Source organism: Janthinobacterium agaricidamnosum (assembly GCF_003667705.1).
Taxonomy (GTDB): Bacteria; Pseudomonadota; Gammaproteobacteria; order Burkholderiales; family Burkholderiaceae_D; genus Janthinobacterium.
In genome coordinates, this window is record NZ_CP033019.1 from 6,064,833 (window position 1) to 6,121,343 (window position 56,511).

General features: G+C 63.2%; 53 protein-coding genes (2 of these 53 running past the window's edge). 27 read left to right on the top strand and 26 right to left on the bottom strand.

The genetic code is table 11. From position 1 onward, the window contains the following. The 6 genes in view from D9M09_RS27360 to D9M09_RS27385 are tightly spaced (at most 46 nt apart) and all read left to right on the top strand, a layout consistent with a single transcriptional unit that may run on beyond the window. Positions 1–1,740 carry the 3' portion of a DUF4132 domain-containing protein gene (locus tag D9M09_RS27360; RefSeq protein WP_070218974.1) on the top strand. The gene continues 321 nt to the left of window position 1, outside the view, so the window shows 1,740 of its 2,061 coding nt (coding positions 322–2,061); the start codon falls outside the window, past its left edge; it ends in the stop codon at positions 1,738–1,740. Positions 1,741–1,786: 46 nt separating this feature from the next. Continuing rightward, on the top strand, positions 1,787–3,610 hold the full coding sequence (locus tag D9M09_RS27365) for an aminopeptidase P family protein (protein WP_070218975.1): 1,824 nt from the start codon (positions 1,787–1,789) through the stop codon (positions 3,608–3,610). Continuing rightward, positions 3,610–3,864 (top strand): hypothetical protein, encoded by a 255-nt coding sequence (locus D9M09_RS27370; protein WP_046681889.1) that lies wholly within the window; start codon positions 3,610–3,612, stop codon positions 3,862–3,864. Before D9M09_RS27365 ends, D9M09_RS27370 begins: the two co-directional genes overlap by 1 nt. Then, entirely contained in the window at positions 3,865–4,605 is a 741-nt protein-coding gene (locus tag D9M09_RS27375) for an MgtC/SapB family protein (protein WP_070218976.1), read from the top strand. Between the two features lie 5 nt (positions 4,606–4,610). Continuing rightward, positions 4,611–5,198: a DUF924 family protein gene (locus D9M09_RS27380; RefSeq protein ID WP_070313098.1), complete on the top strand. Its 588-nt coding sequence runs from the start codon at positions 4,611–4,613 to the stop codon at positions 5,196–5,198. A gap of 9 nt (positions 5,199–5,207) precedes the next feature. Beyond that, the gene (locus D9M09_RS27385) at positions 5,208–6,035 is read left to right on the top strand and encodes a Rossmann-like and DUF2520 domain-containing protein (RefSeq protein WP_070289392.1); all 828 of its coding nucleotides are present in this window, start codon (positions 5,208–5,210) and stop codon (positions 6,033–6,035) included. On the opposite strand, the gene D9M09_RS27390 is transcribed toward D9M09_RS27385, so the two are convergent. Then, a complete protein-coding gene (locus D9M09_RS27390; protein WP_240453495.1) occupies positions 6,032–7,528 on the bottom strand; it encodes a sensor domain-containing diguanylate cyclase in 1,497 nt (498 codons plus the stop codon). The two genes, D9M09_RS27385 and D9M09_RS27390, sit on opposite strands and share 4 nt — an antisense overlap. 225 nt (positions 7,529–7,753) lie before the next feature. On the opposite strand from D9M09_RS27390, the gene D9M09_RS27395 reads away from it, so the two are divergent. Next, positions 7,754–8,116 carry a hypothetical protein gene (locus tag D9M09_RS27395; protein WP_070218980.1) on the top strand — a complete coding sequence of 121 codons (363 nt, stop codon included), beginning with the start codon at positions 7,754–7,756 and terminating at the stop codon, positions 8,114–8,116. Positions 8,117–8,131: 15 nt separating this feature from the next. On the opposite strand, the gene D9M09_RS27400 is transcribed toward D9M09_RS27395, so the two are convergent. After that, on the bottom strand, positions 8,132–8,713 hold the full coding sequence (locus D9M09_RS27400) for a molybdopterin-dependent oxidoreductase (protein ID WP_070218981.1): 582 nt from the start codon (positions 8,711–8,713) through the stop codon (positions 8,132–8,134). A 225-nt stretch (positions 8,714–8,938) separates the two neighbouring features. On the opposite strand from D9M09_RS27400, the gene D9M09_RS27405 reads away from it, so the two are divergent. After that, positions 8,939–9,520: a porin family protein gene (locus D9M09_RS27405; protein WP_070218982.1), complete on the top strand. Its 582-nt coding sequence runs from the start codon at positions 8,939–8,941 to the stop codon at positions 9,518–9,520. Positions 9,521–9,592: 72 nt separating this feature from the next. Here the strand turns inward: D9M09_RS27405 and ettA are convergent, their stop codons facing one another. Both ettA and rarD read right to left on the bottom strand, forming a co-directional pair. After that, positions 9,593–11,260 (bottom strand): energy-dependent translational throttle protein EttA, encoded by a 1,668-nt coding sequence (gene ettA / locus D9M09_RS27410; protein ID WP_034752850.1) that lies wholly within the window; start codon positions 11,258–11,260, stop codon positions 9,593–9,595. Positions 11,261–11,347: 87 nt separating this feature from the next. Next, entirely contained in the window at positions 11,348–12,232 is an 885-nt protein-coding gene (gene rarD, locus D9M09_RS27415) for an EamA family transporter RarD (RefSeq protein WP_070218983.1), read from the bottom strand. Between the two features lie 237 nt (positions 12,233–12,469). Between rarD and D9M09_RS27420 the strand changes: the two genes are divergently transcribed. Further along, positions 12,470–14,347, top strand: coding sequence for a potassium transporter Kup (locus tag D9M09_RS27420; RefSeq protein ID WP_070313096.1), 1,878 nt, complete (start codon positions 12,470–12,472; stop codon positions 14,345–14,347). Between the two features lie 168 nt (positions 14,348–14,515). Next, the gene (locus tag D9M09_RS27425) at positions 14,516–14,977 is read left to right on the top strand and encodes an FKBP-type peptidyl-prolyl cis-trans isomerase (protein ID WP_070289396.1); all 462 of its coding nucleotides are present in this window, start codon (positions 14,516–14,518) and stop codon (positions 14,975–14,977) included. A 64-nt stretch (positions 14,978–15,041) separates the two neighbouring features. Here the strand turns inward: D9M09_RS27425 and D9M09_RS27430 are convergent, their stop codons facing one another. Genes D9M09_RS27430 through D9M09_RS27440 form a run of 3 tightly spaced genes read right to left on the bottom strand, consistent with a single transcriptional unit; the run spans position 15,042 to position 17,126 of the window. Next, complete coding sequence (locus tag D9M09_RS27430; protein ID WP_070289397.1) at positions 15,042–15,713, bottom strand: diphthine--ammonia ligase; 672 nt, start codon at positions 15,711–15,713, stop codon at positions 15,042–15,044. Beyond that, positions 15,710–16,177: a GNAT family N-acetyltransferase gene (locus D9M09_RS27435; RefSeq protein WP_070289398.1), complete on the bottom strand. Its 468-nt coding sequence runs from the start codon at positions 16,175–16,177 to the stop codon at positions 15,710–15,712. Before D9M09_RS27435 ends, D9M09_RS27430 begins: the two co-directional genes overlap by 4 nt. 40 nt (positions 16,178–16,217) lie before the next feature. Continuing rightward, positions 16,218–17,126, bottom strand: a complete 909-nt coding sequence (locus D9M09_RS27440) for a LysR family transcriptional regulator (RefSeq protein WP_121670821.1) — start codon at positions 17,124–17,126, stop codon at positions 16,218–16,220. A 107-nt stretch (positions 17,127–17,233) separates the two neighbouring features. On the opposite strand from D9M09_RS27440, the gene D9M09_RS27445 reads away from it, so the two are divergent. After that, positions 17,234–18,067 carry a type 1 glutamine amidotransferase domain-containing protein gene (locus tag D9M09_RS27445; protein ID WP_121670822.1) on the top strand — a complete coding sequence of 278 codons (834 nt, stop codon included), beginning with the start codon at positions 17,234–17,236 and terminating at the stop codon, positions 18,065–18,067. 58 nt (positions 18,068–18,125) lie between these two features. On the opposite strand, the gene D9M09_RS27450 is transcribed toward D9M09_RS27445, so the two are convergent. Continuing rightward, positions 18,126–18,551: an organic hydroperoxide resistance protein gene (locus D9M09_RS27450; protein WP_070289401.1), complete on the bottom strand. Its 426-nt coding sequence runs from the start codon at positions 18,549–18,551 to the stop codon at positions 18,126–18,128. A gap of 399 nt (positions 18,552–18,950) precedes the next feature. On the opposite strand from D9M09_RS27450, the gene D9M09_RS27455 reads away from it, so the two are divergent. Both D9M09_RS27455 and D9M09_RS27460 read left to right on the top strand, forming a co-directional pair. Beyond that, positions 18,951–20,216 (top strand): histidine kinase, encoded by a 1,266-nt coding sequence (locus tag D9M09_RS27455; protein ID WP_070218991.1) that lies wholly within the window; start codon positions 18,951–18,953, stop codon positions 20,214–20,216. Then, positions 20,203–20,985, top strand: a complete 783-nt coding sequence (locus tag D9M09_RS27460) for a LytR/AlgR family response regulator transcription factor (RefSeq protein ID WP_121670823.1) — start codon at positions 20,203–20,205, stop codon at positions 20,983–20,985. The genes D9M09_RS27455 and D9M09_RS27460 overlap by 14 nt, the downstream gene beginning before the upstream one ends. A 43-nt stretch (positions 20,986–21,028) precedes the next feature. On the opposite strand, the gene D9M09_RS27465 is transcribed toward D9M09_RS27460, so the two are convergent. From D9M09_RS27465 to D9M09_RS27495, 7 genes are all read right to left on the bottom strand, one after another. Next, positions 21,029–22,072, bottom strand: coding sequence for a histone deacetylase family protein (locus tag D9M09_RS27465; RefSeq protein ID WP_121670824.1), 1,044 nt, complete (start codon positions 22,070–22,072; stop codon positions 21,029–21,031). A 28-nt stretch (positions 22,073–22,100) separates the two neighbouring features. Next, the gene (gene gshA, locus D9M09_RS27470) at positions 22,101–23,702 is read right to left on the bottom strand and encodes a glutamate--cysteine ligase (protein WP_121670825.1); all 1,602 of its coding nucleotides are present in this window, start codon (positions 23,700–23,702) and stop codon (positions 22,101–22,103) included. Between the two features lie 216 nt (positions 23,703–23,918). Continuing rightward, positions 23,919–24,749: a peptide chain release factor N(5)-glutamine methyltransferase gene (prmC, locus tag D9M09_RS27475; protein WP_121670826.1), complete on the bottom strand. Its 831-nt coding sequence runs from the start codon at positions 24,747–24,749 to the stop codon at positions 23,919–23,921. A 10-nt stretch (positions 24,750–24,759) separates the two neighbouring features. Beyond that, positions 24,760–25,278, bottom strand: coding sequence for a disulfide bond formation protein B (locus tag D9M09_RS27480; RefSeq protein ID WP_346428564.1), 519 nt, complete (start codon positions 25,276–25,278; stop codon positions 24,760–24,762). Between the two features lie 146 nt (positions 25,279–25,424). Further along, on the bottom strand, positions 25,425–26,501 hold the full coding sequence (prfA, locus tag D9M09_RS27485; protein ID WP_070289405.1) for a peptide chain release factor 1: 1,077 nt from the start codon (positions 26,499–26,501) through the stop codon (positions 25,425–25,427). An 87-nt stretch (positions 26,502–26,588) separates the two neighbouring features. After that, entirely contained in the window at positions 26,589–27,863 is a 1,275-nt protein-coding gene (gene hemA / locus D9M09_RS27490) for a glutamyl-tRNA reductase (RefSeq protein WP_099408115.1), read from the bottom strand. Between the two features lie 80 nt (positions 27,864–27,943). Further along, a complete protein-coding gene (locus tag D9M09_RS27495) occupies positions 27,944–28,633 on the bottom strand; it encodes a response regulator transcription factor (protein WP_046681910.1) in 690 nt (229 codons plus the stop codon). A gap of 168 nt (positions 28,634–28,801) precedes the next feature. Between D9M09_RS27495 and D9M09_RS27500 the strand changes: the two genes are divergently transcribed. Continuing rightward, positions 28,802–29,305, top strand: coding sequence for a hypothetical protein (locus D9M09_RS27500; RefSeq protein ID WP_070313088.1), 504 nt, complete (start codon positions 28,802–28,804; stop codon positions 29,303–29,305). 11 nt (positions 29,306–29,316) lie between these two features. Here D9M09_RS27500 and ptuB read toward each other — a convergent pair whose 3' ends face one another. The 6 genes from ptuB to metE all read right to left on the bottom strand — a co-directional run bounded on the left by ptuB (position 29,317) and on the right by metE (position 35,783). Then, on the bottom strand, positions 29,317–29,952 hold the full coding sequence (gene ptuB / locus D9M09_RS27505; RefSeq protein ID WP_240453496.1) for a retron Ec78 anti-phage system effector HNH endonuclease PtuB: 636 nt from the start codon (positions 29,950–29,952) through the stop codon (positions 29,317–29,319). Beyond that, positions 29,942–31,390 carry an AAA family ATPase gene (locus tag D9M09_RS27510; protein WP_121670827.1) on the bottom strand — a complete coding sequence of 483 codons (1,449 nt, stop codon included), beginning with the start codon at positions 31,388–31,390 and terminating at the stop codon, positions 29,942–29,944. The genes ptuB and D9M09_RS27510 overlap by 11 nt, the downstream gene beginning before the upstream one ends. 117 nt (positions 31,391–31,507) lie before the next feature. Next, complete coding sequence (minE, locus tag D9M09_RS27515) at positions 31,508–31,759, bottom strand: cell division topological specificity factor MinE (RefSeq protein ID WP_034752886.1); 252 nt, start codon at positions 31,757–31,759, stop codon at positions 31,508–31,510. 1 nt (position 31,760) lies between these two features. Next, positions 31,761–32,576 carry a septum site-determining protein MinD gene (gene minD / locus D9M09_RS27520; RefSeq protein ID WP_034752889.1) on the bottom strand — a complete coding sequence of 272 codons (816 nt, stop codon included), beginning with the start codon at positions 32,574–32,576 and terminating at the stop codon, positions 31,761–31,763. 37 nt (positions 32,577–32,613) lie between these two features. Then, entirely contained in the window at positions 32,614–33,363 is a 750-nt protein-coding gene (gene minC / locus D9M09_RS27525; protein ID WP_121671262.1) for a septum site-determining protein MinC, read from the bottom strand. Positions 33,364–33,590: 227 nt separating this feature from the next. Beyond that, positions 33,591–35,783 carry a 5-methyltetrahydropteroyltriglutamate--homocysteine S-methyltransferase gene (gene metE, locus D9M09_RS27530; RefSeq protein WP_121670828.1) on the bottom strand — a complete coding sequence of 731 codons (2,193 nt, stop codon included), beginning with the start codon at positions 35,781–35,783 and terminating at the stop codon, positions 33,591–33,593. A gap of 118 nt (positions 35,784–35,901) precedes the next feature. On the opposite strand from metE, the gene D9M09_RS27535 reads away from it, so the two are divergent. From D9M09_RS27535 to D9M09_RS27555, 5 genes are all read left to right on the top strand, one after another. Next, positions 35,902–36,810 (top strand): LysR family transcriptional regulator, encoded by a 909-nt coding sequence (locus D9M09_RS27535; RefSeq protein ID WP_099408112.1) that lies wholly within the window; start codon positions 35,902–35,904, stop codon positions 36,808–36,810. A gap of 129 nt (positions 36,811–36,939) precedes the next feature. Continuing rightward, positions 36,940–37,425 carry a phasin family protein gene (locus tag D9M09_RS27540; protein WP_070219000.1) on the top strand — a complete coding sequence of 162 codons (486 nt, stop codon included), beginning with the start codon at positions 36,940–36,942 and terminating at the stop codon, positions 37,423–37,425. 222 nt (positions 37,426–37,647) lie between these two features. Beyond that, positions 37,648–38,826, top strand: coding sequence for an acetyl-CoA C-acetyltransferase (locus D9M09_RS27545; RefSeq protein ID WP_034783723.1), 1,179 nt, complete (start codon positions 37,648–37,650; stop codon positions 38,824–38,826). A gap of 144 nt (positions 38,827–38,970) precedes the next feature. After that, a complete protein-coding gene (phbB, locus tag D9M09_RS27550; RefSeq protein WP_070219113.1) occupies positions 38,971–39,711 on the top strand; it encodes an acetoacetyl-CoA reductase in 741 nt (246 codons plus the stop codon). A 118-nt stretch (positions 39,712–39,829) separates the two neighbouring features. Then, positions 39,830–41,266 (top strand): hypothetical protein, encoded by a 1,437-nt coding sequence (locus D9M09_RS27555; RefSeq protein ID WP_162995803.1) that lies wholly within the window; start codon positions 39,830–39,832, stop codon positions 41,264–41,266. On the opposite strand, the gene D9M09_RS27560 is transcribed toward D9M09_RS27555, so the two are convergent. Then, a complete protein-coding gene (locus D9M09_RS27560) occupies positions 41,203–41,823 on the bottom strand; it encodes a LysE family translocator (protein ID WP_240453497.1) in 621 nt (206 codons plus the stop codon). The genes D9M09_RS27555 and D9M09_RS27560 overlap by 64 nt on opposite strands. A gap of 152 nt (positions 41,824–41,975) precedes the next feature. Between D9M09_RS27560 and D9M09_RS27565 the strand changes: the two genes are divergently transcribed. The 4 genes from D9M09_RS27565 to D9M09_RS27580 all read left to right on the top strand — a co-directional run bounded on the left by D9M09_RS27565 (position 41,976) and on the right by D9M09_RS27580 (position 44,548). Continuing rightward, positions 41,976–42,458, top strand: coding sequence for an Lrp/AsnC family transcriptional regulator (locus tag D9M09_RS27565; protein ID WP_034783718.1), 483 nt, complete (start codon positions 41,976–41,978; stop codon positions 42,456–42,458). Positions 42,459–42,540: 82 nt separating this feature from the next. Further along, positions 42,541–43,497 (top strand): prolyl aminopeptidase, encoded by a 957-nt coding sequence (gene pip / locus D9M09_RS27570; protein WP_070219002.1) that lies wholly within the window; start codon positions 42,541–42,543, stop codon positions 43,495–43,497. A gap of 112 nt (positions 43,498–43,609) precedes the next feature. Beyond that, on the top strand, positions 43,610–44,050 hold the full coding sequence (locus D9M09_RS27575) for a DUF2721 domain-containing protein (RefSeq protein WP_070219003.1): 441 nt from the start codon (positions 43,610–43,612) through the stop codon (positions 44,048–44,050). Positions 44,051–44,092: 42 nt separating this feature from the next. Continuing rightward, positions 44,093–44,548, top strand: coding sequence for a hypothetical protein (locus D9M09_RS27580; RefSeq protein WP_070219004.1), 456 nt, complete (start codon positions 44,093–44,095; stop codon positions 44,546–44,548). Between the two features lies 1 nt (position 44,549). On the opposite strand, the gene D9M09_RS27585 is transcribed toward D9M09_RS27580, so the two are convergent. After that, positions 44,550–45,131: an SRPBCC family protein gene (locus D9M09_RS27585; protein ID WP_227742081.1), complete on the bottom strand. Its 582-nt coding sequence runs from the start codon at positions 45,129–45,131 to the stop codon at positions 44,550–44,552. A gap of 159 nt (positions 45,132–45,290) precedes the next feature. Here D9M09_RS27585 and D9M09_RS27590 point away from each other — a divergent pair, with 159 nt between their 5' ends. After that, positions 45,291–47,336, top strand: a complete 2,046-nt coding sequence (locus D9M09_RS27590) for an NADPH-dependent 2,4-dienoyl-CoA reductase (RefSeq protein WP_121670830.1) — start codon at positions 45,291–45,293, stop codon at positions 47,334–47,336. 80 nt (positions 47,337–47,416) lie between these two features. On the opposite strand, the gene ybaL is transcribed toward D9M09_RS27590, so the two are convergent. The 3 genes from ybaL to D9M09_RS27605 form a co-directional block, all read right to left on the bottom strand. Beyond that, complete coding sequence (gene ybaL, locus D9M09_RS27595; RefSeq protein ID WP_070219007.1) at positions 47,417–49,126, bottom strand: YbaL family putative K(+) efflux transporter; 1,710 nt, start codon at positions 49,124–49,126, stop codon at positions 47,417–47,419. Between the two features lie 209 nt (positions 49,127–49,335). After that, positions 49,336–50,457, bottom strand: a complete 1,122-nt coding sequence (locus D9M09_RS27600; RefSeq protein ID WP_070219008.1) for a beta-ketoacyl-ACP synthase III — start codon at positions 50,455–50,457, stop codon at positions 49,336–49,338. Between the two features lie 197 nt (positions 50,458–50,654). Further along, the gene (locus D9M09_RS27605; protein ID WP_070219009.1) at positions 50,655–52,097 is read right to left on the bottom strand and encodes a S41 family peptidase; all 1,443 of its coding nucleotides are present in this window, start codon (positions 52,095–52,097) and stop codon (positions 50,655–50,657) included. A gap of 367 nt (positions 52,098–52,464) precedes the next feature. Here D9M09_RS27605 and D9M09_RS27610 point away from each other — a divergent pair, with 367 nt between their 5' ends. From D9M09_RS27610 to D9M09_RS27625, 3 genes are all read left to right on the top strand, one after another. Next, positions 52,465–52,686 (top strand): hypothetical protein, encoded by a 222-nt coding sequence (locus tag D9M09_RS27610; protein ID WP_070219010.1) that lies wholly within the window; start codon positions 52,465–52,467, stop codon positions 52,684–52,686. A gap of 176 nt (positions 52,687–52,862) precedes the next feature. Then, the gene (locus D9M09_RS27615; protein WP_121670831.1) at positions 52,863–54,938 is read left to right on the top strand and encodes a M13 family metallopeptidase; all 2,076 of its coding nucleotides are present in this window, start codon (positions 52,863–52,865) and stop codon (positions 54,936–54,938) included. A gap of 243 nt (positions 54,939–55,181) precedes the next feature. Then, positions 55,182–56,511: the 5' portion of a M13 family metallopeptidase gene (locus tag D9M09_RS27625; protein WP_121670832.1), read on the top strand. 746 nt of this gene lie beyond the right edge of the window; 1,330 of the gene's 2,076 nt are visible here — the first part of the coding sequence; its start codon is at positions 55,182–55,184; its stop codon lies off the right edge, out of view.

Below are 56,511 nucleotides of genomic sequence, written 5' to 3' on the forward strand. Positions count from 1 at the left end.
CTGCGCGGCGCGCCACCGGAAGGCAGCGCGCAGCTGGCGCTGCGCATCCTCGATGAACCGAAGCACTGGGGCGAACAGCATTTTGCCGCCTGGCTGCTGGCGCAGCTGGCAGGCGGCGACGCCCTAACCCGGTTCGGGCAGATGATGGATGAGCGTCATGCGCGCTACCCGATGCCCTTGACCTTGCAGGAACTCACCGTGCTGCCGCAGCTGGCGAAAACGTCGCTGCTGGCGCTGGCCGGCTCGCGCTACAGCGGCCACTGGAACCGCGACAGCATCGGCGAGGCCGATCCCGCCGACGTGCTGGCCGACGATGCGGTGTATGTCGATTTTGCGCGCACGATACTGGAGCAGGCGGCGCGCCATATCGCCGCCATCCATGACGGCAGCGTGCCGTATGCTGCCGATGCCGCCTTTGCCACGGCAGATTCTCCGGTGCTGGCGCGCGCCGCGCGGGTGGCGTCCTATCGCGACGATGCCTGGTTCAGGCCCGTGATCACCGTCCTGCTGCCGTTGGCATGCGTGGCGCCCGGCGCGGCCAAGAGCGCGCCGTCGCAGTCGTTGGCGATGGCGCTGGGCCATGCGGTGGAAACCATTCCCACGCCCGAAAGCCTGCAAGCCCTGCGCGCGGCGCTGGCCCAGGTGCGCCATGCGGGCATCCGCAAGAAACTGGAACGCAATCTGAAACCGGCCGAACGGGCGCTGGCCGAACGGCCCGATATCGCCTGGAGGATCGGCATGCCGGGTCCCATGGGCAAGCGGCGTCAGACCATGCTGGCGCGCCGCCTGGAAGCGGGCTACGCCAGCGAGGTGTGGTTTGGCCTGGACCAATGGCGTGGCCTGCGCGACGATGCCGATATCGACGCGGTGGCGCGCGCGCTGGTCTGGCGCACGGGCGATGGGCTGGCCTTCATGCTCGACGGGAAGGGCGCCATCGATGCGCAGGGGCAGCCGGTGGATGTGCCGGAGCAAGGCGAGATCGGCCTGTGGCACCCCTTGCATGGCAGCGGGGAAGAGCGCGCCGCCTGGCAAGCGCTGCTCGCGCGGCGGCGCCTGCGCCAGCCGCTGCGCCAGGTTTATCGCGAAATATATGCACCGCCCGGCGACGGCGGCGTCCCATTTTCCGGCTACCAGCTGTCGCTGCCCACCTTGCTGGGACTGGCGCGCCGCGAAGGCTGGCGCCTGGACCACGATGAAGGCCTGTCGCGCCAGTTCGGTGCCTGGCGCGTGTCGCTGCGCATCGAGGGACGCGTGTATCCGGGGGCGGGCGGTGCCTGCACGTCAAACGGGCTGGCGCCCGCGCAGATGATGCCGATGGCGCCGGTGGCGTATTCGGAAGCGTGCCGCGCGGTTGACCTGCTGGTCAGCGCCAGCGCCTTGGCGCTGGTGGAGGAAGAGCAAAGCGTGGAGCGCGAACAGCGCCTGTTTTACCTGGCCAACCTGGCACCGGGGCCGATGGCGGGCATGCGGCGCGCCGTGCTGGAACAGGTATTCGCGGACCAGATCGAGGAGGGCCGGATGACGCTCGAAGCGCGCCACCTGATGGTGGGCCGGCATGCGATCCACCTGACCACCGGCAGGGTCACGAAGGATGGCGCCGAGGCGGTGATCGAGGCGGTAGCGCAGGGGAACAAGCTGGGCGCCGTGCCGTGGCTGCCCTACGACGAGGCGCTGCTGGAAAAAATCGCCGCCGCCGCCGGGGCGCTGCTGGCGTTGCAGCGAGTGCAGCCCGGCTGCTAATCGCGGTATCATAGACGCTTCCCAGCACCGCTCCATTTTCGCTCCCATGCAGACACCAGACCAATCCACTCCCGCCTCCCGTTTGTCGCAGCTGCGCGGCGCCATGCGCGCGCAGCACATCGATGCCCTGATCGTGCCGTCGGCCGACCCGCATTTGTCCGAGTACCTGCCGGCCCGCTGGCAGGGCCGCGAGTGGCTGTCGGGTTTTACGGGTTCCGTCGGCACCTTGGTCGTGACGCAGGATTTCGCCGGCGTGTGGACCGATGGCCGCTACTGGGAGCAGGCGGAAGACGAACTGGCCGGCAGCGGCATCGTCCTGAAGAAAATCCCGTCCGGCGCCAGCGTGCTGTATATCGACTGGCTGGGCGAGACCATGCGGCCGGGGCAGACGGTGGCCGTCGACGGCGCCGTGCTGGGCCTGGCCAATGCGCGCCTGCTGCAGCAGGCGCTGGGCGCGCAAGTGACTCTGCGCACGGATACCGATGTGCTGCAAGCCGTGTGGCCGCAGCGCCCGGCCATGCCCGCCGCGCCGGTGTACGAGCATGCGGCCGCGTATCCAACGCTGTCGCGCATGGAAAAACTGGCAGCCCTGCGTGCCGGCATGGCGGCGCACGGCGCCAGCCACCACGTCATTTCCACCCTCGACGATATCGCGTATTTGTTCAACCTGCGCGGCGCCGACGTCAACTACAACCCCGTCTTCCTCGCCCATGCGCTGGTGGGCCCCGAGCGCGCCACCCTGTTCGTCGCCGACGGCAAGCTGCCCGCCGCCCTGCGCGCCACGCTGGAGAGCGAAGGCGTGGACGTGGCCGCGTATGACCGCGCGGCCGCCGCGCTGGCCGCCCTGCCGGCCGGCGCCACCCTGCTGCTCGATCCGCGCCGCATCACGTTCGGCACGCGCCAGGCCGTGGCCGACGGCGTGCGCGTGGTCGAGTCGATCAACCCGACCACCCTGGCCAAGTCGCGCAAGACGGACGCTGAAGCGGCGCACGTGCGCGCCGCCATGGAGCAGGACGGCGCCGCCCTGTGCGAATTTTTCAGCTGGTTGGACGCCACCCTGGCCGACCCGCAACGCGCGCCGTTGACGGAAATCGGTGTCGACGAACACCTGACGGCCGCCCGCGCCCGCCGCGCCGGTTTTGTCAGCCCCAGTTTCGGCACCATCGCCGGCTTCAATGCGCATGGCGCCATCATGCATTACCACGCCCATGCGGGCAGCGAGGCCACCATCGAAGGCGACGGCCTGCTGCTGATCGACTCGGGCGGCCAGTATTGGGGCGGTACCACGGACATCACGCGCGTGGTCCCCGTCGGCACGATCACGGCAGAACACCGGCGCGATTTCACCCTCGTCTTGCGCAGCATGATCGCCCTGTCGCGCGCGCAGTTTCCGCGCGGCGTGAAGTCGCCCATGCTCGACTCGATTGCCCGCGCGCCCCTGTGGGCCGAAGGCATCGACTTTGGCCACGGCACGGGCCATGGCGTGGGTTTCTTCCTGAACGTGCACGAAGGGCCGCAATCGATTTCCCAGTCCGCCATGCCGGAGCCGCAGACGGCGATGGAACCGGGCATGATCACCTCCATCGAGCCGGGGATCTACCGTCCCGGCCAGTGGGGCATCCGCATCGAGAACCTGGTGCTCAACATTCCCGCAGGGACGACGCCCTTCGGCGAATTCCTGCGCTTCGAGACATTGACCCTGTGCCCGATCGATACGCGCTGCGTGGAACGCTCGCTGTTGCGCGACGACGAGGCGGCCTGGCTCAACGACTATCACGCCACCGTGCGCGCGCGCCTGGCGCCGCACCTGGCGGCGCCGGCCGATGCGCCTGCGCTGGCGTGGCTGGAACAGCGCACGGGAGCCATCTGATGCGCTCGACCCGCGCCACGTCCGCCATCGAGCGGCTCAAGGAACGCACCGGCAACCGCCTCTACACGATGGCGCGCACGGGCGATGAACTGTTCTTCCTCACGGAAGGCCCCGGCTTGCCGCCCCTGTGCCCGCCGCTGGAACTCGACGCCTTTGTCGCCTTCGTCAATGGCCTGGGACCGCAAAAGGCGCGCCGCGTCAGCAAGCTCGACGTGGCGTTTGAAAAGCAGCTGACCAAAAAACCCCAGGATTAAATGCCGACCATCGACTTCCTGCGCGCCTACTGGTCGCCGGCCGAGCTGGCGACGAATGGCGTGATCCTGCTGAACCTGCTGGGCGCGCTGCTGCTGGGCTTGCTGGTGGGGTATGAGCGTTCGTATCACGGGCGCGCGGCCGGCATGCGCACCTACAGCCTCGTGTGCATGGCCTCGGCCGCGCTGACCGTGCTGGGCGGCTATCCCGAGTTCTGGTACGGCGGCCATGGCGCCGTCGTCGGCAGCGATCCCACGCGCGTCATCCAGGGCATCGTCACGGGCGTGGGTTTTCTGGGCGCCGGCGTCATCATGCGCGAGGGCTTCAATATCAGCGGCCTGACGACGGCCGCCTCGATCTGGGCTTCGTCCGTGATCGGCATCATGGTCGGCATCGGCTTTTATCTATCGGCCATGGGCCTGGCCTTTTTGTGCGCGATGGCGATGATTTTTCTGTCAAAATTGGAGAACTGGCTGCCGTCGCGCCATGCGGTGGCCATCACCATGCGCTTCAAGCAAGGCTTCATTCCGCGCGAGGATGCGCTGCGGCGCATGGCCGCCAAGCGCGGCTACGACATCGCCGGCGGCTCGCTGACCATCGGCAGCACGGACGGCATGCAGGAATGGCGCTTTGTCGCCATCGCGCATGGCAAGAACACGGGCGCCAGCCTGTCGGCCATGTCGGCCGAACTGGCCGCCTTCGACGGCATCGCCGGCTTCCAGCTGTCGCATGCACGCAACTGAAAAGGATGGACATGGACCCCCAGGCTCAAAAAGTACTCGATTTCTGGTTCCTGCCGCCGGATCACCCCGGCCACGGCCAGGCGCGCATGGAATGGTTCCGCAAGGATGACGGTTTCGATGTGCTGATACGCGCGCGTTTCGGCGCGCTGATCGATGCCGCCATAGCCGGCGGCTTGGGCGAATGGGATGCGACGCCGCATGGCGCGCTGGCGCGCCTCATCGTGCTCGATCAGTTCACGCGCAATGTGTACCGCGGCACGCCGCGCGCCTTTGCCGGCGACGCCTGGGCGCTGGCGCTGGCCGTCGCCATGACGCAGCAGGGGCTGGACCAGCAACTGCCGCCGATGCTGCGCGCCTTCGTGTATTTACCGTTCGAACACGCGGAAGACCTGGCCATGCAGGCGCGCGCCGTCGAGCTGTTCCAGCGCTTGTCGCAGGCGCAGCCCGGTTTTGACAGCATGCTCGACTACGCCGAGCGCCACCAGGAAGTGATCGCCCGCTTCGGCCGCTTCCCGCACCGCAACGCCATCCTCGGTCGCCCCTCGACCCCGGAAGAAGTGGAATTTTTGCGCCAGCCGGGATCGAGCTTTTAGACAATCATCATGAACGTGACATTGAATATCATCGGCGCCGGCCACGTGGGCAAGGTGCTGGGCCGTCTGTTCGCCGGCGTGGACGGGATTGCGGTGCAGGACGTGCTGACGCGCTCGATGGCGTCGGCGCAGACGGCCGTGGACTTCATCGGCGCCGGCACCCCCGTCGACAGTTATGCGGCCTTGCGCCACGCCGACGTCACCATGCTGGCCGTGTCGGACGACCAGATCGGCCCGGCCTGCGCGGCGCTGGTGGCCGAGGGACGCCAGGCGGGCGCCATCGTGTTTCACTGCAGCGGTGCGCTGGCCTCGAACGTGCTGCTGGCGGCCACGCAGGCCGGTGCCTTTGTCGCCAGCGCCCACCCGATCCGCAGCTTTGCCGACCCGCAGCAGGTGGCCGCCACCTTCGACGGCACGTTTTGCGGCGTCGAAGGCGACCCGCTGGCGCTGGTTTTCCTCACGCCGGCCTTGATCGCCATTGGCGCGCGCCCCGTGCCCATCGATCCGGCCGCCAAGACCCTGTATCACGCCGCTGCCGTCTTCGCCAGCAATTACCTGGTGACGGTGCTCGACGCGGCCTTGCGCGCCTACCAGGCGGCCGGCATTCCCGAACCGGTGGCGCGCGAACTGGCGCAGCCGCTGGTGACGGAAGCGGTGGCGAACGTGTTTCGCCTGGGCGCCGCGCCCGCGCTGTCCGGCCCCATCGCGCGCGGCGATTCGGCCACCGTGCAACGCCAGCAGCTGGCCGTGCAAAGCTGGGATGCGGCCACGGGCGAGTTGTACCGGGCGCTGGTGGCGCCCACGCAGGATCTGGCCCGGCGCAAGTCCGCGCTTTAAGCGGCGCGCAGGCGGTTGCGGCCCTGCTCCTTGGCCTGGTACAAGGCGCTGTCGGCGCGTGAAAAGAAGGCCGATTCGCTTTCCTCCGGCCGGTACTCGGTCACGCCCAGGCTGATCGTCACGGGGACGCGCGGTTCGGGCAGGCCGAAATCGTGGCGTTCGATGGCGGCGCGCAGGCTTTCCGCCACTTCCGCCGCTTTGGCCAGGCTGCAGTCATTCAGCAGCACCAGGTATTCCTCGCCGCCCCAGCGCGTGATGACATCGCTTTCGCGCACGGTGGCGCGCGCCACGTCCGCCACGCCACGGATGACCTTGTCGCCCCACAGGTGGCCGTGGGTATCGTTGACGCGCTTGAAGAAATCGATGTCGAAGAGGATGGCCGACATCGGCTGCTCATTGCGTTTGGACAATAACATCGCGCGCTGGAACAGCAATTCCAGCGATTGGCGGTTCAATAGCCCGGTCAGCGCATCCGTCGAGGCGATGCGCTCGATGCGGCGCTGGTAGCGGTTCACCGTCAGCAGGGTCAGCAGCAGTACCAGCAGGGTGACGCCAAAGCTGATGGCCAGGTTGAAGATGAACACGCGCTGCAGCGACTGGACTTCGTCGCTGACGTTTTGCTCGACCACCAGGTACCAGCCCAGTTCGGGAATGAAACGCGAGTTGACGAGGATTTGCGCGCGGCCCAGCTGGTACGACAGATGCGTCGGCTCGCTGCGGTGGTTGATGATCTGCTCGGCAATGGCGTTCACGCCGGGCAGGCTGCGGATGTTGCCGTGCCCGTTGCGCACGCTCTTGCCTGCCAGCACCAGGGAGCCGGCGGCATCGACAAAATAGATGTTGCGGTGGAAGCGCGCCTGGTAGCGGTCGATGATGTGGCTCATGGTGGCCAGGGTCAGGCCGATGCCGGTGGCGCCGATGAACTGGCCATCGTAGTCGACCACGCGGTGGTTGATGAAGATGGTCATGCTGTCGCGGTTGGCCATGTCCACGTCGACATTCGTTTCATAGTCGGTCTTGTCCATGGCGCGCACGCGGTAGTACCAGATGTCGCGCGTCGCCTGCGGACTGACGGATTTCAAGGTGCCTTCCGCGTAATAATATTTGCTGCTCTTGTCCGAGACGAGAAAGCTGGTGATGGCGCCGTACTTTTTCTTGACTTCGGCCAGGTAGCGCACGATCTGTTCCGGCTTGTTTTCGCCGGCCAGTATCCAGTCGCGCACGAAGGTGTCGTGCGCCATCAGCGAGGAGATGAAGACGGGGCGCAGCATGTCCTTCTGGATTTCCGAGTAAATATTGTCGCCCGTCAGCGGCAGGGTCTGGTCTGCGATGCCGTGCTCGATGGCCTGGCGCGAAGCCAGGTAGCTGGCCAGGCTGGTGGCCATGAAGCCCGCCCCCAGGATCAGGGTCAGGAGGATGAGCAGGCGGTATTTGATCGACAGAAGACGCATGGAGACGAGGTAGTGGCAGGCGGGAAGGCCATGGTGAGGCAAGCTAAAAGTATGCAGCAGGGCGGATATTGGCGCAATGATAACTGGTTTTATTGACAATTTATGCTGGCGAACGCGACAAGATAACCACGACTTACCAAATAAAAGTGCCGATTTGTCGACAAAGATGCAAATTAGCAATAAGATTTGATGAGGGGAATCATTGCGCATCGCCCCCTGTCTTGCCGCCCGTTTCAGGCGCGGGACATTCCGCGCAGGGAGTGTTGCATGTTATTTTTAAAGAGTACGTCCGTTAGCAAGGCCCCCGGCATCTACGAGGTCGACATCGCCGCCAAGCCGCCAGGCAAGACCTTCGGCATTTTTCTTGCCACCGATCCCGACCATCCGCCGCTGGCCTTGCTGGAGCAATTGAAGGCGCTCGGTTTCGAGAACACCTATAGTTCGCCCTACCTGCACAAGGATTCGGGCAAGGTGCTGGACCTGCATTTCCAGAAGGATGGCACGGATATCTTCAAGGGCTGGAAAACCGAGGAGTGCACGCACAACCTGGCGGCCATCACTGCCCTGTTCGAAGAGCACGGCATTACCATCGCGCCACGTGTCATGTCGATGGCCGAAGCCTACGCGTAATTTATCTCAACCGCTTCAACCCGCCTCCACGCCGATGTGATACAGCGCCCACGGGCAGCTGGCGAAGCGCTCGGCCAGGGGCAGGGCCGCCACGGCCGCGATGCGGTCCGCGTCGTGGATCGCCCATAGCGGCCCCAGGCCGCCCAGCGCCATCGGCTGCCCATCGAGGTGGGTGGCGACAATAAAACGCTGTGCGCGCGCCTGCGCCATGGTCAGCGCCGCCGCATAGCCATCCACGGCGCGCAGCAGCAGGCGGACCTCGCCTTCCTCGGGGGCGCCCGCCGCCTTCAAGACATCGACCAGCAGCGGACCGCGCAGCGCATGCGCCTTGCCGTCGTATTCCAGGGTGGGGCGAATCGTGTGTGCCGGCAAGTTCGTCAGCGCCGCAAAGTCGAATGCCCGCGCCCGCTCAAAACTGATTTTCTGCTTGTGCATCATCTGGTCGCGCACGGCGTCGAACGGGCCCCGATTCGGCTTGTCGACGCTGCCCGTGACGGTCAGCAGGGCAGGGCCCCGCAGGCCGGCGGGCGCCGCCCGGCCGATGGCCGGCAGGGTGGCCGCCGCCATGGCGGCGGCGAGAAACTGGCGTTTGTGCATGCACTGCTCCTTCGGACTGGAAATCGCTAATGTTCTTAAGTCTAGCTTAAGTTCGTTCAACGGTGCGCATTTTACGGTTATTGTCAGTTTGCAATCTCCGCTTACATCTTGTCACAGTTCTTACGCAATGGAGAAAGACGTAGCTTTTTTCGGCTGTTATTGTGTACTCATCGCACTTCGCTGAACTGCGAATCCAGGCACCATTCACTAATTAAGAGAGAGAACATGATGAAGAAGAAAATCCTGTTTGCAATGATCGCTTCCGTTACTGCACTGACCGGCATGAGCGCCGCGCACGCCGAAGGCGCCTATGTGGGCGCCGGTGTCACGGGCAACCGCTACAACTTCGATATTCCTGGCGCCACCAGCGCCGATAATCACAGCGGCTACAAGGCCGGCGCCAAGATCTTCGCCGGTTACGATTTCGATAAAACCTGGGCGGTCGAGGGCGGCTACGCCGATTTCGGCAGCAAGGATTACAGCTATGTCACCGGCGCCGGCAACGGTTCCGTGAAAAGCGATTCGCACGGCTACTACCTGGCCGGCAAGGCCACCATGCCCGTGAGCGATAAAGTCGGCGTGTTCGGCAAGCTCGGCGTGGCCAAGGTCAAGAACAGCTTGAGCGGCACGGGCCTGTCGACCGGCATCAGCGGCAACGACAAGACGGGCGTGTACGCTTCCGTCGGTGCCCAGTACGCGATCAACGAGAAAGTCTCGCTGACGGCGGAAGTGGAACACTTCGGCAAGAGCGCCGACCAGGGCCGCAAGGCCACCGGTTTGGCACTGGGCGCACGCTACAACTTCTAATTTACTGGAAGTTTGCTGAAAAAAAAGGCAGTTACCGCGAGGTAACTGCCTTTTTGCATTGCCGGACCTAAATTACGTGGTCAAAGGCTTGTAGCGGATACGCTTCGGTTTCGCGCCTTCTTCACCCAGGCGCTTCTTCTTGTCGGCTTCATATTCCTGATAGTTGCCGTCAAAGAAGGTGACCTGTGAATTGCCTTCGAACGCCAGGATGTGCGTGGCGATACGGTCGAGGAACCAGCGATCATGGGAAATGACCATGACGCTGCCGGCAAATTCCAGCAGGGCGTCTTCCAGCGCGCGCAAGGTTTCCACGTCCAGATCGTTCGACGGTTCATCGAGCAGCAGGACGTTGCCGCCCATCAGCAGGGTTTTCGCCAGGTGCAGACGGCCGCGTTCACCGCCGGACAGGTTGCCCACTTGCTTTTGCTGGTCCGAGCCCTTGAAGTTGAAGCGGCCCAGGTAGGCGCGCGACGGCATTTCGAAGCGGCCGACCGTCAGCATGTCGGCGCCGCCGGAGACGTCTTCGAACACGGATTTGTTGTCAGCGAGACTATCGCGGTTCTGGTCGACGATGGACACGCGCGCCGTCTGGCCGATGGCCACTTCGCCGCTGTCCGGCGTTTCCTTGCCGGTGATCATCTTGAACAGGGTCGACTTACCGGCGCCGTTGGGGCCGATGATGCCGACGATGGCGCCTGGCGGGACGGTAAAGCTCAGGTTATCGATCAGCAAGCGGTCGCCGAACGCTTTCGACACGTTCTTGAACTCGATGACTTCATTGCCCAGGCGCTCTGCCACGGGAATGAAGATCTCCTGCGTTTCGTTGCGCTTCTGGTATTCGTGCTCGGACAGCTCGTTGAAGCGGGCCAGGCGGGCTTTCGACTTGGCCTGACGCGCTTTCGGGTTCTGGCGCGACCATTCCAATTCCTTCTGCAGCGCTTTCTGGCGCGCCGATTCCGTCGCTTCTTCCTGCTTCAGGCGGGCTTGCTTCTGGTCCAGCCAGGTCGAGTAGTTGCCCTTCCATGGAATGCCGTGGCCGCGGTCCAGCTCCAGGATCCACTCGGCCGCGTTGTCGAGGAAGTAGCGGTCATGGGTGATGGCTACCACGGTGCCGGGGAAGCGCAGCAGGAATTGTTCCAGCCAGTCGACCGATTCCGCATCCAGATGGTTGGTCGGCTCGTCGAGCAGCAGCATGTCCGGTTTCGACAGCAGCAGCTTGCACAGCGCCACGCGGCGCTTTTCACCGCCGGACAGCACGCCGATGGTGGCGTCCCACGGCGGCAGGCGCAGCGCGTCGGCGGCCATTTCCAGCTGCAGATTCAGATTGCCGCCGTCGGAGGTCGAGATGATCGCTTCCAGGCGTGCCTGTTCCGTGGCCAGGGCGTCGAAATCGGCGTCTTCCTCGGCATATGCGGCGTACACGGCTTCCAGCTTGGCTTGCGCTTCAAACACTTCGCCCAGGCCCGACTCGACTTCCTGGCGCACGGTTTTTGCCGGGTCCAGCTGCGGTTCCTGCGGCAGGTAGCCGATGTTCAGGCCCGGCATCGGCACGGCTTCGCCCTGGATGTCGGTGTCGATGCCTGCCATGATTTTCAGCAGGGTCGATTTGCCGGAGCCGTTCAGGCCCAGCACGCCGATCTTCGCGCCTGGGAAGAAGGAGAGGGAAATATCTTTCAGAATCTGGCGCTTGGGCGGGACGATTTTGCCCACGCGATTCATGGTGTAGACGTAATTTGCCATTAGAAATCTCGGGTGATATACAAAGACGGACAGGATACGGTAAACGCCCGCTTCCGGCCAGCGCTGCGCGCTGCCGGAACGGACCGATCAGGCGGCCAGGCGCGCGCGGCGGCTACTCCACAGGCCTTCGGCCGCATACAGGCCCAGCGCCGTCCAGATGACGAGGAAGCCCAGCATGCGTTCGGGCGTGAACGATTCGTGGAAGACCCATACGCCGATCAGGAGCTGGCCCGTGGGGGCGATGTATTGCAATAGCCCCAGCACGGCCAGCGGCAGGCGGCGCGCGCCGGCGGCGAACAGCAGCAGGGGAATGGCCGTGATGGGGCCGGACGCCAGCAGCAGCGCGCGCGTGGCGGTGGAATCCGTATTGACGAAGCCGCTCTGGCCATGCCAGGCCAGCCACAGCATGTAGGCCAGCGCCAGGGGAAATAAAATCAGGGTTTCGAACGACAAGCCTTCCAGCGCGCCCAGCGCGGCCGTCTTGCGCAGCAAGCCATAGCCGCCGAACGTGGCGGCCAGCAGCAGGGCGATCCATGGTACTTGCCCCGCCTGCCAAGTGAGCCAGGCCACGCCGCAGGCGGCCAGGCCGATGGCCAGCCACTGCAGGCGGCGCAGGCGTTCGTGCAGCAGCAAAAAGCCCAGCATGACATTGATCAGGGGCGTAATGAAGTAGCCGAGGCTGGCGTCGACCACGTGGCCGTTGTTGACGGCCCAGATATAGATGAACCAGTTGGCGGACAGCAAAAACGCGCTGGCGACGAAGCTGGCCACCACCTGCGGCTGGCCTTTCAGGGCGCCCAGCCAGCTCCATTGGCGGCGCACGGTCAGCACGATGCCTAGAAACAACAGCGACCAGACCATGCGGTGCGCCAGGATTTCCTGTGGTGCAATCTCGCCGATGGCGTGGAAATACAGGGGAAACAGGCCCCAGCACAGGAAGGCGAGGGAGGCGTACAACATGCCTGGATTCATGATGGGCTTCGCTGGAGAGTAGACAGTCTGTCATTATGGCTGAAAACATCGGGGGCTGCCCGGCGCCGCTGGCGAAGCGTAGAATGGCAACAAATCAATGGCCGCAAGCCCGCGCAGCAAGGCGGAGCGGCACAAAACCACGACTTTGGGGCAGCCCGTAACCATGCAAAAATACTCTTGCTATTTGCTAATACCTATCATATTGTGCGATGCAACAAAACAAAAACGGGTGCAATCTTGACGTCGGAACATAAAAAAAGCGGCCTGGCCGGCTTGACGCTGGCGGCCGTCGGGATCGTTTACGGCGATATCGGCACCAGCCCGCTGTACACCCTGAAGACGGTCTTCGACCCGGCCCACGGCCTGGCGCTCTCGCCCGAGAATTTGCTGGGCATCGTTTCGCTGATTTTCTGGGGCCTGACGCTGATCGTCTCGCTCAAGTACGTGACCCTGGTGCTGCGCGCCGACAACCGCGGCGAGGGCGGCATCATGGCCCTGATGGCGCTGGTGCTGTCGTCCGTCAGCCGCCTGTCGCGCTGGCATTTTCCGCTGATGGTGATCGGCGTCTTTGGCGCCACCCTGTTCTATGGCGACAGCGTGATCACGCCGGCCATTTCCGTGCTGTCGGCGATCGAAGGCCTGGAAGTGGCCACGCCCGCCTTCAGTCCCTACGTGGTGCCGCTGACCATCGCCGTGCTGGTGGGCCTGTATTCCGTGCAGTCGCACGGCACGGCCGGCATCGGCCGCTATTTTGCCCCCGTCATGGTGCTGTGGTTTGCCGCGCTGGCGGGCATGGGCGTGGTCAACATCATCAAGTCGCCCGCCGTCCTGGCCGCACTCAATCCCCTGCACGCGGCGACCTTCCTGATGAATAACGGCTTCGTTGCCTTCGTCGCCCTGGGCGCCGTGGTGCTGGCGCTGACGGGTGCCGAGGCGCTGTACGCCGACATGGGCCACTTCGGCAAGAAACCGATCCGCCTGGCCTGGTTCCTGATCGCCTTCCCCGCGCTGGCGCTGAACTACCTGGGCCAGGGTGGCTTGCTGCTGGCCCATCCCGAAGCCGTCTCGAATCCGTTTTACCAGCAGCTGGGCGCGTGGAGCGTGTATCCGCTGGTGATTTTGTCGACCATGGCTACCGTGATCGCCTCGCAGGCCACCATTTCCGGCACCTTCTCGATGACCAAGCAAGCGATCGCGCTGGGTTTCCTGCCGCGCATGCGCGTGCGCCACACGTCGGAAAGCGAAATCGGGCAGATCTACATCCCCGCCGTGAACTGGCTGCAGCTGGCCGTGGTGCTGCTGGCCGTCATCGGCTTCGGCTCCTCGGAAAACCTGGCCGCCGCCTACGGCATTGCGGTCACGGCCACGATGCTGTCGACCACCATCCTGACCTTCTTCGTCATCCGTTACCGCTGGAAGATGAACCTGGCCCTGTGCTGGGCCGCCACGGGCTTTTTCCTGATCATCGACATCAACCTGGTGTCGGCGACCGCCTTGAAACTGTTCCACGGCGGCTGGTTCCCGCTGCTGCTGGGTTCGATCTTGTTCATCGTCATGCTGACCTGGAAACGGGGCCGCCAGCTGGTGTTCCAGAACCTGGAAAAGCATGCGATTCCGCTCAACGATTTCCTTTCGTCGCTGTTCATCGCGCCGCCGCTGCGCGTCCCCGGCACGGCCATCTTCCTGCGTGGCGAAACGGATGGCGTGCCGCATGCGCTGCTGCATAACTTGCTGCATAACAAGGTTCTGCACGAGCGCGTGATTTTCCTCACCGTCTTCATGCATGAAGAGCCGTGGGTGGCGCCATCGGAGCGCGTGCGCGTGGTGGAGCTGGGCCACCAGTGCTACCAGGTCAACGTGCATTACGGCTTCAAGGATGAACCGGACATTCCGGCTGCGCTGGCGCAGTGCGCGCAGCAGGGACTGGACTTCGAGATGATGGAAACGTCGTTCTTTATCGCGCGCCAGACTATCATCTCGACGCCGGGCGCCGGCATGATGCCGTGGCGCGAGCACCTGTTCGTCACCATGTCGCGCAATGCGCGCACGGCGGCCGACTACTATCAGATCCCGAGCAACCGGGTAATCGAACTGGGCACGCAGGTGGAAATCTAGACGCGACAGTGCGGCGGAATGGTTGTTGTGACAATGTTGTATTGTTGCGCAATCTTCCGCCGTGCTTACGTCTGCTTACAAATTGGCTGCGCGACTCCTGTTAAACTGCTGCTCGCACTGGTCCGCACCGTACGGGCTGAGCCACACACCAATATTTAAAGGGAAACCATGAAATCGGTATTTCAAATGATCGCCACCCTCGCTTGCGCCGTGGCCCTGACCGCTTGCGGTGCCGCTGCCAACACCGAGAAACCGGTCGTGCTCGATCCGAATACGCAAGTGAAAGAACTGACCATTACCGATACGGTGACCGGCACCGGCACGGCGGCGGCAGCGGGCGACACCTTGCTGGTGACTTACACGGGCTGGCTGTATGACGCAAGCAAGCCGGGCAACAAGGGCGTGCAGTTCGATGCGAGCCCGGCAGGCAGCGGTTTTACTTTCCCTCTGGGTGTCGGCCGGGTCATCCTGGGCTGGGACCGCGGCCTGGTCGGCATGCAGGTCGGCGGCACGCGCACCCTGGCCATTCCGTATGACCTCGGTTATGGCAAGGCCGGCAGCCCGCCGAAGATTCCTGGCTACGCCGGCTTGCTGTTCGAGATCAAGCTGGTGAGCGTGACGAAAAAATAAGCACGCGCAGCGCACATGAAAAGGGCGATTCCGTGGAATCGCCCTTTTTGCTTTGCGGCCCGGTTTAAGCGGGCGCCAGCTCCTGGAAGTAATACGTGGCGCCGCCCAGCTTGGCCGGCGCGTCATATTGCAGCACTTGCGTGCGGCGCAGCGCCACGGGGGCGCTGAAGGCGGGGCCGTCGTAGACGAAGGTGTGGAATTCGCCGTTTTCGCCGCAGGCATCGACGCCGGGCGGCAGGTCGGCCAGGAAGGCGGCGTCGAACTCGCGCCCGCAAAATTCGCGTGGCAGATGCTGGCCATTGATGCACACGACGATAGCCTTGAAGCCGGCGGCGAGAAATTCGTCGACCAGCGCGCGCCGCGCTTCGCCCCACAGCGGCAGGTGCGCCGTCAGGCCGGCGACCGCGCAGACTTTTTCTTCCCAGTCGCGGTGCGGCTGCAGGTCGATGTCGCCGAAGATGGCGTGCTCGATGCCCTCGGCCTTGGCCGCGCGCAGCGTGGCGACGAACTGTTCTTCATAGCTGGCCCAGCTGGCGTGATAGCGCTGCAGGCGCGCGCCCAGGCTGGCCGCCTGCGCTTCGAGCAACTCGGGCGGCACGCCGTGCGAGCGCGACTTGCGGCCATCTTCATCCATGGCCGTGATCAACAGCGGCACGTCCATGCCGGCGTTGCGGGCGCGCCACAGGGCTAGGCAGGAATCCTTGCCGCCGCTCCAGGAAATCAAGGCCGTCGTCATGCCGCTGGCTCCGCGCGCAGCATGTCGACGTGCTGGATGCCGTCTTCGTCATACGGCGCGCTGACGGTGACAAAGCCGAACGATTGATAAAAGCGTTCCAGATAGTGCTGTGCGCCGATGCGGATGGCGTGGCCCGGATGCTGGCGCTCGGCCCGCGCGATGCCCTCAAGCAACAACTGCTTGCCGGCGCCGCTGCTGCGCGCCTCGGGCGCCGTCAGCACGCGGCCCAGCGACATTTCCACATACTTGGCGCCCGGCGCCAGCACGCGCAGGTAGGCGGCCAGCCGGCGCTGGCCATCGGCCGTTTGCCAGCCCAGCAAGTGCATCGCCTGCTGGTCATGGCCGTCCAGGTCCGGATAAATGCACTGCTGTTCGATGACGAACACGCGCTGGCGCAAGGCCAGCACCTGGTACAAATCGTGGGGGCCGAGTTCGTCGAACGTGTTCCATTGCCAGCTGATCATGGTTCATCCTTGATTGAGAGTGGCCGTGATTTTACCGGCTTCACGCCCCCGGCGTGGGATAGCGCTGCGCATACCACTGCTTCAGGTGCTCGATGCAGCGCGTCACGCGGGGCGCCACCAGCTGGCGCGACGGGTAGATGGCGAACAGCGCCAGGCTGGGGCGCTCGATTTCCGGAAACAGCTCGACCAGGGCGCCGCTGGCCAGTTCCTCGCGGCAGACAAAGGTGGGCAGGATGCCGATGCCCAGGCCGCGCAGGATCAGGCTGCGCATGAACAGCGTGTTGTTGGTGCGCACCCAGTTCGGCACTTCGATATCGCTGTGCGGCCCCGCATGGCGCAGTGGCCAGCGGCTGCCGAACAGGGCGTGGCTGTAGATGAAGCAGCGCTGGCGCGTCAGGTCCGTGGGTTCGGCCAAGGGGCCGTGGCGTTCCAGGTAGGCGGGCGCGCAGCAGATGTGCAGGCGGTAGTCGTGGATGTGGCGCGCCACATAGCTCGAATCGGTGAGCGCGGTGGTGACGCGAAAGCCCAGGTCGTAATTGGCGGCCGCCAGGTCGACATATTCATCCTTCAGGTCGACATCGAGGCGCAGCGCGGGCCAGTCGGCCATGAAATCGGCCAGGCCCTCGGCCAGCTCGCCCACGCCCAATGTCAGCGGCGCGTTGATGCGCAGGCGGCCCGTCACGTGCGCCGTGGAATGGGCCACCATGTCCTCCGCCTGCGCCAGCTCGTCGAGCAGCTTGCGGCAGTGCTCGAGATAGGCGGCGCCCGTTTCCGTCAGGGCCAGCTGGCGCGTGGTGCGCGTCATCAGGCGCCCGCCCAGTTCCTGCTCCAGCTGGCCGATGCGCCGGCTCACGTACGAGGCCGACAAGTCCAGTTCATCGGCCGCGCGGCGAAAGCTGCCCAGCTCGGCCACGCGGCGAAACAGCTGCATCGCCTGCAATTTATCCATCCCGGCTCCATTCAGTCGTATTCCGCATCAGTACTGTGCATTATTCATCATTTTTCCGTATTTTGATTCGGAATATGCTGGTGTCCTCTCTACAGAAAGGCCATACCATGAAAAAATTACTGATCAGCAGCCTGTTGCTCGCCGCCTTTTCCACCGCCCAGGCGGCCGACGTCCTCGTCGTGCTGTCGGATGCGAATCATCTCGACTTGCGCGACGGTAAGGTCTTCCAAACGGGCTTTTATCTGAATGAACTGATGCAGCCCGTGAAAAAGCTGCTCGACGCGGGCCACACGGTGACGTTCGCCACGCCGCAGGGCCAGGCGCCGGCCCTGGACGCCGGCTCCGATACGGACGCGTATTTTGGCGGCGACGTGGTGGTCCATGCGGCGCACAAGGCCTTGCTCGAGCAGCTGGCGCTGACGGTGCCGGGCCGCTCGCCCGTGATCAGCCTGAAACGGGTGGAGCAGATCGGCTATGGCCACTATGCGGCCGTGCTGGTGCCGGGCGGCCACGCGCCCATGCAGGACTTATTGAAGGACGCCAGCCTGGGCGCCTTGCTGCGCCAGTTCCACGCGGACGGCAAGCCGACGGCGCTGCTGTGCCATGGCCCCATCGCCCTGTTGTCGGCCCTGCCGCAGGCGGCGCAGTTTACGGCCGCGCTGGAAGCGGGCCGGACGCCGCCCACGCCGGCTGACTGGATCTACAAGGGCTACCGCATGACGGTGATCAGCAATGAGGAAGAGCTGGCGGCGCAGGGTGCGCTGAAGGGCGGATTGATGAAGTTCTATCCGCAGTCGGGCTTGCAGGCGGCCGGCGCGCAATATGTGCAGAACCAGGCGCCGTGGACCAGCAATGTGGTGGTCGACCGCGAGTTGATCACGGGACAGAATCCCGCCTCGGCGCCGGCCCTGGCAGACAAGCTGCTGCAGGCGCTGCGCTAAAAAAAAGCCCCGGCGGCGCCAAGGCGCGGCCGGGGAGTTACAGTGCGTGCAGCGTGGATTACACGATCGTCAGCGTGACGTCGATGTTGCCGCGCGTGGCGTTCGAGTAGGGGCACACGATGTGGGCGGCGGCGACCAGCGCTTCGGCGGCGGCGCGGTCCATGCCCGGCAGCGAGATTTTCAGTTCCACTTCGATGCCGAAGCCCGTCTCGATGGCGCCGATGCCGACGTTGCCTTCGATCGACAGGTCCGCCGGCACGGCGATCTTGTCGCGGCCGCCGACGAATTTCATGGCGCCGATGAAGCAGGCCGAGTAGCCGGCGGCGAACAGTTGTTCCGGATTGGTGCCCACGGCGCCATTGCCGCCCAGTTCTTTTGGCGTCGTCAGCTTGACGTCGAGCACATTGTCGGACGAGACGGCACGGCCTTCGCGGCCTCCGGTGGCGGTGGCTTGCGCGCGGTACAGGACTTGTTTGATCGACATGATGGTTCCTTTAGGTAGATAAATAGGTGACTACTAAATAGTGTGCTACTTGTTTCGCGGGCCGTGGCCCCAGGATGCCCGTCTGAAGAAGTAAATCCGGCGTCCATGTGTGCAATATATATCGTGCACTATTTAATTGCAAGCGATTTTATTCATGAAGTCACGACACCTGACAAAACCGTTGCGAGCGGAAGGGAGAGGTGGTCGAGACGCGGAACCGTACTTTGAGTACGGTGAGCATCGCAGGCCACCTGTACCGACGCGCAGCAGGTTTGGTCAGGTGTCTTGAACCTTTATTTTGATGCCTTTGTCGCCACTACCGGGCTTCCATCGCATAATGGCCACCGCTGCCGGGGCCGATGATTATGCTGGCCTCACTTCAATACCCAAGGAAAAATCATGACCAGCCTTTTCTTTATCCTGCGCCTCACCCTGGCCGCGATGCTCACGTACATCATCGCCACGGCGATCCTGGTCGAGAACTTTCTGCGCTATCTCTTTGGGAATACGGAAGGCTTCTTTGTCATCATCGGCGCCTTGCTGGCCTGCACCGTCGTCACGAATGCGTTTTCGCACGTGCGCCGCGTGCGCCTGATCGCCGGCGCCGTCAATGCCGCCACCCTGTCGAGCCGCCAGCGGCGCCAGATCGAGATTCCGTTCGAGGCGGGCGAGGCGTTCGACATGGTCGATGCGGCCATCCGCGAACTGCCGGGCAGCGAAGTGGTGGAAAGCGCGCGCGACAGCCTGCAGGTGCAGGCGCGCGTGCGCCGCGCGGCGCCGTACACGCATACGGGCTTGCCCCGCATGCGCGTGCTGGGTTTCCTCGAGCCGCGGCCGAATCAGATCCTCGCCACCGTCACGCCGAATGGCGAGGCGGGCAGCGTGACCCTGATCTGCGAGCCGGCGCGCAATGCGTGGACCGACTGGTTCCTCGTCGACCATGGCAGCAACCTGGAAAACGCGGAGGCGGTGACGCGGGCCATCACGCGCCGGGTGGCGCAGCGCCGCCGCGGCGAGCAGGCCGAGGCGCGCCAGACGGTGACGGAAAAGGAACTGACGGTGGCCAAACTGAGCCTGCTGCATGCGCAGGTCGAGCCGCACTTCCTGTACAACACGCTGGCCAGCGCGCAGCTCCTCACGCGCAGCGACCCCGTGCGCGCCGACGCGATGCTGGGCAACCTGATCCTGTACCTGCGCCACTCGCTGCCGCGCACGGAGCAAGCCATGTCGACCCTGGGCACGGAGCTGGAACGGGCGCGCGCCTACCTCGACATCCTGAAAATCCGCATGGGCGAGCGTCTGAACCTGCAGATCGAGGTACCGCAATACCTGCGCCAGGTGGAGCTGCCGCCGATGATGCTGCAAACCCTGGTGGAAAACGCCATCAAGCATGGCCTGGAGCCGAAAAGCGGCGGCGGTACCATCTGGATCATGGCGCGCAGCGGCAATGGCACGGTGATCGTCACGGTGGCCGACGACGGCAAGGGTTTCAGCGACGACGGCGCCGGCACGGGCATTGGCCTGCGCAATGTGCGCGAGCGCCTGCGCCTGACCTACGGCAATGCCGCCGCGTTTGCCATCGTCGCCAACTTCCCCGACGGCGTGACGGCCACCATCACGGTGCCGGACAGCACGGCGCAAGGAGTGTCGTATGCATCCGCCTGAAATGACTTGCGTCGTCGCCGAAGATGAAACCCTGCTGCGCGATGCGCTCGTGGCCCTGCTGGCCGAAGAGTGGCCGGCACTGCGCATCGTCGCCGCCTGCGACGACGGCGGCACGGCGCTCGAGGCCATCGCCACGCGCAAGCCCGACGTCGCTTTCCTCGATATCCGCATGCCGGGCCTGACGGGGCTGGAAGTGGCGGGCGGCGCGCTCGAAGCGAGTCCCGCCACGCAGGTGGTGTTTGTCACGGCCTACGACCAGTACGCGATCGACGCCTTCGACAAGGGCGCCGTCGATTATTTGTTGAAACCGGTCGCCCGCGAGCGCCTGCAGGCGACCCTGCAGCGCGTGCGGGCGCGGACCGGCAAGGCCCGGGCGGGCGACGGCGCGCTGGCCGGCCTGCTGCAGCAATTGAGCAGCGCCTTGCCGGCGGCGGCCAAGTCGCCGCCGCTGGTGTGGCTGACGGCCAGCAGCGGCAAGGATACGCGTCTGATCATGGTGGAAGACATCGCCTATTTTCAATCCGACACCAAGTACACGGCCGTCATGACGGCCGACGGCGAGGCGCTGCTGCGCAAGCCGATCCGCGAACTGCTCGACGTGCTCGACCCGGCCATTTTCAAACAGATCCACCGTTCCACCATCGTCAACATGAAGATGGTGGCGTCGGTGACGCGCGACGAGGTGGGACGGGGCGCCCTGCGCCTGAAGACGCGGCCGGAAACCCTGGCCGTGAGCCAGCCGTTCATGAGTTTGTTCCGGAATATGTAGGTCGGCTTAGCCCGCGAGGGCGTAAGCCGACATCACCACCGGCCTACTCCGCCGTCTCAAAACCTTCCAGCACGTTCACCACATTGATGCCGATTTCCTTGACCGCGTAGCCGCCTTCGAGGATGAAGGCGGTGGGCAGGTTCAGATGCGCGAGGCGTTCGCCCACGCGCAGGTAGTCGCCGCTTTGCAGCGAGAAATGCGACAGCGGGTCGCCCACGAAGGTGTCGACACCGAGCGACACCACCAGCGCGTCGGGCGCATACATATTGATGCGCAGGCAAGCCGTTTCCAGCGCGGCGAACCAGCTGGCCGTGGACGTGCCGGCCGGTAGCGGCAGATTGACGTTGTAGCCGAGCCCCGCGCCGCTGCCCGTTTCGTCGGCGTGACCGAGGTAAAACGGATATTCGCTGCGCGGGTCGGCGTGGAGCGAGGCGAACAGCACGTCGTCGCGTCCGTAAAAAATGCTCTGCGTGCCGTTGCCGTGGTGGTAATCGATGTCGAGGATGGCGACCTTGCGTGCGCCATCGTCGAGCAGGTGCTGGGCGGCCAGGGCTGCGTTGTTCAGAAAACAGTAGCCGCCAAAGAAATCGCTGCCCGCGTGGTGGCCCGGCGGGCGCGTCAGGGCAAACGTGGCCCGTTCGCCCAGGCGCAATGCGTGCGCCGCATTGACGGCGCAGTCGGCGCCCGTCTTGGCCGCCGTCCAGGTGCCGGCCGTCAGCGGCGTGCCGTTGTCCATCGAATACAGGCCCAGCTTGGCCGTGAAGTCGTCCGGTTCGATGTCGCTGCGCAGGGTGCGCACGGGCCACACGGACGGCAAGGCATCCTTGCCCCCGTTGTCGGGGTCGAGCGCCAGCCAGTCGTGCCAGGCATGGCGCAGGAAATGCAGGTAGCGGGGCGTGTGGATGCGCTCCAAGGAGGTCAGCGGCACGCCGTGCGGCGTGACGATGCGGCCCAGGTTGCGCCGCCCCAGCTCGGCCACCACCATGTCGGCCCGCTCCGGCGTCTCGAAGCAGGGCACCATGGTGCCGCGAAACATCTCGAAGCGGCCCCGGTGCTGGCCGTGCAATTCATTGTAGAAGGTCAGCATCGGGCGCCAGGCAAAAAGTCAGGCAAGGTCAGGTGTGCGAACACAGGGTGCTGGCCCGGTAGGCGGCGACGAAGTCGTCGAAGCTGCCGGCGGGCGCCGCTTCCATGGCGCGCTGCTCGGCCAGCGAGCTGGCGGCCATCGCGTCGAAATATGCGCTTTGCTCGGGGGTGGGCGGATGGGCGCGGAAAAACGCCGCATGGCGTTCGCTTTGCTGCAGGCCGAAGGCGGCGAATGAGCCGCCGTTGGCGCGCAGTTCGGCCAGTACCTTGGCCGATGGCGTCGTGTCCGGGTCGGCCAGCTTACGGGCTTGCGCGGCCAGGCTGTCCGCGTGCTGCGTGCCGCCCTGGCGCGCATCGAGCAGGGCCGCCACGGGCGCGATACGGGCCAGCAATTCCTCGCCCCAGGCTTGCAGGGTGATGTCTTCGCCATCGCGGCGCAGGCTCAGGCCCGGCTTGCGGCCTTCCTTGACGGTGCGGGCGAAATTGTTCGTGTAGCAAGCACTTTGCTCGGCAGAAATCGGCGCGCTGTCGTCGAGCGCGCAGAACAGCAAAAACGCGTCGAGGAAGCGGCCCGTTTCCAGGCTGATGCCCACTGGTTCGAACGGGTCGACATCCATGCAGCGCACTTCGATGTATTGCACGCCGCGCAGGCACAGGGCCTGGATGGGGCGTTCGCCCGTGCGGATCACGCGTTTCGGGCGGATGGTCGAATAGTATTCGTTTTCGATCTGCAGCACGTTGGTGGACAATTGGATCCACTCGCCATCCTGCTTCGTGCCCAGCGTTTCGTACGGCGGATACGGGTCGTTGACGGCGTGCGTGAGCGCGTTGACGTAATCATCGAGGCTGTTTTCGTGCGGGCGCAGGCCGGACTGGGCGTCGTTCTGGTAGCCGAGGTCGCTCATGCGCAGGCTGGTCGCGTACGGCAGGAACAGGGTATCGTCGGACAAGGTGTCGAGCTTGTGCGCGCGGCCGCGCAGGAAGCCGGCGGACAGGGCCGGCGAGGCGCCGAACAGGTACATCAACAGCCAGCTGTAGCGGCGGAAATTGCGGATCGTCGCCAGGTAGCTTTCCGACTGCACGTCTTTTGGCGTCGCGGCTGCGTGCGTGGGGCTGGCGCTGGTGTCCGGATGGCTGGCCAGCACTTGCCACAGCTGCTCGTCGAGCGAATAGTTGTAATGGATGCCGGCGATGCATTGCATGGCCTTGCCGTAGCGCAATGCCAGGCCGCGCCGGTAGACGTGCTTGAGCATGCCCATGTTCGAGCTGCCGTAGTTGGCGATCTCGATGTCCGCTTCGGGCGGCAGCTGGCAGGGCATCGACTGACTCCACAGCAACTCGTCGCCGAGGCGGCTGTAGGCGTGGCGGTGCACGGTATCGAGCTTGTCGAGCGTGACGGCGATGTCGGCTTCGGCCGGGGTGATGAATTCGAGCAGCGCTTCGGCGTAGTCGGTGGTGATTTCAGGGTGCGTCAGCGCCGAGCCCAGGGCGGCGGGGTGGGGCGTGGAAGCCAGATGGCCGGCTTGGTCGACGCGCAGGGTTTCGCGCTCGATGCCGCGCAAGCCGCCCAGCAGCGCGCGGTTGGCATCTTCGGTCAGCAATGCCAGGCGGCGAGTCAACAGGTTGGGCAATTTGAGCTTCCTTTCTTGTGCAGCATATAAATAATTTGTGCTGAGATTAACCGAATTTTGGCAAATGCGTCGGCGCCGGCCCAAAAAACGCCGCGTCGCCAGCGTCCGCCCCGGGGAACGGGGACGGCGCTTCGGTCAGGAATTCGCTTGATATTTTAACAAACTGCGGGGGGATCTGGCGCGCCGCCGGGTCAAGCTTTGCGCAGGTGGCAACGGTCAGCCCAGGCGGGCGCCGCTGACCCGTTCAATGCCGGCCAGGTCGCGCCAGCTTTGCACCTTGCTGTAGCCGGCAGCGGCCAGCAGCTCGCGCACCTGGTCAGCCTGGTCATAGCCGTGTTCCATCAGCAGCCAGGCGCCGGACGCCAGGTGGCGCGCGGCGCCGGCAACGATGGTGCGCAGGGCCGACAGGCCATCGGCATGGTCGGTCAGCGCGCCCGCCGGCTCGAAGCGCAGATCGCCTTCGGCCAGGTGGCGGTCGCCGCTGGCGATGTACGGGGGATTGGAGACGATCAGGTCGAACTTTTCCGTGCCCAGCGCTTCGAACCAATCGCTGGCCATGAAGGTGATGTTGACGCCGTTGGCGCTGGCGTTGCGGCGCGCCACGGCCAGCGCCGTGCTGCTCACGTCCAGGGCCGTGACGACGGCGTCGGGCCGCGTATGCGCCAGCGCGACGGCGATGGCGCCGCTGCCCGTGCCCATGTCGAGCACCCGTCCGCCGGGCGGCAGGCGCTCGAGCGCCAGTTCCACCAGCACTTCCGTATCGGGGCGGGGGATCAGCACGGCGTCGTTCACTTCGAACGGCAAGCCGAAAAATTCGCGCTGACCGACGATGTAGGCGATCGGTTCGCCTTGCAGACGGCGCGCCAGCAAGCCCGATAAACGTTCGGCCTCATCGGGAGTGAGCACACGCTCCGATTGCGTGATCAAGCTGACGCGCGACAGGCCCAGCGCGTGACCGAGCAGGATGCGGTTGTCGAGCGGATCGAGCAGCGGACGGATTTGCAGGGCGCCGACAGTGCTGCCGGCAGGGATCAGTGTTTCTGGCATAAATGAATGGTTATTGTTTGCGGCGCAGCAATGTCCACAACATGGTGATGGCGAAGATGGCGAACCAGATGAATGCCCATTGCGGAATCGACAGGCCGAAAAACGGCTCGCCGGCGTTTTCGCAAGCGCCATACGATTCGAACATGAAGGGCATGAGTTCGGCCGTGAAGACCTTGTTCAGCGCCGTTTCCACCGGATCGATGCCGCACGAGAAGCCGGGATTGGCCAGCACGTACAAATGCTTGGCGCCCACGCCCATGCCGCCCAGGGCCGCCAGCAAGCCGATGCCGGCGCCGATTTTCGGGCGGTTGGCGGCGGCGCCCGCCAGGCAGGCGATGCCGATGGCGAGGAACAGGTAGCGCTGGATCACGCACAGCGGGCACGGCGCCATGTTCATGGCATGCTGCAAATACATGGCCACGCCCAGCATCAGGAAACACAGGGCGGCGGTCAACAGGAGGACGGTGCGTGAATTTTTCATGGGCGACACGGTGAGGTGGATGGAATCGAGCTGGTCATTTTCGCACAAGGGCCGATTTTTATTGCTTAGCCGCTACTTAAAGCTGTCGGCTTACGCGCTGCGCGCCAAGCCGACCTACAAATTGCGGCGTAGGTTGGCGTAGGGCGGCGTAGGTCGGCTTAGCGCAGCGTAAGCCGACACAACGGAGCCAGCGTTTAGTCGCCCAGCGCCGCCAGCAACTCTGCCTGATGCTCTGCCGCCAAGGCATTCGTCAACTCCGTCAAATCCCCGTCCATGATGAAGTCGAGCTTGTACAAGGTCAGATTGATGCGGTGATCCGTCAGGCGGCCCTGCGGGAAATTATAGGTGCGGATGCGCTCGCTGCGGTCTCCCGAGCCGATCAGGCTCTTGCGCGTGGCCGCTTCCTTCGACTGCTGCTCGCGCAATTGCACGTCCTTGATGCGCGCGGCCAGCACTTTCATCGCCTGCGCCTTGTTCTTGTGCTGGCTGCGGTCATCCTGGCACTCGACCACGATGCCGGTCGGCAAGTGGGTGATGCGCACGGCCGAATCCGTCTTGTTGATGTGCTGTCCGCCCGCGCCCGAAGCGCGGTAGGTGTCGATGCGCAGGTCGGCCGGGTTGATGTTGACGTCTTCCACCTCGTCCGCTTCCGGCATTACGGCCACCGTGCAGGCGGACGTGTGGATGCGGCCCTGCGTTTCCGTGGCCGGCACGCGCTGCACGCGGTGGCCGCCCGACTCGAACTTCAGCTTCGAATACGCGCCATTGCCCACCACGCGCACGATCACTTCGCGGTAGCCGCCCAGGTCGGAGTCGGACGACGACACCAGTTCCACCTGCCAGCGGTTGCGCTCGGCAAAGCGCGTGTACATGCGCAGCAGGTCGCCGGCGAACAGGGCCGATTCATCGCCGCCCGTGCCGGCGCGAATTTCCAGGAAGATATTGCGCTCATCGTTGACGTCCTTCGGCAGCAGCATGGTCTGCAGTTCGCGCTCGAGCCGCGCCATGGTGGCCTTGGCCGCCTCGATCTCTTCCTGGGCGAATTCCTTCATGTCCGGGTCCGCCAGCATCTCTTGCGCCGTGGCGATGTCGTTGCCCGCTTCCTGGTAGGAGCGGTACAGGGCCACCAGCGGGCCCAGCTCGGCGTGCTCGCGCGTCATCTTGCGGTAGCTGTCCATGTTCGACGTGGCGTCCGGATGCATCAGCAGTTCGTCGAGTTCGACCAGGCGGTTCGCCAGTTGATCGAGTTTGGCCAGCATGGATGGTTTCATAGCGATTCGCGGTAAAAGAGTGTAGGGATGATGCAAGCCCGGCAGGCGGGCAGGGGTAGCCGCGCGCGGGCGGCCAGCGGGGCTGCGCTAACGGCGGGGGCGGAACAGTTTCGGCAGCAGGGTGACCAGCTGCTTGCGCTCGTCGCCTTGCGCATGGTGCAGCGCTTGCTGCGGGCCGTGCAGGAACTTGGCCGTCAAGCCTTTCGACAGCGCTTCGAGTACGGCGTCGATGTCGGCGCCCTTGGCCAGCATCTTGCGCGCCCGTTCCACTTCCATCAGGCGCAAGGTTTCGCTGTTTTCATGCAGATGCTGGATGACGGGCACCATGGCACGGTCGTCGACCCAGCTCATGAAGGATTGCACGCGCGTCTCGATGATGGCCTCGGCTTGCGCCACGGCCGCCTGCCGGCTTTCCAGGCCCGTCTGCACGACCTTGCCCAGGTCGTCGACCGTGTACAGGAAGACGTCGTTCAAACGGCCCACTTCCGCCTCGATGTCGCGCGGCACGGCCAGGTCGACCATGAACATGGGCTTGTGGCGGCGCGCCTTGATGGCGCGCTCGACCAGGCCCAGGCCCAGCAGCGGCAAGGACGATGCCGTGCACGAGATGACGATGTCGAACTGGTGCAGCTGCTCCGGCAGGTCGGCCAGGCGGATCGCCTTGCCGTTGAAGCGGTGCGCGAGTTCCTCGCCCCGTTCCATGGTGCGGTTGGCAATGGTGATGCTTTTCGGGTTTTGCGCCGCAAAGTGCGTGGCGCACAGTTCGATCATTTCGCCGGCGCCGATGAACAGCACGTTCTGCTCGGCGATCTTGTCGAAGATGCGCTGCGACAGGCGCACGGCGGCCGCCGCCATGGATACGCTGTGGGCGCCGATTTCCGTGCTGCTGCGCACTTCCTTGGCCACCGAAAAGCTGCGCTGGAACAACTGGTGCAGATAGGTGCCCAGGCCGCCCGCCTCGTCGGCCGTGCGGATGGCGTCCTTGATCTGCCCCAGGATCTGCGTTTCGCCCAGCACCATCGAATCGAGCCCGGAGGCGACGCGGAAGGTGTGGCGCACGGCATCGTGCTGCGGCAGCATGTACAAGTGGGGGCGCAGCTCGCTGTAGTTGAGCTGGTGGTAGTCGGCCAGGAAATGCGCACCGGCGTCGAGCGGGTTCGGCACATGGCTGGCCGCATACAGTTCGGTGCGGTTGCAGGTCGACAGGATGGCCGCTTCGTCGTTGTCGCGCAAGTCGATGCGCTGGAACCAGGTGCGCGCCGCCATCACCGCCTGGCCCAAGTGCTCAGGCGCAAACGCCAGCTGTTCGCGGAGCGACACTGGGGCGGTGGTATGGTTGAGGCCGACGGCGAGCAGTTGCATTTCAGGGCTGTTGGATGACTTATGGCGACATTATAACGCTTTGTGCCCGCGCTTTGAGCAGGTCAGCCGTTTGCCGCCGTTCAGCCGCCCAGTTTTTCCAGGCGATAACCGTAGCTGTAGACGGGCACGAGCCTGTAGCCGTGTTCCGGTTTCAGCTGCAGCTTGTTGCGCACGCGCGAGACGTGGGTATCCATGGTGCGCGAGGGCAGGGCCGTGTCGCGCTGCCACACGGCTTCGTGAATGTAGGCGCGCGACAGGGGACGGCCCAGGTTGCGGAAAAACAGCAGCGCCAGGGCGAATTCCTTGTGTGTCACGTCCAGCACTTCGCCATCGCGCAACAGGCGGCCGGGACGGGTTTCAAACGTGTAATGACCGAATTGCAAGTACTCGGCGCCATTCTGGGCCGGGTACGCCACGCGCAGCAGCGCCTGGGTGCGCAAGGTCAGTTCGCTGCGCCGCAGGGGCTTGATCATGTAGTCGTCGGCACCTGCCGTCATGCCCGCCACCACGTCGTCTTCGCCGGAACTGTTGGTCATAAACAACACGGGCGCCTTCGGCGCCAGTTTTTCCCGGGCACGGCGCAAGACTTCCGCACCGTCCAGATCGCTCACATGCCAGTCGAGGATGAGCATGTCGCAACTGTCCTTGCGCAGCTGCCCCAGCATTTCCTTGCCACTCTGAAACTCGTGGCAGGCGTGGCCGGCGGCGGTGAGCACCTGGCATATCAGTTCTGCCTGGCTATGGTCGCTATCGAGTACGGCAATTCGCATAATTGGCTGGAGTGTGTAGCAACAAACAGACGACCTGCTCTGCTTATCGTAATGTTAAGGAATGCTCAAGTGAAATATAACAGAGATTGCAACTGTGTCCAGTGAAATCGGAGGGCAGATCCTTTACGTTACACTTGTTCATCTACCCCTACTAGCGGAGAAGCGGCCATGCCAGACAAGAGCACTACCGATTGGACACTGATACCGGCCAGTCGTGCCGAAATCGAGCAAGTGCGCGAGCGTTGCCGGCGCCTGGTGCAGCGGCGCGCCATGATGTCGGCGGGCGCTTCGGCCATTCCCATTCCCGGCATCGACCTGATGTCCGACGTGGGTCTGTTTTCCATGTTGATCAACGATATCAACCACGAATTCGGCCTGACGCCCGAGCAGATCGAGCGCCTGAACCCGCAGTTCAAGATGATGGCCTACCGCGCGGCGGTGGGCATGGGAGGCATGCTGGTAGGAAAGCTGGTGTCGCGCGAACTGATCCTCCACCTGCTCAAGCGCAGTGGCGTCAAGATTGCCACCAAGCAGGTGGCGCGCTTCGTGCCGTTCGCCGGCCAAGCGGTGGCGGCAGCCATCGGCTACGCCGTGTTCCGCCAGATCGGCAACCAGCACGTGAACGCCTGCGCCGCGGTGGCGCAGGAATTGCTCACGGTCAGGCCGGAGTAAAGCTGATTCCATTATGTTGAAATCAACGTGTGCTTGATCGCGGTGGAAAATGGCAGATATGCTGTCGCTGCCAGTTCGTCTTTATATAATTCGAGGCATTGCTCGCGTGTCAAATCACCAGATTCCACTATCTCAATGAATTCCATTCCTAATTCGATGTAACCGGCGATGGCGCTGCGCCGCATTTCACGTAAGGCGCCATTAAGATTGAAAATGCGTATGGTTTCCATTGCGCGTTTTTTATCCACGGCATTTAATCCTTCGCGCACGGCTACGCTACCGTCGCTGACGAACAGGAAAAAGTGTTCAGGGTCTTCCTCGTCCGGTTTGATCAGGTCGGCAGGATCGTAAGGTGGCAGTTCATCCTTGAATTTGCCGCAATTGTCCGGTCGATTGCAGGAACCAAAAAGGTTTGTCCAGAGAAAGATTACCTTCGAATCCCTTCGGTTTTGACGAAAGTGTTCGATATGCTTCTTGTCGGTGCGCAAAGAACCTTCGCAATAGGCGCAGCGATGTTGCTGCATCTCATTAAGCCTCTCCCATATCTCGCGCTTGTCTTCGGCAGTGACGGCCTTCCAGTTGTCTCGACCATGCCGATAGTTGGACAAGCACGCCGGCGCAGCACCGCGTTGCAGCTTATGCATCATCAGCCTCGCGCAACGGTAGTTTGCGTTTGAAGGCTTGCAGGCGTATCAAGCGGTCGCACTCCAGCATTTTTGGATGGTCGGCACCAAAATGCGCGTTCAGTTCTGCACGTAGCGCCTTGCCATCAGGCTCGTCATGCAAATTCTGTTGAATTAACGCCATGTAGTGACTGAGTTGGCGCGCCGGTTCGACATCGGGGACGGGATCGATACCCATCACATTGGCCAGTACGTCCGAACTGGCCACGCCCATGGTTTGTTGGTCGATCGTATTGACCGCCATGCGCTTGCGCCCGCTTTCTTCGTCCAGCTCCCAATCCAGCCGGCGTATGCAGTGCGCGTCAATGCTGCTGAGCACTTGAGGGCTGTGGGTGGTCACGATGAACTGGATATTCGGGAATGCATTTTGCAAATCAGGCAATACGGTCTGCTGCCACTCCGGGTGCAAATGCATGTCGATTTCATCGATCATGACGATGCCATGCGTTAGCTGGGCCGCCTTGTCGCCATAATGGGTATTGAGTTTGTAGCAGCGGTAGGCAATGTCACCGACGAGCGCCAGCATGTTGCGTATGCCATCGCTGAGTTGGCTGACCTTGAGCTTGCCCTGATCAGGATGTTCCAGTACTAGATCGTCGTGTTCGGCGCTATATTCCAGCCAATGCCAGCCAGTATGCGGTTCCAGAATCACGTCGATGGCCTGTTGCACGGCGCGTACGGGGGCAAGCAAATCGTTGGCGACTTTCGCATCGGGTCCGAGTTTCTTTTCGAGATTGCGGATCTGTGCATCCCTTAGCGCCTTGAATACCCTCGTGTACCACTGGGCAAAGTCCTTATAACTTGACGAAGGTGCGAGGCAATCGCGATAGGCCCAGGTGCGGGAAAACGATGCCTGATCCACTTTATCCGATTTGCCAGCCAGCTTCTTCTGGCTCCACAATCGGCCTGTGCCGTAATATCCGAGCATCGGCAATTCGTCTGCTTCAACCTCACCATTGGCAAAGACGCGCCTTTCCAGCACCTGCGCATGGCCGTAAAGCGCTATTGCGTCGGAGAACGCATTGTTTTTTGTTTTGCTGGATCTTTTGACGCTGTCGCGGAAACGTTTCCCATGCCATTCCAGATCAGTACGATCTGGGTCATGGACCATCGGCTCAACAGTGCCAAATGACTCAATCACGCAAGGAAGACGCCATTCCATTTGATGCGCTGCGAGTTTTTCGCGAAACACATCGTCGATCTGTATGCCGGTAGTATCGAGCGACATGCTGCCCAGGTCAAAGCCGGCAAGATACGGCCACAAGGCAATCTTGATCGCATCGAGCATGGACGATTTTCCCTGACCGTTGAGTGCGACGATGACGGTCAACCGGGGATCGAAAGCGAGCTGCACATTTTCAAAGCAACGGAAATTCTGCAGAGTGATCCGTTCGATTTTCAATGTTGGCTCCAGTACTGCATAAGTGAATGTCGTCGCGGACAACGCGAAAAGGGCTGACTGAATGTCAACCCTTTGATTATAGTACTGTTTTTGCCCGCCTCTGTTGCTTGGCCAGCTCTACGCGTCCGGCAGCACCACGTTCACGTCGAGGACTTCCAGGTTGCCCTGGCGGTCCAGCGAGATCTTGATGTCGTCGGCATTCACCTTGGTGTACTTGGAAATGACGGCGATCAATTCCTTGTGCAGGGCGGGCAGGAAGTCCGGACCATCGCGTCCGCTGCGTTCGCGGGCGATGATGATCTGCAGGCGTTCCTTGGCCGCGGTGGCCGTCTTCGGCTTGGGGGGGAAGAGGAAAGAAAGCAAGGCCATATCACTTCGCCCCAAAAATGCGCTGGAGTAATCCAGGCTTTTCATAGTTGGTAAAGCGCAACTCGACCTCTTCGCCGAGGAAACGCGAGACCACGTCTTCATAGGCTTGCGCCACGTCCGTGCCCGTGAAATGGATGGCCGGATTGCCCTGGTTCGAGGCGGCCAGCACTTGCTCCGACTCGGGAATGATGCCCACCAGCGGGATGCGCAGGATTTCCTGCACGTCCTGGTAGGACAGCATTTCATCCGATTCCACGCGTTTCGGCGAGTAGCGGGTGATCAGCAAATGTTCCTTGACCGGCTCGCCGCCCGTCTGCGCACGGCGCGACTTGGCTTGCAGGATGCCGAGGATGCGGTCCGAATCGCGCACCGACGACACTTCCGGGTTGGTGACGATGATGGCTTCGTCGGCGAACGTCAGCGCCATCAGCGCGCCATGCTCGATGCCGGCCGGCGAATCGCAGATGATGAACTCGAAACCCATGTTGATCAGGTCGTTCAACACGCGTTCCACGCCTTCTTCCGACAAGGCATCCTTGTCGCGCGTCTGCGAGGCGGGCAGGATGAACAGGTTGTCGCAGTGCTTGTCCTTGATCAGGGCCTGGTTCAGGGTTGCTTCTTTATTGATCACATTGATCAAGTCATACACGACGCGGCGCTCGCAACCCATGATCAGGTCGAGGTTACGCAGGCCCACGTCGAAATCGAGCACGGCTGTCTTGTGGCCGCGCATGGCCAGGCCAGTGGAAAAACTGGCGCTAGAGGTCGTCTTGCCGACACCGCCCTTGCCGGACGTCACAACAATAATTCTTGCCACAAATAATCCTTTTCAGATATCTCTTGAATTGTGCAGCTTAAGAGCGGTTCACGGGAGTGACCGGATTGACAGAGTGTATATCGATTCTGTCTCCAGCCAAACGAATTTGCGCGGGTCCGCGCGCCATTTCTGCAGGGAAACCATCCTCGAACGTGCGGTATACGCCCGCGATCGAGACCAGTTCCGGTTCCATGGCCAGCGCGAAGATGCGCGCCTGGGGATTGCCCGAGGCGCCGGCCAGCGCGCGGCCGTACAGCGAGGAATACACATGGATGCTGCCGTCGGCGATGATTTCGGCGCCATTGTTGACGACGGCGGTGATGATCAGGTCGCAGCCGCGCGCATAGATGCGCTGGCCGGCCCGCACGGGCGTGTCGATCACCATCACCTGAGCGTCGGCGCCCGACTGGGCCGCCGCCGTGGGCGTATCCTTGGGACCATCCTTGGGCGGCGCATCGTCGCGCGTCTTGCCGCTGTCGAGGCTCAAGCCTTGCGCCAGGATGGCGTCATGCATGTCGGCCGGCGCATTGCGCACGGCCACGGCATTCAAACGGTATTTTTTCAGCAGGGCCACGAGGGCGGCCCAGTCGATGGGCACGCTGTCGGGCGGCAAGGCCGCCACGTCCAGCACGGCCAGGTCGTCCTCGAAAAAGTCCGCCACGCCTCCCGTCATGTCGCGCAAGGCGGCATCGAGTGCCTGCGTATCGGCGCTATGCAGAATGGCGGAGACAGCAACGACGGTGGAAATCTTGATTTCGATAGGCTTCTGCGACGGGCTTTTGGACATAAACATTTATCAAAGTGAAACTGCGGCAGGCCAGATGTTCCGTACGGCAACAATGGGAGCAGTAAATTTCTTGCATTCTACTGCAAAAAAATCAGCGTCAGGGGCCTGGCGCATGCTATTCCGCAGGGCAATACCTACTTCATGTCAAAAAAAACGGGCGGCGCCCCGGAAAACCGGTGCGCCGCCCCGAAAGCCGCCGCCCATGCGCCCTCAGGCGCCATGTCCGATTACGCCGCGCGCATCTGCCGTGCCGCCTCGACCATATGACGCAACGCTGTTTCCGTTTCCACCCAGCCACGTGTCTTCAAGCCGCTGGCTTTTTGCCGTAACGTCACCATGTCGACGGCGGTGGGGATGCGCGGCGAGTGGATGCCGTACACGCCGGGGCCGATTTCGTTCGAGTACTGGAACTGGACTGAGCCCGTCAGCGGTTCCACGTCCGAGCGGCTCGTCTCTATCGTGATGACGTCGGCATCCATGGCGGCGATCTGCGGCAGGATGTCGTTGAACTCGGCATAGCACATGTGGGTATGGATCTGCGTCGTGTCGCTGACGACGGACGCGGCGATGCGGAAGGCGCGCGTGGCCCAGTCCAGATAGGCGTCCCACTGGCCGCGGCGCAGCGGCAAGCCTTCGCGGATGGCCGGCTCGTCGATCTGGATGATGCCGATGCCGGCCGTTTCCAGGTCCTGCACTTCGTCGCGGATGGCCAGGGCCAGCTGCAGCGCCGTGGCGGCGCGCGGCTGGTCGTCGCGCACGAACGACCATTGCAAGAGCGTCACCGGGCCCGTCAGCATGCCCTTCATCGGTTTGCTCGTCAGGCTTTGCGCATGGACCGTCCATGCGACCGTCATGGGGGCCGGACGCTGCACGTCGCCGTAGATGATGGGCGGCTTGACGCAGCGCGAGCCGCACGATTGCACCCAGCCGTGACGGGTCAACACGAAGCCGTCCAGCTGCTCGCCGAAGTAGTCGACCATGTCATTGCGTTCCGCTTCGCCATGCACGAGCACGTCCAGGCCCAGCGCTTCCTGGCGGCCCACGGCGTGGGCGATTTCGGCGCGGATGGCCGGCGTCTGCGGGAAGGCGCCAATGGTCGTCGTCGGGAAGTCGGGCAGGCGCAAGCGTGCATGCTGCGCGGCCTGGCGCAACGGGAAGCCGGAATCGCGGCGGTCGATGGTGGGCGACAGCGTCTGCAGGCGCTGCGCGACCGGCGCACGGTGCACGCGGGCGCTGCCACGGCGGCCGACAATGGCCAGGCGGGAAACGGCCAATGCGGCCAGCGCGTCGTCGTCGGGGGTGCCCGCCAGCGCGTCCTTCAGCAACGCAAGTTCCGTGAGTTTTTCCGTGGCAAACGCCAGCCAGCTCTTGATGTCGCCATCGAGCGCCGTCTCTGCTTCCAGGCTGAACGGTACGTGCAGCAGTGAGCACGACGGCGCCAGCCACAGGTGCCCGTTGCGCTTGGCGGCCAGCGGCTGCAGCACGGCCAGGGCAGCGTCGAGGTCGGTACGCCAGATATTGCGGCCATCGACTATACCGATCGACAAGACTTTATGCGCGGGCAGCCAGTCCGTCACGCTGATCAATTCATGCGGCGCGCGGATGCCGTCCACGTGCAGGCCGGCCACGGACAGGCGGCATGTCAGGCTGAGGTTTTCTTCCAGCGGCGAGAAATACGTGGCCAGCAGGATGTTCACCCCCACCTGGTTCAGCTGCCAGTAGGCACTCTCGAAGGCGCTGCGCCAGGCATGGGGCAAGTCCAGGCCCAGGATCGGTTCCTCGAGCTGCACCCACGCCACGCCCTGCTGTTTCAATCGGTCGAGCAGGCCGCCGTAGACGGGCAGCAATTGTTCCAGCAGCGCCAGGCGCTCGAAGCCCGGTGTCTTTTCCTTGCCCAGCCACAGGAAGGTGAGGGGGCCGATCAGGGCCGCCTTGACCTGGTGACCGAGCGCCTGCGCCTCGGCCACTTCCGCCAGCAGGCGCTCGCACGCCAGCGAAAATTGGGTGTGCGGCGACAATTCGGGCACCAGGTAATGGTAATTGGTGTCAAACCACTTGCTCACTTCCAGCGCATGGCCGTGGCGGCAGCCGGCATGCTCCGCCTGGCTGGTGCCGCCGCGCGCCATCGTGAAATAGCGCGACAGCGGCGATTGTTCCGCGCCGAAATCAAAACGCGCCGGCTCGCAGCCCAGCAGCTGGATATGGCTGGCCACGTGGTCGTAGAAGGCGAAGTCGCCCACGGTGACGTAGGCCAGGCCCGCGTCGCGTTGCAAGGCCCAGTGGCGCGCGCGCAATTGCCGGCCCGTCGCTTCCAGCGCCGCCTCGGACAGCTCGCCGCGCCAGTGGCTTTCCAGCGCCAGTGTCAGTTCGCGCGTGGCGCCGATACGGGGAAAGCCAAGGATGTGCGTACGAATGGGCATGATGTCATCGAGATTTAATGTGAATGCGCTAGAGTGTGCGGCAACTTGGTCTATAATCAAAACGAAACATTTTGCCGAATAACATGAAAATAATTCACCTGCAGACGTCATTTCCCCGATGCTAGAAATTCGCCACCTGCGCACCCTGAGTGCCCTGCGTTCCTCCGGCAGCCTGGTGCGCGCCGCGCAACTGCTCAACCTGACCCAGTCGGCCCTGTCGCACCAGATCCGTTTGCTGGAAGAGCGCTACAAGGCGCCCCTGTTCGAGCGCAAGTCGATGCCGATCGCGTTTACGGCCACGGGCAGCCGGCTGCTGGAGCTGGCCGACAAGCTGCTGCCCGAGATCGAACTGGCCGAGCGCGACGTGGCGCGTTTGTCGCAGGGCGACAAGGGGCAGTTGCGGGTGGCGCTCGAATGCCATACCTGTTTCGACTGGCTCATGCCCGTGATGGATGCGTTCCGCCAGCGCTGGCCGGAAGTGGAAATCGACCTGGTGTCGGGTTTTCATAGCGAGCCGGCCGACTTGCTGCGTTCGGGCGAGGCGGACCTTGTGATCGGCTCGCCGTACGGCCCCGATTTCACCGTGTTTCCCCTGTTCCGCTTTGAAATGCTGGTGGTGATGGCGCAGAAGCACCGGTTGCAGGCCCAGCGCCGCCTTGCGGCGAGCGACTTTACGGGGGAGACTTTGATTACCTATCCCGTGCCGGAAGAGCGCATCGACCTGATCCGTGAAGTGCTGCGGCCGGCCGGCATCCAGTTTGAACGCCGCACGGCTGAATTGACGGTGGCCGTGCTGCAACTGGTGGCGAGCCGGCGCGGCATCGCCGCCTTGCCGAACTGGGCCATCAAGAATTACGTCGATTACGATTATGTGGTGGCGCGCCCGGTGGGCGAGCACGGCTTGTGGAGCGATTTGTATGTGTCCGTGCCGGAGCCGTTGCAGGACAAGGCCTATGTGCGCGATTTCGTCAGCGTGATACGCGAACAGTGCGCGGCTACGCTCGACGGTATCAAGTTGTTGTCCTGATCAACGTTGAGTTGGAAACAAACCAACAGCAAAGCTTGATAAATATCAAGGTTCAGCAATGAACCACCGCTTACAGTTGAGTACTGTGCGGCGCAACATGGCGTCGCCTACTCTTTGGGGAGGAACGACATGTTTTCATTTTCCGAACAATGGGCACTGGCTGGCAAGGCCGTGGTGGAAGCGCAATTGATCAGCGCGCAAGCGTATGCCCAGGCCGCCGTCGACAGCGGCGCCAACGTGCTGGAGTTGCAGCTCGATGCGGCCCGCGCGGCGCTGGCTGCCGCTACGGTGGCGGGCAATCAGCTGCTGTCCGTGAAGGATACGCAAGCGCTGCTGCAACTGTCGCGCACCCAGTCCCAACTGGCCATCGAACGCATCGGTGCATATGGCCGCCAGGCAAAGGATGTTGCTCAAGAAACCCAGGAGAAATTTGAGACTGTGACAAAGGGTGAGTTTGCTGCATCGCGTCAAAAATTTGGCGAGCTGTTGCAGGTGGTAAAGCAAACACCCGTGCCCCTGATTATTCCCTTCAATAATTTTCTAAAAACCACTTTCGGCGGTGCCGATGAAGGGTATGATAAAAATAAAAACACGCGTCCTGCTCGCCAGGCCTAAGCGTTTTGCGGCCCGGCAGCGGCTATCCGCCGCGCCAGGTTGCCCGCCGCCACCGCAAGCAGGCTGTCATCGCCGCCGCCAGCGGTGCGGCGCTGGAACTGCGGCGCATGCCGCGCTAGAATGAAACGCAGCTTGCTGTGTCTTCCCGGATTCACTGGATTCCAATTGGATTCTATTAGCACCTTGACCTTGGCCCTCGTGGCCAGCATATCGGAGAAATAAATGGATGATGTCGTAATCGTGGCCGCCGGCCGTACCGCAGTCGGCAAATTCGGTGGCAGTCTGGCCAAGATTCCTGCGTCCGAACTGGGCGCGCATGTAATCAAGGGCTTGCTGGCACAAACCGGCATCGACCCGAACCTGATCGGCGAAGCCATCCTGGGCCAGGTGCTGACGGCCGCCGTCGGCCAGAACGCCGCGCGCCAGGCCGTCATCAAGGCTGGCCTGCCCAGTTCCATCCCGGCATTCACCATCAACAAGGTCTGCGGCAGCGGCCTGAAGGCCACGCACCTGGCGGCGCAAGCGATCAAGTGCGGCGACGCCAACATCATCATCGCCGGCGGCCAGGAAAACATGAGCGCCTCGCCGCACGCGATGAACGGTTCGCGCGACGGTTTCCGCATGGGCGACTTCAAGATGATCGACACCATGATCGTCGATGGCCTGTGGGACGTGTACAACCAGTACCACATGGGCATCACGGCGGAAAACGTCGCCAAGAAATACGAAGTGACGCGCGCCGAGCAGGATGAATTCGCGCTGCAGTCGCAGCTGAAGGCGGAAGCGGCGCAAAAGGCGGGCAAGTTCAAGGATGAAATCCTGCCGCTGGAAATCGCCAACAAAAAAGGCACGGTCGTCTTCGACAGCGACGAATACATCAAGCCCGGCTCGACCCTGGAATCGCTGGCCGGCCTGCGCCCTGCGTTTGCCAAGGACGGCACCGTCACCGCCGGCAATGCCTCGGGCCTGAACGATGGCGCCGCCGCCGTGATCATGATGTCCGCTTCGCAAGCGAAGGAACTGGGCTTGAAGCCGCTGGCGCGCATCAAGGCTTACGCTTCTTCGGGCCTGGACCCGGCCGTCATGGGCATGGGCCCCGTCTCTGCCTCGCGTCTGTGCCTGAAAAAAGCCGGCTGGACGCATGAAGAGCTGGACCTGATGGAAATCAACGAAGCGTTTGCCGCGCAAGCGATTGCCGTGAACAAGGAAATGGGCTGGGATACCAGCAAGATCAACGTGAACGGCGGCGCGATCGCCATCGGCCACCCGATCGGCGCCTCGGGCGCGCGCATCCTGGTCACCCTGATCCACGAAATGATCCGCCGCGACGCCAAGAAAGGCCTGGCAGCGCTGTGCATCGGTGGCGGCATGGGTGTCGCTTTAGCGATCGAGCGTGATTAAGTAGCTGGCACCGAACCCCGCCGTCGCGCGCAGTGCGTGACGGCGGGGTTCGCGGCGGTACGCCGCTGTAATTCTCGGCGGAACTGGGTTGCTTTCACTAAATAATTAACTTTTTGGCAATAGAACGACACTGAGGGGATGAAAATGGCAAGAGTTGCATTGGTAACTGGTGGCATGGGTGGTCTGGGCGAAGCGGTGTGTTTCAAGCTGGCGGCGCTTGGCTATCGCGTGGTGACCACATATTCCCCAGGCAATCCGAAGGTCGAGGAATGGCTGGCGACGACCAAGGACATGGGCTACGACTTCAAGGCATATCCGTGCGACGTGGCCGACTACGATTCGGCCGCTGCCTGCGTGGCGGCAGTGGAAGCGGAAATCGGTCCTGTCGACGTGCTGGTGAATAACGCCGGCATCACGCGCGACATGACGTTCAAGAAGATGGACAAGACGAACTGGGATGCCGTGATGAGCACCAACCTCGATTCCGTCTTCAACATGACCAAGCCCGTCTGCGACGGCATGGTGGAACGCGGCTGGGGCCGCATCATCAATATCTCGTCCGTGAACGGCCAGAAGGGCGCTTTCGGCCAGACCAACTATGCGGCCGCGAAAGCTGGCATGCATGGTTTCACCAAGTCGCTGGCGCTGGAAGTGGCGCGCAAGAACGTCACCGTCAACACCATTTCGCCAGGCTACATCGGCACCAAGATGGTCATGGCGATTCCGCAGGAAGTGCTCGACAGCAAAATCATCCCGCAAATTCCGATGGCGCGCCTGGGCAAGCCGGAAGAAGTGGCCGGCCTGGTCGCCTACCTGGCTTCCGATGAAGCGGCGTTCGTCACGGGCGCGAATATTTCGATCAACGGCGGCCAGCACATGTCGTAATCGTTGTTGAAGTAAAACAGAAAAGACAGCTGCGGCTGTCTTTTTTTATGCTGGCCAGCAAAACAAGGAGATCGCTGGATTTGCCTTAGAATCAGTATTTCTCCACTGCATCATCTCCATGACCCTTGTTCCCGCCTTGCGCCGCGCCAGCGTGGCCGCCATCCTTCTTCTGGGCACTTCCGCGGTCCAGGCCAGCGTCGCCTTCCACGTCACGGTGACTACCGAGCGCGCGCACAAGCCGGGGTTGAAAACCAGCCTGCCCGCGCGCGAGACGCAGGACAGCGATGTCGTGCTGGGACCGCATTACCTGAGCGTACGCGATGGCCGCATTCTGTCCGTCTTCGACTTTGCCACGCGCCGCCGCCACGTCATCGATACGGCGGCGTCCACCTACGACACGTATTCGCTGTTCGACGTGGTGGGCTTTCGCGCCGCCGAGCTGCGCCACCGGCAGGGGCTTGGCGGCATGCTGAAGGCGGGCGGCCTGGAGCAGCACGCAACGCCTCGCGTGTATGAGGAGCAGGCTTTGTCGGTGCTGGACAACAAGCGGCGCGGCGCTCTGCAGCCGCAAGTGCTCGACGGCGCCGTGCTGTGGTCGCTTGACGGGCAGCCCCTGTTGCGCCTGGGCATCGCGGGCAGTCCCGTCAGCGGCGACGACGCGACGGCCTTTGCCCAGTACTTGCGCTACACCTGGGGCGGCCACCCGCTGGTGCTGAAGATGCTGGCCGACGGCAAGCGCATTCCCGCCGACTTCACTTTGCACTACCAGGAGGTGGGCGGCGCGGTGACGCGGCAGTTCCGCATCAGCGCCATGACGGCGGGCGCACCGGCCACCTATACCTTGTCCGCCTACCGGCCCCGTCCGCTGGCGGCCGATGCGCCCCCGCTCGAGCGCGTGCTGGCGCAGGCGGCGCTGTTGCCGCCGCCGGGACCCCAAGTCCATCCCGCGCTGCGCGCCGAAGCGGAAAAACTGTTTGCCGCCGACCAGCCCTTCGAGGCTTTTTTGACCATGCTGGAAGACCATTTTTCCACGGGCGCGCTGGTGGAAAAGCTCACGCCCCGGCAGCAGCAGGCCATGCAGGAATGCCAGCCCATCCACGATTTGACGCGGGGATTGCTGGCCAAGGACCATGAAGGCATCGCAGCCGCGCTGGCCACCGTGCAAGATTTAAGGACGCAAACGGGGATGGCGCAGCCCGTGCTGGCCTTGTTCGAGGGGAATTTGCGCGCCAAGCTGGGGCAATGGCCGCAAGCGACGGCCTTGTATCTGCAAGTGCTGCAGGCAAAACCGCAGATGGCGGCCGTGTACCAGGACCTGGGCGACGCCTTGCTGGCGCAGTTCGATGCGCCGAACGCCTGGCGCAGCTGGGATGCGGGGCGGGCCATGGCGCCGGCGCTGCGGCAATTTCGCAAGGTTAACGACCTCGAGCGCAGCCTGCTGAACGATTACCCCGCCTTCTTTGCCGGCGGGGCGCCGCTGCCGCCGACAGTTCAGCCCAGCACCAGCCGTCCCGCCAGCAAGACGAAGACGGTGGGCAGTACAAACTTGCCGTAAGGCGAAGGTTTGCCGCGCAGGCGGCGCGCCAGGCGCGCGGCCAGCACGGCGTAGATGGCGTCGAACAGCAGGCCCACCAGCACCAGGATGGCGCCCAGGCGCAGGTATTGCAGGCCCACGCTGTCGCTGCCCACGACGAACTGCGGCAGGAACATGCTGCAAAACAGCAGTGCCTTCGGATTGAGCAGATTCGTCAGGAAGCCGCGCACCAGGCTGGCGCGGGCGTTGTGCGCCGTGGCGGGGGCGGCCGTTTCCTGGGCCGTTTTGGTGGACAGGGCCGATTGCAGCAGGCGTAGCGCCAGGTACAGCAGGTACGCGGCGCCCGCCCATTTGACCCACTGCAAGGCTTGCGGATGCGTCACCATCAGCGCCGCCAGGCCCGCGCCCGACAGCGCCACGTGCACGGCGCGCGCGCCGGCGATGCCCACGGCCGTCACCAGCGCCGTGGCCACGCCGCGCGCGGCGCCCGTCGCCAGCACCAGCGCCATGTCGGGTCCCGGCAATAAAAAGGCGCCGGCCAGTGCCAGCAGGTACATCAGGAAGGTAGAATCGGACATGGCTCAGTCGAAAAGAAAGCGGGAGCATGCGCACGCTGCAGCCTGCTCGCCGGGCCCCATTATGTTCTTGTCGCGATGAAATGTGCTTGCTTTTCCTGCCCTGCATGCCCTAGTATTCGGGTAGATTCCACTCGTATCAAAACAAAAATTAGATGAAAATTCCAGAAGTTAGCCTCGACGCCACCGATTTGCAGATACTCAGGCTGTTGCAGGATGAAGGACGGCTGTCGAATGCGCGCCTGGCCGAGCGCTTGAAGCTGAGCGAAACCCCCGTCTGGCGCCGTCTGCGCCGCCTGGAAGAGGAAGGGTTTATTACCGGCTACCAGGCTTTGCTCAACCGCAAGAAGCTGGGCATCGGCCTGGTGGCGTTCGTACGCGTCGTGTTTGCCAACCATGGCGGCGAGCAGCCGTCGCAGTTCGAGCAAGCCATCGCGACGATTCCCGAAATTCTGTCGTGCCACAATGTGGCGGGCGAAGCCGATTATTTCCTGCAAGTGGTGGCGCGCGACCTGGAAGCGTATGGCGAATTCGTCTCGACCGTGCTGCGCCGGCTGCCTGGCGTGGCGGAAATCCAGTCCAGCCTGTCGATGCGCGAAATCAAGTCGTCGAACCGCCTGCCCTTGCTGCTGGCCTGAGCCGGCGGCGGCGCACTATAATTGGAACAGTTGCCAGGCCTCATGCCTGGCGCCCTGACCGCCATTCCAAGGACCGCTCGCCATGCCCGATTCATTGTCACCCCTGTTTCCCGCCCTGACGCCGAACCGGCACGGCATGCTGGCGGTCGATGACATCCATACCATTTATTGGGAAGAGTGCGGCAACCCCGACGGCATTCCCGTGCTGTTCCTGCATGGCGGCCCGGGCGCGGGCCTGTCGCCGCAGCACCGCCGCTTTTTTGACCCGCAGCGCTACCGCGTGATCCTGTTCGACCAGCGCGGCGCCGGCAAGTCCACGCCGCTGGGCGAATGGCGCAACAACACGACGCAGCTGCTGATCGAGGACATCGAACGCCTGCGCGCCCAGTTCGGCATCGCCCAATGGCTGGTGTTTGGCGGCTCCTGGGGTTCGACCCTGGCGCTGGCATATGGCCAGGCGCATCCGGCGGCCTGTCTCGGTTTCGTGCTGCGCGGTATTTTCCTGTGCACGCAGGCGGAAATCGACTGGTTCATCGAAGGCGTGCGCTGGTTTTATCCGGAACTGTACGAGGAATTCGCCGCCCCGATTCCGCTCGAGGAGCGGGGCGACTTGCTGGCGGCTTACGTGCAACGCATCCTCAGCAGCGACCCGGCCGTGTACTGGCCGGCCGCGCGCGCCTGGAGCCGCTTCGAAGGCCGCCGCGTGTATCTGATGCCGCAGCCGGAAGACGCGCCGAACGATGCGCTGGATCTGGGCGTGGGCCGGCTCGAATCGCATTACATGGCCAATCTCGGTTTCTTCGAAGAAGACCAGCTGATCCGCAACATGGGACGCATCGCGCATTTGCCGGCCGTCATCGTGCAGGGACGCTACGACGCCATCTGCCCGCCGCTGTCGGCCTACCGCCTGCAGCAAGCCTGGCCTGGTTCCCAGTTGGAAATGATTCCCGACGCGGGCCATGGCGCGCTCGAGCACGGCATCGCTTCGGCGCTGGTGCGCGCCACCGAGCGCTTTGTGCCGGGGCGCGGCTTCGCATGACCTTGCAACACGCCGGTTGGCAAAGCGGCCAGCCGGCGTGCGCCACCTGCTACACTATGGCCTGTGCTGGCGCCAGGGTCGGGCGCCGGTGTGAACCCACGACTTTTTATCCATGAACATACAGATCGGCGACATCGGCCATATCATCCAGCTGGCGATTGCGCCGGTTTTCCTGTTGACCGGTATCGGCACCATGCTGGTGGTACTGACCAACCGCCTGGGCCGCATCATCGACCGCACGCGCGTGCTGGAAGACCGGCTCGACATCGGCTACAACGATTTCTATATGGATGAGCTAGATACCCTGTATCGGCGTACCCATCTGATTAATTATTCGATTTCGCTGAGCACGGCGTGCGGTTTCTTCGTCTGCGTCATCATCGCCATGCTGTTTTTGGGCGATATTCTGAACCTGACCCTGGACAAATACATCGCGGCCTTCTTTGTGCTGGCCGTGATTTGCCTGATCGGCTGTTTTATTTATTTACTGCGCGAAATTTACCTGGCTGCCAGGGCCCAGCGCATCCGGCGCCATATCCGCCCGCCCCGCTAGGCGGCGCGCCGGTTTACCCTACTATTGAAGAACGAGTCCAGCATGCACGATTACAAACGTCCCCCCACCCTGCACCGCTACGGCCAGCGCAGCGAACTCGAGCTGGCGCTGAGCCTGGGCCAGTTCCGCTTGATGCCAGCGGGCAATTGTTTGACCCTGAGTTTTTCGCAAGTGTGGGACAAGCAACTGTTCGACCTGTTCACCCCGGCCGACGCTTGTTTGATCATCCACAATACGGAAGAATTCGGCGAACGCCTGCACCGCGCCGTGCAGCGCACCTTGCCCAGCTGGGCCGGCATCGATGGCCTGGTCGAATACGGCCAGCGCGCGGCCCTGGGCGCCGCCTTCACCAAGACGCGCGCCGAAGCGCCCGAACAGGAATGGCTGTTCGCCTGGCGCTCGATGCAGCCGCAAGCGAGCCTCAACCCCGTCACCGTAAAACTGGGCAGCCTGGAAAACTTCGCGGAAATCCGCGACCGCGATACCTATCTGGCTTGATTTAACCTGCCTTTTCCGCGTACTGGCTGTCGATGCGGGTGAGTACGGCCGCCATCATGCGTTCGATATCGCCACGTATCATGGTCGTGCCCAGCATGCCGGGCACATAGAAGCCCGGCATCAGCCGGCTGGAAAAGACGATGCGCGTGCCGCCCGTCTCGGGCACGGGATACAGATTCCAGCGCGATTCGTAATGCCGCATGTCGCCCGAGATCAGGGCGATGTCGATGGCCGTCAACGGCGTTTCCGTGGCCCGCACCACCAGGTGGATGGGGTGGTTCATGAACAGGAAGCGCGCCATGCCCTGCTGCTCGATGATGACTTCATTGCCGTTGCGCGACAGCACGCGGCAGGAACTGAGGTCGGGCACGAATTCGCTCATGCGCTCGTAAGTGGTCAGGGTCTTCCACACGGAGGCCGGAGGCGCCTGCACGCTGCCGCTGGCATCGACTTCATACATGCGCTGCCCGTCAACCTCGATGCGCTTGACCTCGACCTTCAGCTTGTCCAGGCGTATCGCCTGTGCCAGCGCGGTAGCGGGGACGGCGCACAGCATCAACAGGCAGAGGAATAGTCGCTTCATGCCACCTAGCCTACGGGAAAGTACCGCCCGGCACAAGCTGTACGCACCGCCGTCGGGCGCGCCGGGCGATTTAGAACTCCCGGTCTAGAGAAAGTCGCTGCGGCGAGCGGCAATGCTTGCTACCGTACGGCCTGCAACCACCTTACCGGACCGATCACCATGACTGCCTACCCCCATCTGCTGGCCCCGCTCGACCTGGGTTTTACCACCTTGCGCAACCGCGTCATCATGGGGTCCATGCACACGGGCCTGGAAGACCGTTTTTATCATTATGGCAAGCTCGCCGCGTTTTACCGCGAACGGGCACGCGGCGGCGTGGGCCTGATCGTTACGGGCGGCATCTCGCCGAACCGGCAAGGCTGGCTGCTGCCGTTCGGCGGCACCTTGAATTTCCTTGGCGACGTGCCCAACCACCGCAAGGTCACGCGCGCCGTGCACGAGGAGGGCGGCAAGATCGTCATGCAGATCCTGCACGCGGGCCGCTATGGTTATCAACCGTTCGTCGTCTCGGCATCGGCCAAGAAATCGCCGATCTCGCCGTTCCGCCCCCGTCCCCTCACGGAACGGGGCATCGAGCGCACCATCTGCGACTACGTGCGCTGCGCGCGCCTGGCGCAAAAGGCGGGCTACGACGGCATCGAAGTGATGGGCAGCGAGGGCTATTTATTGAACCAGTTCCTGTGCGCGCGCACGAATCTGCGCCAGGACCGCTGGGGCGGCACGATCGAGAACCGCATGCGCCTGCCCGTGGAGATCGTGCGCCGCATCCGGGCCGCCGTCGGCCCCAACTTCATCATCATGTACCGCCATTCCCTGCTCGACCTGGTCGAGGGCGGCAATACCTGGGACGACGTGGTGACGGTCGCCAAGGCGCTGGAACAGGCGGGCGTGACCATTCTCAATACGGGCTTCGGCTGGCATGAGGCAAGAGTCCCCACCATCGTCACCTCCGTGCCACGCGCTGCATTTGCTTCCGTGGCGGGCCGGCTGCGCCGCGAGGTCACGATTCCCGTGGTGGCGTCGAACCGCATCAACATGCCGCACGAGGCCAATGCCATCCTGGAGCGGGGCGACTGCGACCTGGTGTCGATGGCGCGCCCTTTCCTGGCCGACCCTGATTTTGTCGCCAAGGCGGCCGCGGGCCGCGCGGACGAGATCAACACCTGCATCGGCTGCAACCAGGCCTGCCTCGACCACACCTTCGCCAACAAGCGCGCCAGTTGCCTGGTCAACCCGCGCGCCTGCCATGAAACGGAACTCGTGTACGCGAAAAAGGCCGTGCCGCGCCGCGTGGCCGTCGTCGGCGCCGGACCGGCCGGCTTGTCCGCCGCCTGCGTGGCGGCCGAATGCGGGCACGAGGTGACCCTGTTCGACAGCAGCGACAGCGTCGGTGGCCAGTTCAAGGTGGCCATGCAGATACCGGGCAAGGAAGAATTTACGGAAACCATCCGCTATTTTGCCCGCCGCATCGCCTTGTCGACTATCAAGCTGCGCCTGGGCCAGCGCGTCACGCGCGAGCAATTGCTGGCCGGCGGCTATGACGACGTCATCATCGCCACCGGCATCAAGGTGCGCCTGCCGGCCATTCCCGGCATCGACCATCCGACAGTGCTGTCGTATCTGGATGTGCTGCAAGCCAAGAAGCCCGTGGGCGCACGCGTGGCCATCATCGGCGCGGGCGGCATCGGTTTCGACGTGGGAGAGTATCTGCTGCACGACCCGGCGCACCCGCTGCCGCAGCCCGTATCGACCTGGGCGGGCGAGTGGGGCGTGGACTTGAATGCGGCGACGGGCGGCGGCCTGGTGCCGCCCACAGCGCCCCATCCCGTGCGGCAGATCTTCCTGTTGCAGCGCAAGACGTCGAAAGTGGGCGCGGGGCTGGGCAAGACCTCGGGCTGGGTGCACCGCGCGGCGCTGGCGCGCAACGGCGTGGCCATGCTGGCCGGCGTGACTTACGACAAGATCGACGACCAGGGCTTGCACATCACCGTGGGCGGCGAGCAGCGCCTGCTGGCGGTGGACAACGTCATCATCTGCGCGGGCCAGGACAGTTTGACGGAACTCATGCCGGAAACGGACAAGGATGGCAAGCCGCTGCTCGCGGGCGGCCCCCGTTTTCATAAAATCGGCGGCGCCGCGCTGGCGGCGGAACTCGACGCCAAGCGGGCGATACGGGAAGGGGCGGAGCTGGCGGCACGTTTGTAACCCTGAAAAAAAACCGGGGTCGGACCCTCAGGGTCCGACCCCGGCATTTGCATGGGTCACAGATTCGGCATCAAAGAGCCTTAATGGCCATGCCCCTTGCTGGCCGTCTCAAAACTCTGCAGCACGTGCTCGGCCATGCCATTGGCCAGTTCGTGCTCGCCGATGAATACCTTGCCCGCGTTTTCCGCGCGCAGCAATTCCGCCTCTTCCTCGCTGTGCGTGCGCACCACCGTCAGGATGTGCGGGTTCAGCGCGCGCGCCGTCTCGATCATGGCGCGCACGTGGAAGGTGTCCGGCGTGGCGATGACGAGCATGGTGGCGTGCGTGATGTGCGCCTGGATCAGCACGGCCGGTTCGCCCGCATTGCCGGCCACGGCCGGGATGCCCTGCTTGCGCAGCTGGTCGACGATTTCGCGGTTTTCCTCTGCCACGACAAAGTGGATGCCCCGCTCCATCAGAGCGGCGGCGATGCGCCGGCCCACGCGGCCATAGCCGACCAGCACGATCTGGCCCGACAGTTTTTCCTGCGGCACCGTCATCGGCAGCTCGGCCAGCGGGTCCGTGGTGCGTTCGAACTTGCGCGCGAAATCGCTGTTGCCGATCACGCGCAGCAGCGGCTTGGCCATGCTGAAGACGAGCGGGTTGAGGGCGATCGACAGGATGGCGCCGGCCAGGATCAGGCTTTGCCCTTCCTGCGGCATCAGGCCCAGGGACAGGCCCAGGGCGGCCAGGATGAACGAGAATTCGCCGATCTGCGCCAGGCTGGCCGAGACGATGATGGCCGTTTTCGGCGGATAGCGCAGCGCCATCACGAGCAAGAAGGCGGCGATCGACTTGCCGAAGATAATGATGGCGCACACGGCCAGCACTTGCAGGGGCTTGTCGATGAGGATGGTCGGCTCGAACAGCATGCCGACGGACACGAAGAACAGCACGGCGAACGCGTCGCGCAAGGGCAAGGACTCTTCCGCAGCGCGGTGACTGAGTTCGGACTCGCGCAGCACCATGCCGGCGAAGAAGGCGCCCAGCGCGAACGACACGCCGAACAGCTTGGTCGAGGCGTAGGCAATGCCGACGGCGGCGGCGATCACGCACAGGGTAAACAGTTCGCGCGAACCGGTGCGCGCCACTTGCCACAGTATCCACGGGAACAGCTTGCGGCCCACGACCAGCATGAAGATGATGAAGCCGGCCACTTGACCCAGGGTCACGGCCAGGGTTTGCCACAGGCTGACGGCTTCGGCATCGGGCGCGGCCTTGCCGCCGAGCACACTGGCGAACGCCGGCAGCAGCACGAGGACCAAGACGGTGACCAGATCTTCCACCACCAGCCAGCCGACGGCGATGCGGCCATTGAGCGAATCGAGGATGCCCCGTTCTTCCAGCGCGCGCAGCAGCACCACGGTACTGGCCACGGACAGGGCCAGGCCAAAGATCAGCCCGCCACCGAGGGTCCAGCCCCACCAGTGGGCCAGGCCCATGCCCATCGCCGTGGCGACGCCGATCTGCAGGATGGCGCCAGGCAGCGCGATCTTGCGCACGTCCCACAAATCTTCGATGGAAAAGTGCAGGCCGACACCGAACATCATCAGCATCACCCCGATTTCCGCCAATTGTCCCGCTATTTCCGCATCCGCCACAAAACCGGGCGTGGCCGGTCCGATGATGATGCCGGCGGCCAGATAGCCGACCAGTGCCGGCAGTTTCAGGCGCGCGGCGATGAAGCCGAAGATGAGGCCGAACCCGAGGGCGGCGGCGATGGTGGTGATCAGGCTGATGTCATGGGGCATGCGTGTGGGGTTCCTTATGGGGACGTGCGGGTAGAAAAAGATGTTGCTCAGCGACCAAGTATAAACGCATCAAAGCCCTTGCCGGAATGTTCCTGCGGCTTTATCGCAAAAAACCTGTGCTATATCTTCGTCCAGGTGGCCGCGAACGCATGCCTATCCGTCACGAACATCGCCTAATTCAGGAATCAGGCGATGTTACACCCATGGGCTCAGAGCTTGCGCACGACCACGCAGCCGATGGAATAGCCGGCGCCGAACGAGCAGATGACGCCGGTGCTGCCTGCCGCCATGTCATCCTGATATTTATGGAAGGCGATGATGGAACCGGCCGACGAGGTATTCGCGTAGGTGTCGAGGATCACGGGCGCTTCATTTGCTTCCGCGTCGCGGCCCAGGATCAGGCGGGCGATCAGCAGGTTCATGTTCAGGTTAGCCTGGTGCAGCCAGTAGCGGGAAACTTGCGCCACTTCCACGCCGGCCTTGGCCAGGGTCGCCTTGATCATCTCGGCCGCCATCGGGCACACTTCCTTGAAGACCTTGCGCCCTTGCTGGCGGAACAATTTGTCGGCCTTGCCCACGCCGGACTCGTCAAAACGGTTGAGGAAGCCGAAATTGTTGCGGATGGCGTTAGAGAAGCGCGTTTTCAGTTCCGTGCCGATGATCTCGAACTGGTGCTGCGAGACGGCCGTGTCCTTCGCTTCGACGATGATGGCGGTGCAGGCGTCGCCGAAAATGAAATGGCTGTCGCGGTCGCGCCAGTTCAGGTGGCCGCTGGTGATCTCGGGATTGACGACCAGCACGGCGCGCGCCTGGCCGCTTTGCACGGCGGCCACGGCTTGCTGGATGCCGAAGGTGGCGGACGAACACGCCACGTTCATGTCAAAACCATAACCGTCGATGCCGAGCGCATCCTGCACTTCCACGGCCATGGCCGGGTAGGCGCGCTGCATGTTGCTGCACGCTACCAGCACCATGTCGATGTCGGCCGGCGTGCGGCCGGCGCGCGCCAGGGCGTCTTTGGCGGCGGCGACGGCCATTTCCGCCTGCAAGGACAGTTCGTCATCGCCCCGTTCCGCAATGCGCGAGACCATGCGGGCCGGGTCGAGGATGCCTTCCTTTTCCATCACGAAGCGCGACTTGATGCCGGAGGCCTTTTCGATGAAGGCCACGCTCGACAGCTCCAGCGCCGTCACCTCGCCCGCAGCGATCGCGCCGGCGTTGTCGGCATTGAACTTTTCCGCGTAGGCATTGAAGCAGGTGACCAGCTCTTCGTTGGAGATCGAAAAGGGCGGCGTATACAGTCCGGTACCGCTGATGACGACTTGTTTCATGGTTAAACTTTCAAATTTGGCAATCGGCGCGGCGCCGATAAGTGAAGCAAATTTTACACAAACGGGCTCGACTGTAGAGAGTTTCGTGTTGCGGGGGAGGGGGAAGTGTGGCGGAAGATTGATTTTTGTCGCGTGGACGGGTGCTGGGGGTATTGCGTGTGATGGGGTCAGACCCGGCGGGTCTGACCTCAAACTGCCTACTTTTTCTGTTCTTTCTTGACGTCGGCCTGCACCACCACCGGTTCGGCCTTGGCCAGCTGCACCGGCAAGCCCTTCAGGTGGTTCAGCGCCTGGTGCAACTGAAAATCGTCCTTGCTGCCAAATTCTAGCGGCTTGCGGGTCTTTTCCAGGGCGATGATGCGCAATTGCTCTTCCATCTCGTCGTTGACGGGCGCGGCCTTGGCACTTTCTTGGTCGCGGTCGTTGCTCAGGTGCTTGGTCAGGTCCGCTTCGCGGATGCGCAAGCCGTTCAAGCCGTCGCCGTCCGCATTCTCGTCGACCAGCAGGTCGGGCACGATGCCCTTGGCCTGGATCGAGCGGCCGTTCGGCGTGTAGTAGCGGGCCGTCGTCAGCTTGACGGCCGTGTCGGCCGTCAGCTGGCGGATGGTTTGCACGGAACCCTTGCCGAAGGTTTGCGTGCCGATGATGGTGGCGCGCTTGTAATCCTGCAGGGCACCGGCGACGATTTCCGAGGCCGAGGCCGACCCCGTGTTGACGAGCACCACCAGCGGTACTTTCTTGATGGCGGCCGGCAATTTCGCCAGCGCGTCGCCTTCCGAGCGGAAGGTATAGTATTCGGCGCGGCCGTAGAACACCTGTTTCGAGTCCTGCAACTGGCCGTTGGTCGAGACGATGGCCGCGTCCTTCGGCAGGAAGGCGGCCGAGACGCCGATGGCGCCCTGCAGCACGCCGCCCGGATCGTTGCGCAGGTCCAGCACCATGCCCTTGATGTTCGGGTCCTGCTTGTATAGCGCCGTGATCTGCGCGGCCATGTCGTCGACGGTCGGTTCCTGGAATTGCGACACGCGCAGCCAGGCGTAGCCGGGCTCGACCATCTTCGCCTTCACGCTTTTCTGATGGATTTCCTCGCGCGTGATGGTGAAGGCCAGCGGCTGCGGTTCATCCTTGCGCGCAATGGTCAGCGACACCTTGGTGCCCGGTTCGCCGCGCATGCGCTTGACGTTGTCGTCCAGGCTGACGCCCTTCACGGGCTGGCCATCGAGGCGGGTGATCAAATCGCCGGCCTTGATGCCGGCGCGGTAGGCGGGCGAATCCTCGATGGGCGAGACGATCCTGATGTAGCCGTCTTCGCTCAGGCCGATTTCGATGCCCAGGCCGACGAACTTGCCTTCCGAGCCTTCGCGCAGTTCGGCGTAGGCTTTCTTGTCCAGGTAGGCGGAATGGGGGTCGAGCGAGGCGACCATGCCGGCAATGGCGTCTTCCAGCAGTTTCTTGTCTTCCACGGGCTCGACGTAGTCGGACTTGATCAGGCCAAACACGTCGGCCAGCTGGCGCAGCTCTTCCAGCGGCAGGGGCGGCTCGACGGTTTTTTGCGCCATGGCGGAAAATTGCAGCGACACGGCGACGCCGGCCACCACGCCCAGGCCGATCAAGCCGGTATTTTTGAGTTTGCCCATCATTGCACCTTTGCAGCTAGCGTGTCTTGCACAAGCGCCAGTCCCCTTGGAGCGGCGCTTTGTTGAAAGTATAGACCTGAATCTCTGCCGGCGTGGGCCGGCCGCGGAAAAAGCATGCCTTGGCCCAGTCTACGCGCGAAAACGGGGCTGTCAGCTTGCCATATGTTGCGGTTTTGTATGCGATGTATAGGGGGTCTTGAGGGGAGTAAGCATTTGTAAGAGTCGAAAAAAAGCGTGTGCGGCGGCCCTATAGTGGACTCGCATTCTCGACCCGAAGTGGTTTTGCCTGCGTCCGCGGACGCAGGCTTTTTTTTGTCGGCGGGTTCAAGCTCATTTAGACTGGCGCTTCTTCCTTGGCAGCGGATAAAAAATGTTAACTGATTTGCAGGCACGTGCCGCGCTCACAGCGCTGATTGAAAAGTATCTGCGGGGGCGGGATCCTGATGCCGGCCTGCTGATCGACATCGTTCAGGATCCGTCACGGCAAGTGCCGATTCGGGGTGTGCTCGAAGATATCGGACAGTTCAACGGCACGCAGTTCACGCAACAGGAGCGGGCGCTGATCGACGACTTGCTGTATCTGTATGGATAAACGTGTGAATATACCTTGAGCCTGGCCGAACTGAGCGGCGATTCCCGGGCAGTTCCCGGGGCAAGGATGGTCAAATGGCATGGCCGCGTGCTACATTCCTGCAGCGCCTGGCGCGGCAGGCTATCCGCCCGCAGCTATCTGCCCGGTCTTTTTGACATGCCCCATAAGGACAATTCGTGAATCGCTATCTCTTAAGCAGTCTGACCCTGACCCTGTTGGCTGCGTTTGCCCATGCCGCCGAACCCGTATCCGCCGTGGCCGCGCCGACCGTAGCCCCGAGCGCCGCGCCTGCCGCCGCCGGCGTCGTTTCCGGCATCGATGTGCAATACATCGACCCCGCCGTGCGCGTGCAGGATGACTTCTTCACCCATTTGAACGGCAAGTGGCTGGCCACGACCGAGATTCCTGCCGACAAATCGAGCTGGGGTTCGTTCGCCAAGCTGCGCGACGACACGACGCCGCAATTGCGCGGCATCATCGAAGCCACGCAACAGGACAAGAGCAAGAAGGCCGGTTCCGAAGCGCAGAAGATTGCCGACCTGTACGCCAGCTACATGAATGAAGCCAAGCTCGAAGCGCTGGGCACGAAGCCGCTGGCCGGCGAACTGAACCGCATCCGCTCGCTGCGCGACAAGAAGGGCGTGCCCGCCCTGATCGCCCACCTGAGCCAGACGGGTGTGTCGACCCCGTATGCCGTGTATGTGGGCCAGGATGCGCGTGCCTCGACGAAATATGCGGCGTATGTGAGCCAAAGCGGCCTGGGCATGCCCGACCGCGACTATTACCTGGAAGCCAAGCAGGCGGGCGTCAAGGAAAAATACCAGGCGCACGTGGAAAAAATGCTGGCCATGGCGGGCGACAAGAACGCCGCCGCCCGCGCCAAGGCCGTCGTTGCCCTGGAAACGGCTTTGGCCGAAGTGCAATGGACCAAGGTCGAGAACCGCGACCCCGTCAAACGCTACAACAAGACCGACATCAATAAACTGAACGACCTGACCCCGGGCTACGACCTGAAGTCGGGCCTGGCCGCCCTGGGCATCGCCAACAAGGTCGATTACGTCATCGTCAACCAGCCGAGCTACCTGGCCGGCTACGACAAGGTGCTGGCCGCCACCGACCTGGATACCCTGAAAGCGTATTTCGAATGGCAGTTGCTGCGCAGCTACGCCAGCTACCTGTCGAAAAACTTCGTCGACGAGAGCTTTGCCTTCTACGGCACGGTACTGAGCGGCGTGACGGAAAACCAGCCGCGCTGGAAGCGTGGCGTGGGCGCCGTCGAAGGCGTGCTGGGTGAAGCCGTCGGTAAGCTGTATGTCGCGCAATATTTCCCGGCCGAGCGCAAGGCGCACATGCAGGAACTGGTGAAAAACGTGCTGGCCGCCTACAAGGACAGCATCGACACCCTGGACTGGATGAGCCCGGAGACCAAGAAGGAAGCGCAAGCCAAGCTGGCCAAGTTCACGCCGAAGATCGCGTATCCGAACAAATGGCGCGATTACACGAAGCTGCAAATCGTCCAGGGCGACCTGGTGGGCAACATGATGCGCGCCGCCAACTTCGGTTCCGCGCGCCAGGTGGCCAAGCTCGGCAAACCGATCGACCGCGAAGAGTGGGGCATGACGCCGCAAACGGTGAACGCCTATTACAGCTCGACGATGAATGAAATCGTCTTCCCGGCCTCCATCCTGCAGCCGCCGTTTTTTGACGCCAACGCGGACGATGCCGTCAACTATGGCGCCATCGGCGCCGTCATCGGCCATGAAATCAGCCACGGTTTCGACGACAAGGGCAGCCAGTCTGATGGCGACGGCAACCTGCGCGACTGGTGGACCCCGGCCGACCGCAAGAACTTCGCCGCCAAGGCCGACGCGCTGACCAAGCAGTACGATGGTTACAGCCCATTGCCGGGCTATCACGTCAACGGCGCGCTGACCCTGGGCGAAAACATCGCCGACAACTCGGGCGTGGCGATCGCCTATAAAGCGTACAAGATCTCGCTGGGCGGCAAGCCGGCGCCTGTGCTCGATGGCTTGACGGGCGACCAGCGCTTCTACATGGGCTTTGGCCAGGTGTGGCGCAGCAAGATGCGCGAAGCGCAGCAGATCGTGCAGATCAAGACCGACCCCCATTCGCCGGGCCAGTACCGCGCGAACGGCACCATGGTCAACCAGCCTGGCTTCTATGAAGCGTTTGGCGTGAAACCGGGCGACAAGATGTATGTCGCCCCGGAAAACCGCGTGATCATCTGGTAAGTGTCATCCGACATACCGATGGCGCTCACCATGTTGTCGGCTTATGCCCGCCGGGTTAAGCCGACCTACGTCATGTAAACGTTATCTTGTCACAACAAAAGAGACCACCGCGCGTGGTCTCTTTTGTATTTCTGTCAAAGTTCTTTCTGTCATTTCGGCCGGTATGCTACAGTCAAAAACCGGGCCAGAAGCCTAGGGCCTTCTGACCCTTATATTTCACACAATACAATATAGAGGACAACCGTGAATCGTTATTTGTTAAGTGCATTGACCCTGAGTTTGCTGGCTGGCGTGTCCGGCATGGCTGGCGCCGCTGATTCTGCCAAGAAAGCCGCCGCCGCTCCCGCCACGGCCGCCGCATCGGCCGCGCTGACCTCCGGCATCGCCATCGAATACGTCGACCCTGCCGTGCGCGCGCAGGACGATTTGTTCCAGCACCTGAACGGCAAATGGCTGGCGGAAACCGTGATTCCTGCCGACAAGTCGAGCTGGGGCAGCTTTGCCAAGCTGGCCGACGATACGCAAACGCAGCTGCGCGGCATCGTCGAAGGCGCTGCCGCCGACAAGGCCCGCGCGGCCGGTTCGAATGCGCAGAAAATCGGTGATTTCTATAACAGCTTCATGGACGAAGCCAAGCTGGAAAGCCTGGGCCTGACGCCCTTGAACGCGGAACTGGCGAAGATCGCCGCGCTGCAGGACAAGGCGGAGTTGCCTGCCGTGATCGCCCACTTCAGCAAGCTGGGCGTGACCTCGCCGTACGACTTCGGCATCCACCAGGACGCCAAGGATTCCACCAAATACGTGGCGGACATCGTGCAAAGCGGCCTGGGCCTGCCTGACCGCGATTACTACCTGGAAGAGGGCAAGGCCGATACGCGCGCCAAATACCTGGCCCACGTGGAAAAAATGCTCAGTTTGGCCGGCGACGCGAACGCTGCCGCGAATGCGAAAGCCATCCTCGCGCTGGAAACGGAGCTGGCCAAGGCGCAATGGAGCAATGTGCAGAACCGCGATCCCGTCAAGACCTACAACAAGGTGGAACTGGCGAAACTGGCCGCCGTGGCGCCAGGCTACGACTGGGCTCGCTACCTGAAGGACACGGGCATCGCCGGCAAGGTCAATTATGTGATCGTCAGCCAGCCCAGCTACCTGAAGGGTTTCGCCGAGATCGCCAACAAGACGCCGCTGGAAACGTGGAAAGCATACTTCCAATGGCACTTGCTGCACGCCAACGCCGGCTACCTGCCGAAAGCGTATGTCGATGAAAACTTCGCCTTCTATGGCACCACCCTGACGGGCGTGACGGAAATGCGTCCGCGCTGGAAACGCGGCGTGGGCGCCGTCGAAGGCGCGCTGGGCGAAGCCGTGGGCCAGCTGTACGTCGAGCAGTATTTCCCGGCCGAGCGCAAGGTGCGCATGGAAGCGCTGGTGAAAAACCTGATGACGGCCTACAAGCAAAGCATCGACAAGCTCGACTGGATGAGCCCTGTCACCAAGAAACAGGCGCAAATCAAGCTGGCCAAGTTCACCACCAAGATCGGCTACCCGAACAAATGGCGCGATTACTCGGGCC

Excerpts from the sequence above, each read along its gene's own strand:
- ptuB (WP_240453496.1), bottom strand. The coding sequence starts at position 29,952 with ATGATGCATAAGCTGCAACGCGGTGCTGCGCCGGCGTGCTTGTCCAAC.
- D9M09_RS27560 (WP_240453497.1), bottom strand. The coding sequence starts at position 41,823 with ATGTCCGATTCTACCTTCCTGATGTACCTGCTGGCACTGGCCGGCGCC.
- D9M09_RS27425 (WP_070289396.1), top strand. The coding sequence starts at position 14,516 with ATGAAATCGGTATTTCAAATGATCGCCACCCTCGCTTGCGCCGTGGCC.
- D9M09_RS27365 (WP_070218975.1), top strand. The coding sequence starts at position 1,787 with ATGCAGACACCAGACCAATCCACTCCCGCCTCCCGTTTGTCGCAGCTG.
- D9M09_RS27450 (WP_070289401.1), bottom strand. The coding sequence starts at position 18,551 with ATGTCGATCAAACAAGTCCTGTACCGCGCGCAAGCCACCGCCACCGGA.
- D9M09_RS27445 (WP_121670822.1), top strand. The coding sequence starts at position 17,234 with ATGAAAAAATTACTGATCAGCAGCCTGTTGCTCGCCGCCTTTTCCACC.
- ybaL (WP_070219007.1), bottom strand. The coding sequence starts at position 49,126 with ATGCCCCATGACATCAGCCTGATCACCACCATCGCCGCCGCCCTCGGG.
- phbB (WP_070219113.1), top strand. The coding sequence starts at position 38,971 with ATGGCAAGAGTTGCATTGGTAACTGGTGGCATGGGTGGTCTGGGCGAA.
- prfA (WP_070289405.1), bottom strand. The coding sequence starts at position 26,501 with ATGAAACCATCCATGCTGGCCAAACTCGATCAACTGGCGAACCGCCTG.
- D9M09_RS27500 (WP_070313088.1), top strand. The coding sequence starts at position 28,802 with ATGCCAGACAAGAGCACTACCGATTGGACACTGATACCGGCCAGTCGT.
- D9M09_RS27380 (WP_070313098.1), top strand. The coding sequence starts at position 4,611 with ATGGACATGGACCCCCAGGCTCAAAAAGTACTCGATTTCTGGTTCCTG.
- D9M09_RS27545 (WP_034783723.1), top strand. The coding sequence starts at position 37,648 with ATGGATGATGTCGTAATCGTGGCCGCCGGCCGTACCGCAGTCGGCAAA.
- D9M09_RS27465 (WP_121670824.1), bottom strand. The coding sequence starts at position 22,072 with ATGCTGACCTTCTACAATGAATTGCACGGCCAGCACCGGGGCCGCTTC.
- D9M09_RS27575 (WP_070219003.1), top strand. The coding sequence starts at position 43,610 with ATGAACATACAGATCGGCGACATCGGCCATATCATCCAGCTGGCGATT.
- D9M09_RS27590 (WP_121670830.1), top strand. The coding sequence starts at position 45,291 with ATGACTGCCTACCCCCATCTGCTGGCCCCGCTCGACCTGGGTTTTACC.
- D9M09_RS27440 (WP_121670821.1), bottom strand. The coding sequence starts at position 17,126 with ATGGATAAATTGCAGGCGATGCAGCTGTTTCGCCGCGTGGCCGAGCTG.
- D9M09_RS27535 (WP_099408112.1), top strand. The coding sequence starts at position 35,902 with ATGCTAGAAATTCGCCACCTGCGCACCCTGAGTGCCCTGCGTTCCTCC.
- D9M09_RS27610 (WP_070219010.1), top strand. The coding sequence starts at position 52,465 with ATGTTAACTGATTTGCAGGCACGTGCCGCGCTCACAGCGCTGATTGAA.
- D9M09_RS27565 (WP_034783718.1), top strand. The coding sequence starts at position 41,976 with ATGAAAATTCCAGAAGTTAGCCTCGACGCCACCGATTTGCAGATACTC.
- D9M09_RS27580 (WP_070219004.1), top strand. The coding sequence starts at position 44,093 with ATGCACGATTACAAACGTCCCCCCACCCTGCACCGCTACGGCCAGCGC.
- rarD (WP_070218983.1), bottom strand. The coding sequence starts at position 12,232 with ATGAATCCAGGCATGTTGTACGCCTCCCTCGCCTTCCTGTGCTGGGGC.
- minE (WP_034752886.1), bottom strand. The coding sequence starts at position 31,759 with ATGGCCTTGCTTTCTTTCCTCTTCCCCCCCAAGCCGAAGACGGCCACC.
- hemA (WP_099408115.1), bottom strand. The coding sequence starts at position 27,863 with ATGCAACTGCTCGCCGTCGGCCTCAACCATACCACCGCCCCAGTGTCG.
- D9M09_RS27460 (WP_121670823.1), top strand. The coding sequence starts at position 20,203 with ATGCATCCGCCTGAAATGACTTGCGTCGTCGCCGAAGATGAAACCCTG.
- D9M09_RS27430 (WP_070289397.1), bottom strand. The coding sequence starts at position 15,713 with ATGACGACGGCCTTGATTTCCTGGAGCGGCGGCAAGGATTCCTGCCTA.
- D9M09_RS27400 (WP_070218981.1), bottom strand. The coding sequence starts at position 8,713 with ATGCACAAACGCCAGTTTCTCGCCGCCGCCATGGCGGCGGCCACCCTG.
- D9M09_RS27370 (WP_046681889.1), top strand. The coding sequence starts at position 3,610 with ATGCGCTCGACCCGCGCCACGTCCGCCATCGAGCGGCTCAAGGAACGC.
- pip (WP_070219002.1), top strand. The coding sequence starts at position 42,541 with ATGCCCGATTCATTGTCACCCCTGTTTCCCGCCCTGACGCCGAACCGG.
- minC (WP_121671262.1), bottom strand. The coding sequence starts at position 33,363 with ATGTCCAAAAGCCCGTCGCAGAAGCCTATCGAAATCAAGATTTCCACC.
- D9M09_RS27555 (WP_162995803.1), top strand. The coding sequence starts at position 39,830 with ATGACCCTTGTTCCCGCCTTGCGCCGCGCCAGCGTGGCCGCCATCCTT.
- D9M09_RS27375 (WP_070218976.1), top strand. The coding sequence starts at position 3,865 with ATGCCGACCATCGACTTCCTGCGCGCCTACTGGTCGCCGGCCGAGCTG.
- D9M09_RS27605 (WP_070219009.1), bottom strand. The coding sequence starts at position 52,097 with ATGATGGGCAAACTCAAAAATACCGGCTTGATCGGCCTGGGCGTGGTG.
- metE (WP_121670828.1), bottom strand. The coding sequence starts at position 35,783 with ATGCCCATTCGTACGCACATCCTTGGCTTTCCCCGTATCGGCGCCACG.
- D9M09_RS27395 (WP_070218980.1), top strand. The coding sequence starts at position 7,754 with ATGTTATTTTTAAAGAGTACGTCCGTTAGCAAGGCCCCCGGCATCTAC.
- prmC (WP_121670826.1), bottom strand. The coding sequence starts at position 24,749 with ATGCCAGAAACACTGATCCCTGCCGGCAGCACTGTCGGCGCCCTGCAA.
- D9M09_RS27455 (WP_070218991.1), top strand. The coding sequence starts at position 18,951 with ATGACCAGCCTTTTCTTTATCCTGCGCCTCACCCTGGCCGCGATGCTC.
- D9M09_RS27585 (WP_227742081.1), bottom strand. The coding sequence starts at position 45,131 with ATGAAGCGACTATTCCTCTGCCTGTTGATGCTGTGCGCCGTCCCCGCT.
- D9M09_RS27540 (WP_070219000.1), top strand. The coding sequence starts at position 36,940 with ATGTTTTCATTTTCCGAACAATGGGCACTGGCTGGCAAGGCCGTGGTG.
- D9M09_RS27385 (WP_070289392.1), top strand. The coding sequence starts at position 5,208 with ATGAACGTGACATTGAATATCATCGGCGCCGGCCACGTGGGCAAGGTG.
- D9M09_RS27405 (WP_070218982.1), top strand. The coding sequence starts at position 8,939 with ATGATGAAGAAGAAAATCCTGTTTGCAATGATCGCTTCCGTTACTGCA.
- D9M09_RS27495 (WP_046681910.1), bottom strand. The coding sequence starts at position 28,633 with ATGCGAATTGCCGTACTCGATAGCGACCATAGCCAGGCAGAACTGATA.
- ettA (WP_034752850.1), bottom strand. The coding sequence starts at position 11,260 with ATGGCAAATTACGTCTACACCATGAATCGCGTGGGCAAAATCGTCCCG.
- D9M09_RS27600 (WP_070219008.1), bottom strand. The coding sequence starts at position 50,457 with ATGAAACAAGTCGTCATCAGCGGTACCGGACTGTATACGCCGCCCTTT.
- D9M09_RS27435 (WP_070289398.1), bottom strand. The coding sequence starts at position 16,177 with ATGATCAGCTGGCAATGGAACACGTTCGACGAACTCGGCCCCCACGAT.